The following is a 56,485-nucleotide window of genomic DNA, read 5'->3' as shown; positions in this document are numbered from 1 at the left end:
GATCACGGCCGCCCCCAAGAACTTCGTCGCCATGGGCATCGAGCTCGCCGTGCTGGTCATCGTCGGCTTCGCGCTGCTGCGCACCCGCACCGGCAAGGCGGCCCGCGCCGTGGCCGACAACCCCGCGCTGGCGGCCTCGTCCGGCATCAACGTCGACCGGGTGATCCGGATCATCTGGACGCTGGGCGGCGCCATCGCCGCGCTGGCCGGCGTCATGCTGGGGCTCTCGCAGAGCCTGAAGTACACGATGGGCCAGGAGATCCTGCTGCTCATCTTCGCCGGCGTGACGCTCGGCGGGCTCGGCACCGCGTTCGGCGCTCTGGTCGGATCCCTGGTGGTGGGCCTGTTCATCCAGGTCTCCACACTGTGGGTGCCGCCGGAGCTCAAGAGCGTCGGCGCGCTGGTGGTGCTCATCATCGTGCTCCTGGTCCGGCCTCAGGGCATCCTGGGCCGCCGTGAGCGGATCGGCTGATCGGGGGAGGATCAGAATGGACTGGATCACGATCATCAGCACCACCCTCAAGGCCGCTATCAACGTGGAGACGGTGCTGTACGCGCTGGCCGCGATCGGCATCAACATCCACTTCGGCTACACCGGCCTGCTCAACTTCGGTCAGGCCGCGTTCATGGGCGTGGCCGGCTACGGGCTGGCCGTCACCGTCACCGTCCTGGGGTTGCCCTTCTGGGTCGGCATCTTCGTCGGCCTGGCGGCGGCGGTGCTCCTGGCGCTCCTGATGGGCATCCCGACGCTGCAGCTGCGCGCCGACTACCTCGCCATCGTCACCATCGCGGCGGCCGAGATCATCCGGCTCATCTTCCGCTCCGTGGCGTTCAAGGACGTCTTCGGCGGCTCCGACGGCCGGCGCGGCTTCTCCGAGGGCTTCCACGCCCTCAGCCCCTTCCCCGAAGGCGAGTACGGCTTCAACCTCGGCCCGATCCCGATCTTCTTCCCTCACTGGCAGCTGTGGGTGATGGTCGTCGGCTGGGCGCTGATCGCCCTGTGCTGCGGCATCGTCTACCTGCTGATGAAGAGCCCGTGGGGACGCGTGCTCAAGGCCATCCGCGAGGACGAGGACGCCGTGCGGAGCCTGGGCAAGAGCGTCTTCTCGTACAAGATGCAGTCGCTGGTCCTGGGCGGCGTCATCGGCTGCCTCGGCGGCTTCATCTACGGCCTGGCCGCCGGCTCCGTCCAGCCGGACGTGTTCGGCACCGAGACGACGTTCTACCTCTACACGATGGTCATCCTCGGCGGCGCCGCCCGCGTGCTCGGCCCCGTCGTGGGCGCGATGGTGTTCTGGGTGCTGCTCGTCCTGATCTACAACACGCTCGCCGAGGCGGTCGGCTCGGGCTACATCACCTTCCTGACCGTCTACCAGGTCGGCGCGGTGCGCTGGATCCTGGTGGGTCTCGGCTTGATCCTGTTGCTCATCTTCCGGCCACAGGGCATCTTCGGTGACAAGAGGGAGATAGCAATCGATGCACGCTGAAACCACGTCCACCGAGCGCAAGGCCGCGGCGCTGGCAGCGTTCAAGGACCTGCCCCGCGAGCCCGGCGTGCCCAAGCCGGACCCGATCCTCGTGGTCGACAAGGTGGTGCGCCGCTTCGGCGGCCTGACCGCCGTCGACGTGGACCACGTCGAGATCCAGCGCGGTTCCATCACCGCCCTGATCGGGCCCAACGGCGCGGGCAAGACCACGTTCTTCAACCAGCTGACCGGCTTCGACACGGCCGACTCCGGCTCGTGGACGTTCAACGGCCGCCCCATGAACGGCGTGCCCGCGCACAAGGTGGCCCGCGCGGGCATGGTGCGCACCTTCCAGCTCACCAAGGCGCTGTCCCGGCTGACCGTGATGGAGAACATGCGCCTGGGCGCCCAGCAGCAGAAGGGCGAGAACTTCTTCCGCGCCCTCCTGCCGGGCTCCTGGCGCAAGCAGGAGGCGGAGATCACGGCGCGGGCCGAGGATCTGCTGACCCGTTTCAAGCTCATCGCCAAGGAGGACGACTTCGCCGGGTCGCTGTCCGGCGGCCAGCGCAAGCTGCTGGAGATGGCTCGCGCGCTCATGGTCAACCCCGAGCTGGTCATGCTCGACGAGCCGATGGCCGGCGTCAACCCGGCGCTGACCCAGTCGCTGCTCGGCCACGTCAAGGACCTGCGCGAGCAGGGCATGACGGTGCTGTTCGTCGAGCACGACATGGACATGGTCCGCGACATCAGCGACTGGGTGATCGTCATGGCCCAGGGCAACGTCATCGCCGAGGGCCCGCCTTCCACGATCATGTCCGACGAGCGTGTGATCGACGCCTACCTCGGCGCGCACCACGACGCGCCTCTCTCCGAGAGCGACCTGGAGACCCAGCTCCACGAGGCTGAGGCGGCGCTGGAGGCCGAGATCGAAGAGGAGACGCAGAAGTGACCGTCCCGGAGTCCAAAGCGGCCGTCACGGACCGCAGCGCGCACCTGGAGGGCGCCGAGGACGCCATCCTGCGGTGCGACGAGCTCATCGCCGGCTACCTGCCGGGCGTCAACATCCTCAACGGCTCCGACCTGTACGTCAAAGACGGCGAGCTGATCGGCATCATCGGCCCCAACGGCGCCGGTAAGTCGACCCTGCTCAAGGCCATGTTCGGGCTGGTCACGATCCGCAGCGGCACGGTGCTGCTCAAGGGCGAGAACATCACGAACATGAAGGCCCACTCGCTGGTCGCGCGGGGCGTCGGCTACGTGCCGCAGACCAACAACGTCTTCCCCAGCCTCACCATCGAGGAGAACCTCGAGATGGGCGCCTTCCAGGTGCCGGGGAAGTTCAAGGAGCGCTTCGAGTTCGTCGCCGAGCTGTTCCCCGCGCTCAAGGAGCGGCGCAAGCAGCGCGCCGGGTCCCTGTCCGGCGGTGAGCGGCAGATGGTGGCGATGGCCCGGGCGCTGATGACAGAGCCGTCCGTGCTGCTGCTCGACGAGCCGTCCGCGGGCCTGTCGCCCAAGCTGCAGGACCTGGTGTTCATCCAGGCCCAGCAGATCAACAAGGCGGGCGTCACGGTCATCATGGTCGAGCAGAACGCGCGCCGCTGCCTGCAGATCTGCCACCGCGGCTACGTCCTCGACCAGGGCCGCAACGCCTACACCGGCACCGGCAAGCAGCTCGCCAACGACCCGAAGGTCATCGAGCTGTACCTCGGCACGCTCGCCAAGGCGTAAACACGATCAAAACGGCGGAGGGACTCCCCTGGGCCCCTCCGCCGTTTTTAATGAGCGATGTGAAACGTTTTGCGACGCTAGCGCTCATCGTCCCCCTCCTGCTCGTCGGTTGCCAGGACGACGCGTCCTCGGAGCAGAAGTTCAGCACCGGCGGCGATCCCGCCGACAGCCCGTGCGCCCGGGTGGTCTCCGCCATCGGGTACGCGGAGCTCATGCTGGAGCCCAAGGGCCAGGAGGAGCGGCAGAACTTCGAGGACGCCGTCATCAGCCGCCTGGCGGAGGCGTACGGGATCACGCTGGAGTTCGGCGACCGGCTCCCCCGCTCGCTGAGCGGCGCGGTGGAGACCGTCAAGCGGACCACCAAGAGCCTGTCCAAGACCGACGTGCCGCGCGAGCGGCAGGTGGCGCTGCTGAAGGAGTACCGGACCGCGGCCGGCCAGATCGTGGCGGGCTGCAAGTGACGAAGGGGGCCGCTCGACGCGAAGGGCCCGGCCGTGGCGGCCGGGCCCTTCGCTGTCTATTCGGCTAGCCGACGCTCATTCAGCCGGCGATGTTGCCGGTGCGGTACTCGAGCGCCTTGGCGGCGTTGAACTTGTTGTCCGCGCCGTACTGGTAGATGCCGATGGTGGCGACGGCCGGGTCACCGGCCTCGTTGAACTCGACCGGACCGCTCACGCCGTCGTAGTCGATGTCCTTGCCGGCCTTCAGCAGGTCGACGCACTCCTTGAAGTTCTTGCACTTCTCGCCGCCCTTGCTGACCTCGCCCAGCTTCGTGGCGATGTCGGCGCCCGCGTCGCTCTTGGCGGCCTCGGCTGCCAGCGCGATCAGGTTGGCCGCGTCGTAGGACTCGGGGGCGTAGCTGAAGTCCGTCAGCTTCTTGTCGATCTCGAGGAGCTTCGTCCGGAACTCCTCGGGGGACGCGGCGCCGGGGTAGGTGCCCTTGACGCCCTCGAGCGTGCCCTTGGGCATCTTCAGGTAGTTGGCGTTGGACATGTTGCCGTCCACCATGTACCACTTGACCTTGTCGGCCGGCATGCCCTGCTTGACCAGCTCGCTGACGACCTTCTGGGTCTCGTCGAAGCCGATCAGCACGACGGCCTTCGGGTTCTTCGCCTTGATCTTGGCGACGTCGGCCGAGAAGTCGGCGGCCTTCGGGTCGTAGTCCACGCGCTCGACCACTTCGGCGCCGCCGTCGCTGACGGTCTTCTGCACCTGGTCGGCCAGGCCCGTGCCGTAGGAGTCCTGCATCGCCATGATGCCGACCGTGTCGTTGCCGTCGGCGATGATCAGGTCGCCCAGGACGCGGCCCTGCAGCTTGTCCGGCGGGGCCGTACGGAAGTAGAGGCCCTTGTCGTCGATCGTGGTGAACTTGTCGGAGGTGTTCGCGGGCGAGAACTGCACCACGCCGGCGCCCACGATCTTGTCGATCACCGACTCCGACACCGACGAGGAAGCGGCGCCGATGATGGCGTCCGCCTTCTGCGCCAGCAGCTTGTCCACCGACTGCGAGGCGATGTTCGTGGACGTGTCACCCGAGTCCGTGTCGAACTTCTGCACCGGCTTGCCGAGCACGCCGCCGGCCTCGTTGATCTCCTTGACAGCCAGGTTGACACCAGCGAACTCGGGCGGGCCGAGGAAGGCGAGCGAACCGGTCTGGGGCAGCAGTGTGCCGAGAGTAAGAGTGCCGTCGCCCTTCGTGGCGGCAGGCGCCGAGGATGCCGGCGCCGATGGCGAGGTCTGCGTGGCGGTGTTGCTGCCGCCACCGCCGCAGGCTGTCAGGGCCAGGCTGGTGGCAGCCACGACAGCCAGCGCCCGCCCCACGGGAGCAATGCGGATCATGAAGTGTCTCCTTCATTCCAGGCCGGGATCCGTCAGCACCGCCGAGCGTTCCCGATTCGAATGGTGGAAACGTACAAAATGGCTGGCTGGGGCACTAGATGCCATGGGCAACTGTCGGCACTTGGATGCGGAGTCGTAATCAGTCCTCAACTTACGGACCTGCGCAAGCATGCCTAATGTGCGCACGTGAAGCGCATAACGCTCCCCCTCGTCATGGCGGCCGTCCTTGCCGGTTGCGGCACGTCGGAGCCGCCCCCGCCGCCGTCCGGGGACCCCCCGCCCGGCGTATCGGTGTCCCTGGGGCAATGGCGTTCCGACGAGCCCGTCCACAGGATGCAGGTGGCGGTCCGCAATACCACCGACACCCCCGTCTATTTCGCCGACGTCCAGCTCGTCACGCCGTCTTTCAAAACCCTCCCGCCGGAAAGGGCTGACACCACCATCAAGCGGACAGACAGGACGGACATCCAGATCCCGTACGGTGCCGCCAACTGCTCCCCGCAGGGCCTGCCCGAGGTCCAGCCGGCGACCGTCGTGGCGCACGTCAGCACCGGCTCGGAGCGGCCGCGCAAGGTGGTCTTCCCGGTGCCGCACCCCGACCCCCTGCTGGCGCGGCTGCTGCGGGACGAGTGCTCCCAATTCCTGATCGAGCAGGCGGTGAGCATCGAGTTCGGCCCAAAGTGGACGGTGTCGGGCAAGACCATGCGGGGCGAGCTGGTGGTCACCCGGCGCGGACCCGGCACCGTGGCGCTGAACGAGATGGGCGGCACCACCCACTACAACGTCACGCCCGAGGGCGAGTCGCTGGGCGTGCTGGACGCGGCGGAGCAGCGGCTGGTGGCGCCGATCGCGCTCGCGCCCAGCCGCTGCGACGCGCACGCGTTCGGCGAGGCGAAGAAGGCGTTCCTGTTCCCCGTGCGGGCGAGCATCGACGGGGGCGAGGAACGCGTGGTGACCGTGGTGCCGCCCAAGCCGCTGCAGGACCGCCTCGTCACCTTCGCGCTGAAGGCGTGCGGCCTGGGCTGATGAGCAGGTTTCTCATCAGAGATCCCTAGCCCTGGATGTTGCCCGTGCGGTACTCCAGCGCCTTGCCCGGGTAGGTGTTGTCGGCCCCGTACTCGTAGACGCCGATCGTGGCCACCGACGGGTCGCCGGCGGCGTCGAAGTCGATCGGGCCGCTCACGCCGTCGTAGTCGATGTCCTTGCCGCTCTTGAGCAGGCCCGCGCAGTCCTTGAAGGTCGTGCACTTCTCGCCGCCCTTGCTGACCTCGGGCAGCTTGGAGGCGATGGACCGGCCGCTGTCGTCCTTGGCCGCCTCGGCGGCCAGGGCGATCAGGATCGCGGCGTCGTACGACTCCGCGGCATAGGTGAAGTCCTTCAGGTCCTTGTCGACCTCCAGGAGCTTCTTCCTGAAGGCGTCCGGGGCCGCGGCGCCCGGGATGGTGCCCTTGACGCCCTTCAGCGTGCCCTTGGGCATCTTCAGGTAGTTGGTGTTCGACATGTTGCCGTCCACCATGTACCACTTCACCTTGTCGGCCGTCAGCCCCTGCTTGACCAGCTCGCTCACGACCTTGGCGCCCTCCTCGAAGCCGATCAGCACGACCGCCTTCGGGTTCTTCGCCTTGATCCTGGCCACGTCGGCGGAGAAGTCCGCCGCCTTGGGGTCGTAGTCCACCCGCTCCACCACCGTGGCGCCGGCCTCCCCGGCCGTCCTGGTGATCTGGTCGGCCAGTCCGGAGCCGTAGGAGTCCTGCATGGCCAGGATGCCGACCGTGTCGTTGCCGTCGGCGGCGATAAGGTCGCCCAGGACGCGGCCCTGCAGCTTGTCCGGCGGGGCCGTACGGAAGTAGAGGCCCTTGTCGTCGATCGTGGTGAACTTGTCGGAGGTGTTCGCGGGCGAGAACTGCACCACGCCGGCACCGGTGATCTTGTCGATGATCGACTCGGACACCGACGAGGACGCGGCGCCGATGATGGCGTCCGCCTTCTGCGCCAGCAGCTTGTCGACCGACTGCGAGGCGATGTTCGTGGTCGTGTCGCCCGAGTCGGTGTGGATCTTCGCGATGGGCTTGCCGAGCACGCCCCCCGCCTCGTTGATCTCCTTGACTGCCTGGTCCACCGCGGCGAACTCGGGCGGGCCCAGGAATGCCAGCGAGCCGGTCTGCGGCAGCACCGTGCCGAGCGTCAGCGTGCCGTCGCCCTTCGCGGCGGCTGCCGGCGCCGACGTGGCGGGCTGCTGGGCGGAGGTGTCGCCACCGCCCCCACCACAGGCCGTCAGGGCGAGGCATGCCGCGGTCGCGACGGCCAGAACGCGCCCCGCTGGAGCAATGCGGATCATGAAAGAGACTCCCTATCCCAGCGAAGAAACGATCTCCTTCGCCGTGTTTTCCCAGCTCAGCATGCCTGGCCGCAGAGAGTGCTCCGGTTTTCTGCACGGCTTTTATGCAGACTTGTGATGTCCCGAACACCTACAGTAAGGACATGTTTCTCCAGAGTTACGGTCGGCCCCAAAACGGAAAGGTCCTGATCCGGAACATCCGGATCAGGACCTGAACGGAGAGCCGCCGCTCAGCCGGCGATGTTGCCGGTCCGATACTCCAGCGCCTTGGCCGAATTGAACTTGTTGTCAGCCCCGTACTGGTAGACGCCGATCGTGGCCACCGACGGATCGCCCACGTCGTTGAAGTCCACCGGGCCGCTCACGCCGTCGAAGTCGACGTCCTTGCCGGCCTTCAGCAGATCGACGCACTCCTTGAAGCCGGAGCACTTCTCGCCGCCCTTGCTCACCTCGACGAGCTTCGCCGCGATGGCCGCCCCCGAGTCGCTCTTGGCCGCCTCCGCGGCCAGCGCGATCAAGGTCACCGCGTCGTACGACTCCGCCGCGTACGTGAACTCGGCCAGATCCGCCTTGACCGCCAGCAGCCGCTTCTGGAACGCCTCAGGCGCAGCCGCCCCCGGCAGCGTCCCCTTGACGCCGTCCATCGTGCCCTTCGGCGTCCTCAGGTAGTTGGTGTTCGACATGTTGCCGTCCACCATGTACCACTTGTGCTTGTCGGCCGTCAGACCCTGCTTGACCAGCTCGTTCACGACCTTGGCCGTCTCCTGGAACCCGATCAGCACGATGCCCTTCGGGTTCTTCGTCTTGATCTTGGCGACGTCCGCCGAGAAGTCCGCGGCCTTCGGGTCGTAGTCGACCCGCTCCACCACCGTGGTCCCCGCCGCCTCCGCCGTCTCGGTCACCTGGTCGGCCAGGCCCGTGCCGTAGGAGTCCTGCATCGCCAGGATCCCGATGGTCTCGTTGCCGTCCGCCGCCACCAGGTCGCCCAGGACACGACCCTGCAGCTTGTCCGGCGGCGCCGTACGGAAATAGAGGCCCTTGTCATCGATCGTGGTGAACTTGTCGGAGGTGTTCGCCGGCGAGAACTGCAGCACCCCCGCCCCCGTGATCTTGTCGATGACCGACTCCGACACCGACGACGACGCCGCGCCGACGATCGCGTCCACCTTCTGCGCCAGCAGCTTGTCCACCGACTGCGAGGCGATGTTCGTCCCCGAGTCACCCGAATCCGTGTCCGACTTGGCGACCGGCTTGCCCAGCACCCCGCCGGCCTCGTTGATCTCCTTGAGCGCCAGGTCCACACCCGTGAACATGGGCGGCCCCAGGTACGCCAGCGAACCCGTCTGCGGCAGCACCGTGCCGATCATCAGCGTGCCGTCCCCCTTGCCCGCCGGAGAGGACTGCACCGAAGCGGTGCCCGAAGCCTGCGGAACGGCCGTGGTGCCACCGCCCGAGCACGCCGCCAGAGCCAGGCACGCCGCGGCGGCCACGACCGGTGCGCGGAAAATACGGATCATCGAAAGCGTCTCCGTTCGAAGATGAGCGGACCTTCCATCCGCCCATCAGTTACGCGCGGAGACGCCACCGGAGAAAGCACCCGAAGCCGGTTGGATGCCCAGTCGTGACCACACCACAACCCATCAGGCCAAAACGCCTGATATAGGGCTCCCTCAGGACTGCTTGGCCGCGTCGTCGATAACGATCTGGGCAACCTCACGCATGCTCAGCCGCCGATCCATCGACGCCTTCTGGATCCACCGGAACGCCTGCGGCTCCGTCCAGCCGTGCTGCGCCATCAACTGACCCTTGGCCCGCTCCACCAGCTTCCTGGTCTCCAGCCGCTCCGACAGGCTCGACACCTCGGCCGCCAGCGCCACCATCTCCTCGTGCCTGCTGACCGCCATCTCGATCGCCGGCACCAGATCCGCCTTCGTGAACGGCTTGACCAGATAAGCCATCGCCCCCGCGTCCCGCGCCCGCTCCACCAGGTCACGCTGGGAGAACGCGGTCAGGATCAGACACGGGGCGATCCGATCGGCCACGATCCGCTCGGCCGCGGAGATCCCGTCGAGCACGGGCATCTTGACGTCCAGGATGACGAGATCGGGCTTCAGCTCGGCGGCCAGCCGGATCGCCTGCTCACCGTCCCCGGCCTCGCCCACGACGACGTAGCCGTCCTCCTGGAGCATCTCCTTGAGGTCGAGGCGGATCAGGGCCTCGTCTTCCGCGATCACTACTCGCCGCTGCGTACTCACGAGCAGAAGAGTACCGATGTCCGGTAGATTGGAGCCACGTCGGATCGATGTGGTCCCAGGTTGGGCTAAGCTTCGATCACGCGATACCCAAGAGTCCGGAAATTTCGGACAACGGCCCCGGTATTCCAATTGGCAGAGAAGATGGCCTCAAAATCCATTCAGTGTGGGTTCGAGTCCCACCCGGGGCACTGACTAACCGCCCGGTTCTCTCGGCCAGGCGGTTTTGTCGTACTCGGCTGCGACACTCTCCGCATGCACGATCTCGCCCTTCGTGACGAAGCCCTCCGCCTGCTCGCCTCGGGACTCAGCATCAGCGAGGCGAGCCGCCAGACCGGTGTCAGCCCGGCCACTATCCACCGATGGCGCAACAAGCCGTCCCATGACCTCCCGGCGACCCGCACCTGCCCCCGTTGCGCATCGCCTGCCCTTCTCCCCGCACCGGCCGGCAGTTACGCCCACCTCCTGGGCCTCTACCTGGGAGACGGCCACATCGTGCGCTGTCGCAAGGGGGTCTACCAACTCTCCATCTTCTGCGACGACAACTGGCCCGGCCTCATCGAGGAAGCCGCTGCCACCATGGCCCGGGTGATGCCGAACCCGGTGGTGAGTCGTCGCCGACGCAACGGGTGCACGGAGGTCAAAAGCCTCTGGAAGCACTGGCCCCACTTGTTTCCGCAGCACGGCCCCGGCAAGAAGCATGATCGCGCGATCGTGCTCGAACCGTGGCAGCGGGAGATCGTCACCGCGCGCATCCCGAATGGTTCGTCCGAGGCCTTATTACTCCGACGGCTGCCGAGGGATCAATCGGGTCCGCCGCGTCCTCCCCAGCGGCGTCCACTGGTACGAATACCCGCGTTACATGTTCAAGAACGAGTCCCGCGACATCCTGGCCCTCCGTGGCGAGGCGCTCGACCTGCTGGGCGTCGCCTGGCGCTACAACAACCGCAACGAGTTGTCGGTCGCCCGGCGGGCGGCCGTCGAGCTGCTGGACCTCTACGTAGGACCGAAACACTGACTACCAGGGCACCGCCCCCGCATCGTCGAAGAACCCGCCTGTCGGGCCGTCCGCAGGAAGGGTGGCGAGCTTGATGACGATGGCGGCGCCGTCGGCGGCGGTGCGGGTGATCGGGAAGGGCAGGTCCTTGGTGAAGTCGGTGGCGCAGGCGCCGGGTGCGGCGGCGTTGACCAGGATGCCGTCCTTGCGGAGCTCTTTGGCGTACTGGACGGTCAGCTGGTTGAGGGCGGTTTTGGAGATCGGGTACGTCGCCGAGGCCGGCAGTCCTGACATGTAGTGATCGGGGTCGGTGTGGTGGGCGAGGGAGCCGACGCCGCTGGAGACGTTGACGATGCGGGCGGCGGGTGATCGTCTGAGCAGGGGAAGCAGGGCGTTGGTGACCGTGAGGACGCCGATGACGTTCGTCTCGAACACCTCGCGCAGGGTCCGCGGCGACGTGGCGCTGGGCGGCTCGTTCAGCGGGCCGGAGATGCCGGCGTTGTTGACGAGCACGTCGAGGCGGGTCAGTCCCGTGGCCACGGCCTCGATCGTGGCCGGGTCGGTGACGTCCAGGACGACCGGGCGCACGTCGGCCCCGGCGGCGCGCAGGCGGGCGGCGGCGGCCTCACCGCGCGTGCGGTCGCGGGAGCCCAGCAGCACGGTCATGCCTCTGGCCGCGAGCCCCGCAGCGACCTCGTGGCCGATTCCTTTGTTCGCCCCGGTCACCAGGGCGGTGATCTTTTCGGTCATGTCATCGAGCACACCATCGCGCCGTGTCGCGGGGCCAACACCGGCTCGGTCATGGCCAATACCCTGAGGGTATGGAGACGCGGGAGCTGGCGTACTTCCTGGCGGTCGCGGAGGAGCTGCACTTCGGGCGGGCGGCCGCGCGGCTCGGCATGGCGCAGCCGCCGCTGTCGCGGGCGATCCAGAAGCTGGAGCGGCGGCTGGGGGTGACGTTGTTCGACCGGTCGGGGCGCGGAGTGTCGCTGACGCCGGCGGGCGAGGTGCTGGCGAGGGAGGCGGCCAAGGTCCTGGACGCGGTGGCGGCTGCGACGGCGCGCACGCAGCGGGCCGGCCGGGTGGAGCCGCGGCTGGTGGTGGCGTTGAAGCCGGGCGGCGACGGCGGGCTCCTGCCGGACATCCTGGAGGCGTATCCGGCCCATCCCGACGCCGTCGAGGTGGAGTTGGTGTTGTGCGGGGTGGCGGAGCGGGCGCGGCTGCTGCGGGACGGGACGGCGGACGTGGCGTTCCTGCACGCCCCGTACGAGGACCTGACCGAGTTCGACAGCGAGCCGCTGCGGGTCGAGGGGAGCGTGGCGGTCATGCCTCCGGGGCACCGGCTGGCGAGCCGTCACATCGTGCGCATGGCGGAGCTGGAGACCGATCCGACACCCTGCTGGCCCGGGCGGCATGCTGACGTCAAGGATCCAGCGACGTTGATGCAGTTGGTCGCGCTGGGCCGGTTGATCGTGGTGGCGCCGGAGTCGGTCCGGGATCATCTGCGGCGGGATCTGGCGTGCGTGCCGGTCGCCGACGGGGCGCCGACGACCGTGGTGCTGGCCTGGACGGAGGGGACGCGGTCGCGAGCGCTGGCGGCGTTCGTCCGCACGGCGACGACGGTCGCCGACCGGCTCTCCCTTGCGGCCACCCCGCAGGGGTGAGGGAGCCCGTCCCGCACGTGCGACGGCCGGTTCAGGGGGCACAGACGCCGTCGCCGGCCGCCCAAGATCTCCACTCTCCTCCGGACGGCCCCGGGCCGACGGCGGCAGGTTCGAGGAGGCGGCGGGGGCGCAGGCAACCGCCGACCCGATCCCCAGACGGCCGGTTCGGGGGAGCGGCGCGCCAGGCCACCCGAGAACCCTCCCCACCCCCAGACGGCCGGCTCGAGGGAGCGGGAGCGCAAGCTACCCGAGAACTCCGCCCCCCGACGGCCCCGCGCCGACGGCGGGCGGGTTCGAGGGGGCGGGGGCCGGGAATAGCCGTGTCAAGATCGATGAATACGGGGGGTGGGCGGGATGCCACTGAGTGTGGTGGATCGGGAGGCGTTCCTGGCGGAGGCGCACATCGGAGGTCTGGCCGTGGAGGCGGGCGCGGACCGGGCGCCGCTGACGGTGCCCGTCTGGTACGACTACCTTCCCGGCGGCGAGATCCGTTTCCTGACGAACGGCGACTCCGTCAAGGCGCGGTTGATCGCGAAGGCGGGCAGGTTCTCGATGCTGGTGCAGCGGGTCAGCCCGACCTACCGGTACGTGTCCGTGGAGGGCCCGGTCGTGCGCACCGGCCCCACGACGCTGGAGGACCTGACGCGCATCGCCGCCCGCTATCTGCCGCCCGACGCCGTGCCCGGCTACGTGCAGGGCTCGGACCTGAACGCGCTGGTGACGTTCAGGATGCGGCCGGAACGCTGGCTCTCGGCCGACCTGGGCTCCCTCGGTTGAGGCGGGCCGCTCCTGAAACGGTATTTTGGCCCCGTGACTGCTATCGATCCCACCTCGACCGGCGCGTTCGGCGTCGGCCTCGCGACCATCGCCGCCGACGGCACCGTACTCGACACCTGGTTCCCCACCCCCGAGCTGGGCGACGCGCCCTTTTCGGGCACTGAGCGGCTGTCCGCCGACGAGGCCGGTGAGCTGGCCTCTCTGACGGGCCCCGACGCGGCGAGGGGCGTGGAGGTGGTGGCGGTGCGCACCGGCATCGCCAAGCTGTCCGAGGCTCCTGTGGATGCGCACGACGTCTACCTGCGGCTGCACCTGCTGTCCGCGCGTCTGATCAGGCCGCACGGGGCGAACCTGGACGGTGTCTTCGGCCTGCTGGCCAACGTGGTGTGGACCAACTTCGGCCCGTGCCCGGTCCCGGACTTCGAGCGGACGCGCCTGCGGCTGAGGTCGCGGGGCGCGGTGACGGTGTACGGGGTGGACAAGTTCCCGAGGATGGTGGACTACGTGCTGCCCGCGGGCGTGCGGATCGCCGACGCCGACCGCGTCCGCCTCGGCGCGCACCTGGCCGGTGGCACGACGGTGATGCACGAGGGTTTCGTGAACTTCAACGCGGGCACGCTGGGCTCGTCCATGATCGAGGGCCGGGTGTCGGCCGGCGTGGTCGTCGGCGACGGCTCCGACGTGGGCGGCGGCGCCTCGATCATGGGCACGCTGTCGGGCGGCGGCAAGCAGGTCATCTCGATCGGCGAGCGGTGCCTGCTGGGCGCGAACGCGGGCATCGGCATCTCGCTGGGCGACGATTGCGTGGTGGAGGCCGGTCTTTACGTGACGGCGGGCACGAAGGTCGCCCTTCCCGACGGCAAGGTGGTCAAGGCGGCGGAGCTGTCGGGCGCGAACGGGATCCTGCTGCGGCGGAACTCGCAGTCGGGCGCGGTGGAGGCGGTGCCCCGTACGGGCACCGGCATCGAGCTGAACGCGGCGCTCCACGCCAACTGAGGCGGCTTGCTGACCACGGCGGCCGGGATCGGGAGCGTGTTTCCCGGTCCCGGCCGCCGGCGTGTCGTCGTGCGCTGCCCTCGCCAGAGAACCGGCCCTGAGGCTGGTGACCGTCCCCCTGGAGAGCCGGCCACCGGCGTCGGCGGGTGGAGCCCAGGTGGCTCCGCCGTGAAGTGAATGCCCCTAGTTGCCGTGGGAGACGGCGGAGCCGACGACGTGGACGCGCAGGGCGTTGGTGGAGCCGGGGGTGCCGGGAGGCGAGCCGGCCACGATGACCACCTTGTCGCCCTTCTCCAGCCGCCCGAGCGACAGCAGCGACGCCTCCACCTGCCGCACCATGTCGTCCGTGTGGTGCACGAACGGCACGTGGAAGGTCTCCACGCCCCACGTCAGCGACAGCTGCCCCCGCACGTGGGGCGCCGAGGTGAAGGCCAGGAGCGGGATCGGGGAGCGGTAGCGGGCCAGCCGCCGCGCCGTCTCGCCCGACATCGTGAACGCCACCAGCGCCTTCGCGCCCACGATGGCGCCCACCTCGGCCGCGGCCCGGGCGATGGCGCCGCCCGTGGTCTCGGGCATGCGCTCCAGCGTGTGCGTGGCCTGCAGGGAGGACTTCTCGGCGGCGCAGGCGATGCGGTCCATCGTGGAGACGGACTCGATCGGGTAGTTGCCGACCGAGGTCTCACCGGACAGCATGATCGCGTCGGCGCCGTCCATGACGGCGTAGGCCACGTCGGAGGCCTCGGCGCGGGTGGGGCGCGGGGAGTTCATCATCGAGTCGAGCATCTGGGTCGCGACGATGACCGGGCGGGCCTTCTCGCGGCACAGCTCGATGATGCGCCGCTGCACGATCGGGACCTGCTCCAGGGGCAGCTCGACGCCCAGGTCGCCGCGGGCGACCATGATGCCGTCGAAGGCCTCGACGATCTCGGGGAGGCGGTCGACGGCCTGCGGCTTTTCGATCTTGGCGAGCAGCGGCAGGCGCACGGCCTCCTGCTCCATGATGTTGCGCACCACGTCGGCGTCGGAGGGGCGGCGCACGAAGGACAGGGCGATCATGTCGAAGCCGGTGCGCAGCGCCCAGCGCAGGTCGGCTTCGTCCTTGTCGGTCAGCGCGGGCGCGCTGACGTTGACGCCCGGCAGGTTGAGGCCCTTGTTGTCGGAGATCATGCCGCCGATGACGACGCGGGTGACGACGCGGTCGCCGTCGATGCGGGTCACCTCCAGCACGAGGCGGCCGTCGTCGACCAGGATCGTGTCGCCGGGGCGCACGTCGTTGGGCAGGCCCTTGTAGGTGGTGGAGACCTGCTCGCGATCGCCCGGCACGTCCTCGGTGGTGATGGCGAAGACGTCGCCGAAGCCGAGCCTGACCGGGCCCTCTTCGAAGGTGCCCACGCGGATCTTGGGGCCCTGCAGGTCGGCGAGCACGCCTACGCCGCGGCCGAGCTCGGCCGCCACCCTCCTCACCCGGTCGAAGACCTCTCGGTGAAGGTCATGAGTGCCATGACTGAGGTTGAACCGTGCCACGTCCATGCCTGCGGCGATCAGCTCGCGGAGGCGTTCTTCGGACGATGTGGCAGGGCCTAGGGTGCAGACGATTTTCGCGCGACGAGTCACGAGTCCTACCTTAATTGGTACAGACCACTTGGTGTCACCGACGACGGAGAACGTACCCGACGTAGGAGAACACCACGAGAACGGCGACCCCTAATCGCGCCAAGTTCGTGTACTCCTCCGGGTAGATCACGCCCTCGATGTAGTGGTCGATGAATCCGGACGCCGGAAGCCCCTCCATCCCGGCCTGCCGCCGTCCCCAGTCCTCGACGAGGGACAGCGGGCATTCCATCCCGGTGACGACCGAGAGAACGCCCCAGGCGGCCACGGCGAGGTGGGGCCAGATCGTGCGCCGCCAGCGCCACGCCAGGAACCCGCCCGTGGCCATGTAGGCCAGGAACGCGAAGTGCACCACCATCGCGGCGTCCGCGATGATGCGATACATCATGGTTCGAAGGTAGCCGCCTTCCAGGCGTTCACGATGCCTCTGCCGTAGAAGCCGTTGCGGGAGGGCTCGCCCTCGCAGGCGTGCGTCTGGGTCTCGCCGTAGGCCTTGTAGACGTACTGGCGGGGATTGGGGCATGCCTTCTGGGTGGCGCTCTTGTAGAGCAGGTCCTCGACGCTGGCGGGGGCGAGGGAGAGGCCGCCGGAGCGGGGCTTGCCGAAGCGGCTGACGAGGATGGCGGCGACGCCGGTGGCGTGCGGGGCGGCCATGGAGGTGCCGTCGAGGTACTGGTAGTAGGAGCAGGAGCCGCGGGCGCAGTCGCGTACGACGTCCGCGCCCTTGGGGTTGCCCGAGGCGTCGATCCGCCCGGTGGCGCGCAGCACGCGCTCGGGGGCGGCGGCCAGGATCGACCTGGTGGCCTTGGCGGCCTTGCCGTCGAGCGTGTCGCCGCCGGGGGCGGACAGGTCGGTCTGCTCGAGGCCGTAGTCGCTGTAGATGGCCTTGCGGCCGGACGGGCCGACCGAGGAGACGGAGATGACGCCGTTGGACTCGGCGGGCACGTTGATGCAGGAGTTGTCGACCCTGCGGACCTTCTGCTCGCCTTCCGGGTAGCCGGGGCTCTTGTCGTCCACCGTGGGGCGGCCGAGGTCGGTGGCGCCGTTGCCGAGCGCGGAGATCAGCGTGACGCCCTTCTTGCGGGCGTAGTCGATGGCCCGCTGCATGCCGGTGATGATGCCCTGCTGTTCGAGCCGCTCTTTTTTGGTGTCGGACCTGTTGTTCGCGCAGTTGAACAGCCAGGGGTCGACGAAGTAGCTCATGTTGGCGACGTCCACGCCGATGTCTCCGGCGTACGTGAGCGCGTCGAGGCTGGCCTTGAGGAAGAAGAACCCGGAGTCCTGGCCGGCCCTGATGTTCACCACGCGGACGCCGGGGGCGACGCCCGCGATGCCGATGCCGTTGATGGGGGAGGCGATGGTGCTGGCCACGTGGGTGCCGTGGCCGTCGTCGTCCGCGTCGACCGGGTCCTTGCAGCCCTTGGCCTCGCAGGGGCCGTCGAGCGTCTCGCCGTTCTCGTCCTTCGGCTTGTCGGTGACGAAGTTGCGGCTGAGCGTGCGGTCGAAGTTCGGGGCGATGTCGGGGTGCTTGCCGTCGACGCCGGTGTCGATGATCCCGACGAGGACCTGCTTGTTGCCGGGGACCTTGGCGTTCGCCCGGTCGGCGCCGATCATCCGCATGTCCCACTGGCGGCCGGCGAGCGGCTCCCCGCCGCCGCTCTCGGTGAACGCCGACGCGTCGGGGAAGGCGGCCTTCCCGGTGCGGGGGGTCGCGGACCGGGTGCCGGGGGCCGTGGATCCGGTGCCGCGGGCGGTGGCGAAGCCGATGTTCCGGTCCGGGGAGACGCCGACGATGGCCCGGTCGGCCCCCAGCTCCTCCACGAAAGTGTCGCCGCGTCCCGTGGCCAGGAGGTACCCGAGTCTGGAGTCCTCCCCCACGGTGGTGCCACCGGCCCGTTCGACGGCCTGCAGGGCCTGGTCGTGTTTGCCGTCGGCGTAGAAGACGAGGTATTCGGGGGTGGCCCGGCCCCGGGTGTCCGGGGGTGTGTCCCGGGCGACGGGTTTCTGGGGCTTCTCGGGTGTTTCCGGCGAGCAGGCGGCTAGCGCTCCGACGACGGCCAGCGCCGTCACGACTGAGGCGACTCGCCGCATACTTCCCCCATCCACCGACTTGCCGCAGAATCAGACATCTTCCCGGCACTGACCGAGTGATGCAACTTAGTGATGAAATTTCGGTCGATGATGGGGTGAAGCGGGCCCCGTGTCGGGGCCCGCTTCCGCGCAGGTCAGCGGGGGAGGATGGTGGCGCCGCCGAACATGACCTGCCGGGGCATCGGCCGGGCCAGGAACTCGTGCGGGAAGCCCAGGTCCACCCGGCTGACCTCGTCCAGCGCGGCCAGCTGGTCCTCGGTGAAGCGCACGTCGAGCGCCCCCAGGTTGTCCTCCAGCTGCGCCGGCGTCCGCGCCCCCACGATGGGGGCCGTCACGCCGGGGTTGAGCAGCGTCCAGGCCAGCGCGACCTGCGCCGGCTCGACCTCCAGCTCCCCGGCGACCCGCTTGACCACGTCGGCGATGTCGAGCGCCCGCTCGGTCAGCGAGCCGTTGGCCGCCGCGACGTTCTTGCGGGTGCCCGCCGGATCGCTCGAGACCTCCTGCTCGAGGTCGGACCGGCTGTACTTGCCCGTCAGCACGCCGCTGGCCAGCGGCGACCACGGGATGACGCCGAGCCCCATCTCCCGCGCCATGGGGATGAGATCGCGCTCCACGGTGCGCTCGACCAGGCTGTACTCGATCTGCAGCGCGATGAGCGGCGTCCAGCCCCGCAGGTCGGCGATGGCCTGCATGCGCGACACCTGCCAGGCCGGCGTGTCGGAGATGCCGACGTAGAGGACCTTGCCCGAGCGGACGAGGTCGTCCATGCCGCGCAGGATCTCCTCGACCGGGGTGGTGAAGTCCCAGGCGTGCAGGTAGAGCAGGTCGATGTGGTCGGTGTTCAGCCGCCGCAGGCTCGCCTCGACCGACTGGACCATGCTCTTGCGGTGGTTGCCGCCGGAGTTGGGGTCACCGGGACGCCGTGCCATGGTGTACTTCGTGGCGATCACCAGCTGCTCGCGCCGGCCGGCCGCGAACTCGCCCACCATCGTCTCGGCCGTGCCGTCGGTGTACTGGCTGGCGGTGTCGAGGAAGTTCCCGCCGCGGTCCACGTACGTGTCGAAGATCCGGCGGGACTCGTCCTTGTCCGAGCCCCAGCCCCAATCCGTCCCGAACGTCATGGTCCCCAGCGCGAGCGGCGAGACCCTCAGCCCGGAACGGCCCAGCAAACGGTACGTGTCAAGAGTCGTCATGCCCTCCAGGCTGCTGCGCCCGCTGGCACCGGGGAAGGGAAGGCTCTTCCTGGGACTCGCTTTCCCAGTCATAAGATTGAAGCGATGAGCACCGTGGACCAGACCCGCGAACTGGCGGCCTTTCTGCGCACGCGCCGCGAACGCCTGGATCCCCGCGACATCGCCCTGCCCGCCCGCCGCACCCAGCGCCGCACCCCGGGCCTGCGCAGGGAGGAGGTGGCGGAGCTGGCCGGCGTCAGCGTCGACTACGTCATCCGCCTGGAGCAGGGCCGCGGCCTGCGCCCTTCCCCCGAGGTGCTGGAGGCGCTGGCGGGAGCGCTGCGGCTGAGCGAGGACGAGCGGGTCTACCTGTTCGACCTGGCCCGGCAGCGGCCGACCCGGCAACACTCGGCGGCCCGGCGGGCGGCCGCCGCCGACGAGGCGGGCCCGCTCTCCCGCCTGGTGCTCGACCTGTCGCCGCTGCCGGCCATGCTGCTCAACCACCGCTTCGACATCATCGCGTGGAACCCGGAGATGGCCGCCCTGGTGATCGACTTCGCCACGTTGCCGCCGGAGCAGCGCAACGCCATGTGGCTGTGCACCCTCCACCCGGGCCTGCGCGACTTCTACCGCGACAGGGAGCGCACGCTGCGCGAGGGCATCGCCGACCTGCGGGCGGCGTGGGCGGCCCACCCCGACGACGCGGCGCTGTCGGAGCTGATCGAGGAGCTAACCTCCGGCAGCGAGGAGGTCGCCCGCCTGTGGGCGCTGCGCGACGTCCGGGTGAACGGCCGGGGCAAGAAGCGGCTGCGGCACGCCACGGCCGGCCCGCTGACCGTCGCCTACGAGGTGCTGGCCCCGCTGCAGGCCGCCGACCAGCGGCTGGTCATCTACCGCGCCGCCGACGCCGACTCCCAGCGCGTGCTGGACACGATCACGGCCTCGTGCGTGCCGGCGGCCGGGCGCGCCTGACGGCGGCGCCCGGCCTCGTTCGCACCGGTCAGACCAGCGGCCGCGCGGTCGGCAGGATCGGGTACGGCAGCGCCGTGTCCCCGGTCAGGTACCGGTCCACGCCCGAGGCGGCGGCGCGCCCCTCGGCGATGGCCCAGACGATGAGCGACTGCCCGCGCCCCATGTCGCCGGCCACGAAGACGCCGTCCACCTTGGACATGTACGTCTTGTCGCGCGCGACGTTGCCCCGCTTGTCGTAGAAGTCGTCCCCGCCGGCGACCTCGGCCAGGTCGGTCAGCAGCGGGCCCTTCTCGGGGCCGAGGAAGCCCATGGACAGCGTGACCAGCTCGGCCGGGATCTCCCGCTCGGTGCCGGGGATGGGCTTGAACCCGGTCTGCGGCCCTTCGACCTCGACCAGGCGCAGCGCCCGCACGTTGCCGTCGTCGTCGCCGACGAACTCGGTGGTGGAGACCGCGTACACCCGCTGCCCGCCGCCGTCGGCGAGCTCCTCGTGGGCGCTCTCCACCTTGAACAGCATCGGGTACGTCGGCCACGGCTGGCTGGCCGGCCGCGTGGCGGGCGGCTGCGGCATGATCTCCAGCTGGGTGACGGACTCGGCGCCCTGCCTGATCGCCGTGCCGATGCAGTCGGCGCCGGTGTCGCCGCCGCCGATCACCACGACGTGCTTGCCCTCGGCCGAGATCGGCGAGACCGGGAAGTCGCCCTCCTGGACCTTGTTGGACAGCGGCAGGTACTCCATCGCCTGGTAGATGCCCTTGAGCTCGCGCCCGGGCACCGGCAGGTCGCGCCACTGGGTGGCGCCGCCCGACAGCACCACGGCGTCGAACTGCTCACGCAGCTCGGCGGCGGTGATGTCGACGCCGACGTTGACGCCGGTGCGGAACTCGGTGCCCTCGGCCCGCATCTGCTCCAGGCGGCGCTCGATGTGCCGCTTCTCCATCTTGAACTCGGGGATGCCGTAACGCAGCAGGCCGCCGATGCGGTCGGCGCGCTCGAACACCACCACGTCGTGCCCGGCCCTGGTGAGCTGCTGGGCGGCGGCCAGGCCCGCGGGCCCGGAGCCGACGACCGCGACCTTCTTGCCGGTCTTGACGGCCGCGGGCTGCGGTGTCACCCAGCCCTCGGCGAACGCCCGGTCGATGATCTCGACCTCGACCCGCTTGATCGCCACCGGGTCGGAGTTGATGCCGAGCACGCACGCCGCCTCGCACGGAGCCGGGCAGAGCCTGCCGGTGAACTCCGGGAAGTTGTTCGTGGCGTGCAGCCGCTCGATCGCCTCGCGCCAGTCGGTGCGGTAGACCAGGTCGTTCCACTCGGGGATGAGGTTCCCGAGCGGGCAGCCGTTGTGGCAGAACGGGATGCCGCAGTCCATGCAGCGGGCCGCCTGCTTGGTCAGCTTCTCCTGCGAGAAGTCCTGGTAGACCTCACGCCAGTCGCTGATGCGCACGTCGACGGGGCGGCGCGCCGGCAGCTCCCGGTCATGCGTGAGAAACCCCTTCGGGTCAGCCATCCGTTACGCCTCCCTTAACCCTGAACCGCGGCGGCCATGACCGCCTCGTCGATGTCCCTGCCTTCGATGCGGGCGGCCTCGGCGGCCGCCAGCACCCGCTTGTAGTCGGTCGGCATGATCTTGCCGAACCTGCCGACCGCCTCGTCCCACTCCGCCAGCAGCTGCTTGGCGACCGGCGAGCCGGTCTCGGCGAAGTGCTTCTCGACGGTCTCCTTCAGGAACTCGGCGTCCTGCTCGGTGAGCTCCTCGATGGCCACCATCTCGCGGTTGACCCGCTCGGGCTTGAGGTCCAGCAGGTACGCGATGCCGCCCGACATGCCGGCCGCGAAGTTGCGCCCGGTCGGGCCGAGCACGACGGCGCGGCCGCCGGTCATGTACTCGCAGCCGTGGTCGCCCACGCCCTCGACGACCGCCGTGGCGCCGGAGTTGCGGACGCAGAACCGCTCGCCGACGACGCCGCGGATGAACACCTCGCCGGACGTGGCCCCGTACAGGGCGACGTTGCCGGCGATGATGTGCCCGTCGAGCGGGGCCTCGTCGTGCGGCCGGAGCGTGATCCGGCCGCCGGACAGGCCCTTGCCGAGGTAGTCGTTGGCGTCGCCGGTCAGGCGCAGCGTGATCCCGCGCGGCACGAACGCGCCGAACGAGTTGCCGGCCGAGCCGGTGAAGGAGATGTCGATGGTGTTGTCGGGCAGGCCCTTGCCGCCGTACCGCTTGGTCACCTGGTAGCCGAGCATGGTGCCGACCGTGCGGTTGACGTTGCGGATGGGCAGCTCCAGCGTGACCGGGGTGCCCTCGTTGAGCGCGCCCTCGGCGAGCTGGATGAGGGTGTTGTCCAGCGCGTGCTGGAGCCCGTGGTCCTGCTCGATGACCCTGTGCAGCGCGGTGCCGGCGGGCAGCTCCGGCTGGTGCAGGATCGGCGACAGGTCGAGCCCGCTGGCCTTCCAGTGCTCCTCGGCCGCCGTGGTGTCGAGCATCTCGACGTGCCCGATCGCCTCGTCGAGCGAGCGGAAGCCCAGCTCGGCCAGGTATTCGCGGATCTCCTCGGCGATGAACTCGAAGAAGTTGACCACGAACTCGGGCTTGCCGGTGAAGCGCTTGCGCAGCTCGGGGTTCTGCGTGGCGACGCCCACGGGGCAGGTGTCGAGGTGGCAGACCCGCATCATCACGCAGCCGCTGACGACGAGGGGCGCGGTGGCGAAGCCGTACTCCTCGGCGCCGAGCAGCGCGGCGATGACGACGTCGCGGCCGGTCTTGAGCTGGCCGTCGACCTGGACGACGATGCGGTCGCGCAGGTCGTTGAGCAGCAGCGTCTGCTGGGTCTCGGCCAGGCCGAGCTCCCACGGCGCACCGGCGTGCTTGAGCGACGTCAGCGGCGAGGCGCCGGTGCCGCCGTCGTGGCCGGAGATGAGCACCACGTCGGCGTGCGCCTTCGACACGCCCGCGGCGACCGTGCCGACGCCGACCTCGGCGACCAGCTTCACGTGGACCCTGGCCTCCGGGTTGGAGTTCTTCAGGTCGTGGATGAGCTGGGCCAGGTCCTCGATCGAGTAGATGTCGTGGTGCGGCGGCGGCGAGATGAGGCCGACTCCGGGCGTGGAGTGCCGGGTCTTGGCGATCCACGGGTAGACCTTGTGGCCGGGCAGCTGGCCGCCCTCGCCGGGCTTGGCGCCCTGGGCCATCTTGATCTGCAGGTCGTCGGCGTTGACCAGGTATTCGCTGGTGACGCCGAAGCGGCCGGAGGCCACCTGCTTGATGGCGGACCTGCGGGCGGGGTCGTAGAGCCGCTCGGGGTCCTCGCCGCCCTCGCCGGTGTTGGACTTGCCGCCGAGCTGGTTCATCGCGATGGCGAGCGTCTCGTGCGCCTCCATCGAGATGGAGCCGTACGACATCGCGCCGGTGGAGAACCGCTTGACGATGCTCTCGACCGGCTCGACCTCTTCGATCGGGATCGGGTTGCCCTTGCGCAGCTTGAACAGGCCGCGCAGGGTCATCAGCTTCTCCGCCTGCGAGTCCACGAGGTTCGTGTACTCCTTGAAGATCTCGTAGCGGCGGGTCCTGGTGGCGTGCTGCAGCTTGAAGACGGTCTCGGGGTTGAACAGGTGGGGCTCGCCCTCGCGCCGCCACTGGTATTCGCCGCCGACCTGGAGCTTGCGGTGGGCGTTCTCCACGCGCGGGTAGGCGTGGCGGTGCCGCTGCGCGACCTCCTCGGCCAGCACGTCGAAGCCGACGCCGCCCAGGCGCGAGGTGGTGCCGGTGAAGCAGGAGTCGATGACCTCCTGGCTCAGGCCGAGTGCCTCGAAGATCTGCGCGCCGGTGTAGGAGGCCACCGTCGACACGCCCATCTTGGACATGATCTTGATGACGCCCTTGCCGTACGCCTTGATCAGGTTGCGCACGGCCTTGCGCTTGTCGAGCTGGAGGACGCCGGTGTCCACCAGGTCTTCGACGGTCTCGATGGCCAGGTACGGGTTGATCGCGCCGGCGCCGTAGCCGATGAGCAGCGCCATGTGGTGGCACTCGCGGGCCTCGGCGGTCTCGACGACCAGACCGATCTTGGTGCGGGTCTTCTCCTGGATCAGGTGGTGGTGCACCGCGCCCGTCAGCAGCAGCGACGGGATCGGGGCGAGGGTCTCGGACGAGCCGCGGTCGGAGAGCACGATGATGCGCGCGCCGTCCGCGATGGCCTGGGACGCCTCGGCCCGGATCTCCTCCAGGCGGCGCAGCAGCGCCTCGCCGCCGCCGGCGACCTCGTACAGGCCGCTGATGACGCGCGGGTGGAAGCCGGGCAGGTCGTGCTCGTCGTTGATGTGGATGATCTTGGCGAGCTCGTCGTTGTCGATCACCGGGTACGGCAGCACGAGCTGGCGGCACGAGGCCGGACCCGGGTCGAGCAGGTTGCCCTCGGGGCCGATGGTGCTGGCCAGGGAGGTGACCAGCTCCTCACGGATGGCGTCCAGCGGCGGGTTGGTGACCTGCGCGAACAGCTGGGTGAAGTAGTCGAACAGCAGGCGCGGCTTCTCGCTGAGCACGGCGACGGGGGTGTCGGTGCCCATGGAGCCGATCGGCTCCTGGCCGGTCTTCGCCATCGGCGACAGGATGATGCGCAGCTCTTCCTCGGTGTAGCCGAAGGTCTGCTGCCGCTTGATCAGCGCCTCGTGCGTCGGGATCTCGCGCTGGCGGGACGGCAGCTCCTCGAAGCGGACCAGGCCGGCGTGCAGCCAGTCCTCGTACGGCAGCTCGGCGGCCAGCTCGGCCTTGATCTCGTCGTCCTCGATGATCTTGCCGCGGGCGGTGTCGATGAGGAACATCTTGCCGGGCTGCAGGCGGCCCTTGCGGACGACGTCCTCCGGCTTGATGTCCAGCACGCCGGCCTCGGAGGCCAGCACGACCAGGCCGTCGGCGGTCACCCAGAAGCGGCCGGGGCGCAGGCCGTTGCGGTCGAGCACGGCGCCGGCGAGGGTGCCGTCGGTGAACGTGATCGAGGCGGGGCCGTCCCAGGCCTCCATCATCGAGGAGTGGAACTCGTAGAAGGCCCTGCGGGCAGGGTCCATCTCCGTGTGGTTCTCCCAGGCCTCCGGGATCATCATCAGCACGGCGTGCGGCAGGCTGCGTCCGCCGATGTGGAGGAGCTCCAGGGCCTCGTCGAAGCTGGCGGTGTCGCTGCCGTCCGGGTCACAGATCGGGAAGAGCCGCGAAATGTCGCCCGGGATGTGGGGGGATGCCAGCATGGCCTCGCGGGCCCGCATCCAGTTGCGGTTGCCCTTGACCGTGTTGATCTCGCCGTTGTGCGCGATGTAACGGTAGGGGTGGGCCAGCGGCCAGCTCGGGAACGTGTTGGTGGAGAAACGCGAGTGCACCAGGGCGATCGCGGTCTCGTAGCGCTCGTCGGACAGGTCGGGGAAGAACGGCTCGACCTGGTCGGGGGTGAGCATGCCCTTGTAGACGATCGTGCGCGCGGACAGCGAGGGGAAGTAGACGTCCGCCTCGTGCTCGGCCCGCTTGCGCAGGCAGAACGCCAGCCGGTCCAGCTCCAGCCCCTCGCGCCCGCTGGGGTCGGACACGAACAGCTGGGCGAAGTGCGGCATGACGGCCCGGGCGCTCGGCCCGGGCAGGGCCCGGTCGACCGGCACCTCGCGCCAGCCGAGCACGGTGAGGCCCTCCTCCGCGGCGATCTCCTCGATCAGGCCCGTCGCGATGCTCCTGGCCTGCTCGTCGGACGGCAGGAAGGCGATGCCGGTCGCGTACGCGCCGGCCGCGGGCAACGTGAACGGCACGACCGCCCGGTAGAACGCATCGGGGATCTGCGTCAGGATCCCGGCTCCGTCGCCGGTGTCCGGCTCGCTACCCTTGGCCCCCCGATGATCAAGATTGCACAACGCCGTCAGCGCCTTGACCACGATCCCGTGCCCCCGGCGTCCCGCGACGTCGGCGACCATGGCGACACCGCAGGCATCGTGCTCGTTGGCGGGGTGGTAGAGGCCCTGGGGCTCGGGGAACCCGAGGTGGGCAGCAGGCATGTAATCCCTCCCGTCGTCATCGTCTGTTCCAAACCGCTTCACAGGCGAGGGACGACGTTGGCCCTGCTGCATATCGTGCGTAGAGGTTACCGCACCCTGCCGGAATGGTGCCCGCCACGTCCGCATTGCGAACATTGTGGCCCGTCCAGCATCCGAACTCCCTATCCCAAACCTCGCAGGTACGCGGCGAAATTCCCGACCCACGCTGCGATTTACGGCATCGGGAGCGATTTTCACGCAGACCTCGGCCCTCCCCCACTACTTGAGATCGCCCGGCACGCACAAGCCCAGGTCACGTCCACGGCCCCGCTACATCGCACCTATCCCATCGGCCCCATGAGAACCTTCAGGACCCGTCGACCCCAGCACGGCATCGCTTCCTAGTCTTGGCGCACCGCCAAGCGGCCCTGCAGCCGCACCAAGCCCCAGCTCCCGCCGCTGCGCCAGCGGCCCGCCCGCTTTATCGGGCCCCACCAGACCACCGCCCCCATCTCGTCCCACCGGCCCCATCGCGATCCCAGGACCCCCTGACCCCCTTGCCCCACGGTCATGGCCGCATCGCCCCATCCGGTCATCGCCGGCATCTCTCTGTAGCCATGGCGCACCCGCCAGCGGCTCACCGACGCGCCATCGAGCCCCACCCTCCCCGCCTCCCTCCTGCCGCCGCCTGGCCTCTCCTCCCCTCCGCCATCCGCCTGGCGTCCCGTCGGGGCTGGCGGGGAAGCGCGCAGAGGGGCGCCCGAAAGTACCGAGCAAGAGGCGGTTTGCGGGCGGCGGCGAGGGGCGGTCGGCGGGCGGGAGGGATCCTGGAGCGCCGATAGGGTTGCCCTATGGAGCGTGACGGGGTGGAGCGGCTGCTCGACGCGGCCGGGGCAGACAGCAGGCGGCTGCGCCACGCCCTGACGCTCCTGTGCGACGGCCAGTGGTGGACCCTCGCCGACCTCGTCAGAGCGACCGCCACGTCACGGCGCACCATCGAGACCCTGCTCCGCGAGCTCCCCCTCGACCGCACGGGAGACCGCTTCCGGGTGCCGCCGACCCACGCGCCCGACTACCAGGACCTCTTCGCGGTGGCGCCGCCTCCCGAGGATCCGGTGGCCCACCTGGTCCCCCACTACTCCCACGTGCTCGACCGCCTCACCGAGCTCGTCGCCGCCGCCCCGCGCGCCCGCCACGTGCTCGACCACGTCGCGGCCACCCCGGAGACGGTGCTGCGCCGGGCGCTCCTGCTCGGCGCCCGCTTCTGGCTCCCCGGCACGCGGCTGCTCTGCGTCGGCGACCACGACCTCACGTCCCTGGCCGTCAAGCTCGTCCACCCCGAAACCGACGTCACCGTCGTCGACATCGACGACCGCATCCTGGCCTACATCGACGACCAGGACCTCGGCGTCCGCACCCGCTGGGCCGACCTGCGGCTCGGCCTCCCGGCCTCGGCCCGGCACCACGACCTGGCGCTCACCGACCCCCCGTACACACCGGAGGGCATCGGCCTGTTCGTGGCGCGCGCCGTGGAGGGCCTGACGGACGAGGGCCGGGTGCTGCTGGCGTACGGGGCGAGCGAGCGCACGCCGATGCTCGCGTTCAAGGTGCAGCAGGCGCTGTCGGAGCTCAACCTCGCGTACGAGGCGATCTATCCCGACTTCAACCGCTACTTCGGCGCGGAGGCCATCGGATCGGCCGCTGACCTGTACATCCTGCGCCCCACCACCAAGACCCGCCCGGCCGCGACGTCGCGTCTGAGCCGCCTGACGACCGCCATCTATACCCAGGGCCCTCAATCCGTCGAATCGGCCCATACCGCCCTCTCAGCCCCGGGAACACCCCTTCCTTCCACGCCCGGTTCCGGTCCGGAGGCCGTCCCTGGACTTCCGGCCGACTTCGACCCCGACCTCCTGGTGGGCGACTGGCCCAAGGAGCTCCGCCAGCCCCGGGTCAAGCTCTCGACGTGGCTGGCCAAGCCGTACGCCGCCACCGCGGACCGGGTGGCGATCTCCGTACCCCCAGGTCTGGAGGCCGCGCTCCCCCGCCTGCTCCTGGCCACCCGGGCCGCGCACGTACGCGTCCTCGGAACCGGCCTTCCGCCTCTGCCCGACGTGCTGACCACCGTCTACAAACCGAGCGCCGACGCCTTCGCCCTCGACGCCGTACGCCTCCCGCAGCCGGAGGGCGACGCGCCGGGTGTGTTGCGCAGGATCCTGGACAACGGCCACGCCAAGCTGGCCAACACCTGGCGGGAGGGCCTCATCGCGGTGGCCCGCGCCCAGGGTGGCGCGCTCACCAAGAACGAGGCGCGCATCCTCATCCGGGAGGCGGCCCCGTGGTCGGACGACCTCACCCCGCTGGAGGCCCCACTCCACCGCCTGGCGGCCCTCCCGGACGCGGTCGCGACAACGGTCACGGCCCTCACCACCACAACCTGAGCGCCTTCCTCACGACGACGGCTCCGGGCCCGTATACCAGCACACGCTGAGAACGCGTCACAACGGCCTGATGACCAGGCCGGACACACCCCGGGGCAGGCGACCGCTCCCCGGGCGACACGCCGCCGGCCCGGGTTCAAGGAAGACGATCCCCTGAACCGCCACAGCGCACCGCACCGACCGGAGGCACACCCTCACACCGGCCTCCCAGTCCGATCCGACGGTGCGCGGACGTGCGGCCCGAGGCCGCGGTCGGCCCCATCCCACACTCGGATCAGGATCCACGGCAGACCTCCACACCTCCCGCGGAGCCACCGATCGAGGGGCGCTGACGTGCGGCCGCCCTTTCTTCCGTCCCATCGCCTGAGGGCGGGCACGGCGATCCAATTCTGCGGCCCAATGGCCCCGCCCGGCGGAGTCCAGTCCGACCCCGGCGACGCCCTCGCCCGCCGCGCTCAGGTCAGTCCGCCGAGATCCAGGCAGGCAGGTCAGGTCGCGGCGACGATGCGTCCCTGGACCACCCGTCCGAGGCTGTCCAGTGCGACCAGCGCGGCGACCAACTCCTGGGCGGGCGCCGGACCGCCGGCCCAGCTCACCGTCACGTAATGGCCCATGGCGCGCGCCTGGGCACGGCTCCCGGCGGCGTCGAACATGATCCCCTGCCGGATGAACCCGTCCTTGCCCAGCGCCGCCACCAGCGCGTCGGCCGCCCGCCCGTCGCTCAGGTTGAAGATGACGAACTGCCCCGCCATCGTGTCCCCCTTGTACGTGCCCTGCAGCGCCTGCGTGCACCCCGTGGCGGAGGCGCCCCAGAGGACCTCGTCGCAGTCGGTGAACTCCTGCGTGGAGTCCAAACGCATGGTGCCCAGGGTCTGGACGGCAGGGGTGAAGACCTCCTGCAGGGTCAGCGGGGCGGAGTCGTTCTGGCGGTTGTCGATGGCCGCGTAGAACGCGGACGTGGACTCGCCGTGGAACGCGCCGGGCCGGGGATCGTCGGGCCGCAGCCACAGCCATCCGACCACGGCGATGACCATCACGTTGGCGACCACGACGGAGATGACGACACGTCGGGACATCAGCGGGCCGCTCCCCTGCTGGTGACGACATTGTGGACACGCTCAACAGCCGCTCGCGGCCCCGGCACGACACCCACCCCGGGGACCACACAGGCGCGCCTGGAGCCTCGGGCGCGTGCCGGGACGACGACACGGCGACGGCGGACACTCGGCGGGGCGGCGGGCATCAGGAGGACGGTCCCGTGATGGAGACGACGCGGCGGTAGACGGCCTTCTCCGCACCGCGCAGCGCCAGGGTGAGCGAGACGAAGTCGTCCTTGGGGCCGGGCTCCGTGCCGTCGACCCTGCCGAGCCACACCAGGCCGACGTAGTGGCCGAGGGCGTAACCGCCCGCCTCCGAGTAGCCACCCGCGGGGAAGGCGGCCTTGGACGAGCTCAGGGGGCGTACCCAGCCGCCTCGGTAAAGGGTCTTCAACGATTCGACCAGCTCGGCGGCCGACTTGCCGTCCTTGAGGTTGAGCAGGGTGTACTGGCCGACGTAACGGCCGTCGGAGCTGGAGTAGAGGCCGCGGGCGACCTGGGTGCATCCGGTCTCGGCGAGCTGCTCCAGCACGCCCTCCCCCCACAACGCGGCCGAGCAGTCGGCGTCGAGCTGCTTGGCGACGAGCTTGAGCTTGAGTTTCTTGGAGACCGCCAGCTCGCTCTGCCCGAACACCTCCTTCTCGGTGAGCGCCCGGCCGTCCTTCGTCCTGTCGGAGATGGGGTCGAACAGCTTGGGCGAGCCCCACCCGCGGAACACCTGCGGCAAGGTCACATCGGGTCCCACCACGGCGGCGCTGGCATGCCGCTCCGGCGAGTACGTGCCGATCGACCCCAACACGGCGACCAGCCCGCCCGCACCCGCCAGCACGCCGACGACCGTGGCGATGATGACGATCAGCCGCTGCTGCTCCGGTCGGAGACCCCAATCCGTGAGCAACGGGAACTGCCAGTCGGAACGCGGGGTACGGCGCCGCTTGCGGGAGACGACCACCGCCTCTGGCGCGCTCTCACCGGCCGGCCGCTCGCTCTCACCGGTCCCACGCGCGGACCGCCCGCCCTCACCGGCCGGCCGCTCCCTCTCACCAGTCCCACGGGCAGACTGCCCGCTCTCACGGGCACCGGGCGTCGTCAGACCGCCGTCGTCGACGGCTCCGGCCGCCCACGCGCTGTCATCCGGCTCCGCCACTGACCGGCGGCTGTCCTCGCCAGACCGTGACCGGCGGCCGTCCTCGCCAGACCGTGACCGGGACCGGCCACGCCTGCCGACACCCGATGCCGGCCGGCCGCTCTCGCCCGCGTCCGCAGGTGAGAGATGGCTCTGACCGGATTCGGCCGATGAGAAGCCGCCCTGATCGGGATGCGGCATCGGCCCCGCGGCCACCGTCCATCCCTGGTGGTCGGTGCCGGTCGCCGACCGGTGGGCTCCGTCGGCGTCCGCGACGTGCCGGCCGTCGCCTTCGATGCCTGCGGGTGCCCGTCCGTCGCCGCGCCCACCCGCCGCGGACCGGCTGCCACGCCTGCCCTCCGACGAGCGGCGCCCACGCGACCTCCCCGACGGGCCGGCTCCGTCCGATCCGGCCACCGGCCGCCCGTCGTCAGGCGGGCCGAGTGACGCCTGCGCACCACCGGCGACGCCGCTGCCGGGCGCCTGTGCGCCTCCGGCAAAGCCCCCATTCGAACCGGTCGCCGACTGAGGACCGGTGACGGTCCCGCCGCCGTACGAACCCGGCACCGGCGCAGGACCGCCGCCGTACGCTCCCTCCACAGGCTGGGCGCCACCGCCCGCGCCCGCGCCATGCCTGCCCACGGACGGCTGAGGACCACCGGTCACACCACGGCCATACGCGTCAGACGCGGGCCAGCCGCCGCCAGGGCCGGTGCCGCCACCGGCAGGGCCACCTCCGGCGGAGCCGCCACCGAGCGGCCCCGCGTCCTCCGTGCCAGGGTTCGGGCGCCCGTTCTTGGGGCGGGAACCGGCTCGTCTCCGGGCCATCACAGCCTCGACGCCCCGATCAGGTTCCCCACGCCGAAGGTGACCGCGGCCGCCACCGCCCCCACCACGAGCTGCCGCAACCCGGAATACCACCAGCTACACGCCGTCACGGCCGACACGATCGCGCCCGCCGCGAACAGCGCCACGCACGACGTCACCGCCGACGCCATCAGCCCCTCGGACCCGAGCACATACGGCAGCAGCGGCAACACCGCCCCCAACGAGAAACACAGGAACGACGACACCGCGGCCACCATCGGCGACGGCAGTTCGCCGGGGGCGACGCCCAGCTCGGTCTTGGAGTGGACCTCCAGCGCCCGGTCGGGGTTCTGGGAGATCTGCCTGGCTACCTCGGCGGCCAGTTCCGGCTCGACGCCCTTGTCGACGAAGGTCTGGGCCAGCTCGGCCCGCTCGTCTTCGGGGTGGCGGTCGAGCTCGCGCCGCTCGACGGCGATCTCGGCCTGGGCGAGCTCGCGCTGGCTGGCCACCGACACGTATTCGCCTGCCGCCATGGACAGGCCTCCGCCGACCATCCCGGCGACGCCGCCGAGGGCGATGACCTTGGTGTTGGTCGTGCCGCCCGCGACACCCGCGATGAGCGCGAAGTTCGACACCAGGCCGTCCATCGCGCCGAACACCGAGGGCCGCAACCAGCCTCCTGTGACGTCGCGATGCTGGTGGTGGCCCTCCGCGCGATCACTCATCGGGGGTTCTTCTCCTTCGTCACGGCTTCGGCCTTGTCGCCCGGGGCCTCGTCACGCGGGGCCTCGTCGCCCGCGGCCTCGTCGCCGTCCGCGCCTCGGGTCACCGCGGTGCCGGATTCCGTGCTGCCGGTCTCGCCGGTCTCGCCGGTCTCGGCCGCAGAGCTCCCGTCCTCGCCGGTCTCGTCCCCCGCCGAGGCGGTCTTCCCTGCCGTGCCGGGCTTCTCCGCCGTATCGGAGGACTCCCCGGCCGTATCCGGCTCCTCCTTCTCGCCGTCGGTCGCCTCGGCCGCCTTGCCGCTCTCTTCCCCGGCGTCCGCCTGGTCGGCGGGGTGGGCCGGGTCGGCGACGGGGTCGGAGGGCGGGACGACGACCTCCACGCCCTCCTTGTGCCTGGTCGCCCAGAGGTAGATCAGCGCCCCGACGAACAGCACGATCGACGTCCACTGGTTGATCCGCATGCCGAGGAACGTGACCGCGTGGTCCACGCCGCCGACCGGGTCGATGCGCAGCCCCTCGATCCAGAAGCGGCCCAGGGTGTAGCCGGCCACGTAGAGGGCGAACAGCCGCCCGTGGTGCAGCGCGAACCGCCGGCCCGCGTAGATGAGCACGAAGCCCAGCGCCACGTCCCAGATGGACTCGTACAGGAAGGTCGGGTGGTAGAGCACGCCGGGCTCGCCGCCGTGGTCGACGTCGATCTCCAGGCCCCACGGGAGCGTGGTGGGCGAGCCGTAGAGCTCCTGGTTGAACCAGTTGCCCCACCGGCCGATGGCCTGCGCGAAGGCGATGCCGGGGGCGACCGTGTCGGCGACGGCGCTGAAGGAGATGCCGCGCTTGCGCACGGCCCACAGGACGCCGACGGCGCCGAGCGCGATCGCGCCCCAGATGCCCAGGCCGCCCTCCCAGATGAACAGCGCCTGGATGGGCTCCTTGATCGCGCGGCTGCCGAAGTAGGTCTGCCAGTCGGTGATGACGTGGTAGAGGCGGCCGCCGATCAGGCCGAAGATGACCGCGGGGACCGCGATGTCAATGATCGTCCCCTTCTGGCCGCCGCGGGCGCGCCAGCGCCGCTCGCTCAGCCAGACGGCGACGATGACGCCGAGCACGATGCAGAGTGCATAAGCCCGGATCGGGATGACTCCGAGATACCAGACCCCCTGCGAAGGGCTGGGAATCGAGAGAAGGGGCATGTCAGGTGAGGGTAGCGGAAGCGAGCCTACTTAGCCGCCTCCGTAATCTCATCGCGAAGTTGCGAGGGGCTGAAGAGGACCGCATTGTCTATTTCTGTGCCGTTCAACTTCACCGTCGGCGTATGGGTCAGCTTCTGCGCGTCGCTGATTTTCTTGCTGTAGTCGAGCTGGGCCTGGGCGTTCTTCTGGGAAGTGACGCACTGCTGGAAGTCCGGCGCGGTCACCCCGGCCTGCTTGCCCCACTGCAGGAGCTCGTCGGTCTTGAAGCCCTCGACGCCCTCGGGCGGCTGGTTCTGGAAGAGCAGGTCGTGGAAGGCCATCCACTGCTTGCCGTCCGCGATGCACCGGACGGCGTTGCCCGCGCGCACGGAGTTGGACCTGAGCGGCTCCTGCGAGAAGATCGTGATGGGGTGGTAGACGACCTTGGCCTTGCCCTCGGCGGCGAGGTTCTTGAACGTCGGCCCGCTCACGCGCTCGGCCTCCTTGCAGGCCGGGCACTGGAAGTCCTCGTAGATGTCGACCACCGGCGCGGTGACGCCGGCCTTGGCCATGACGACGCTGCCGTCGGCCTGCACGGTGACCGGCGCGAGGGCGGCCGTGGCCTCCTCCGAGCGGGACGTGCTGGCCGCGTACCACCAGCCGAGCCCGACCGCGGCCACCGCGACCGCGCCCGCGGTCACGTACGTCACCACCCGCTTGCGCTTGTCACGCGCCCGTGCGGCGGCCTGCTGCTCCTTGATCTTCTCGCGCGCGCTCCTCGACTTCGCCGACCCCGGCGACTTCGTACGGTTGCCCTTGCTCATCACTCGTCCTCCTCCTCGTCAGCACTGTCGCCCCCCAGCCCGAGGGCGCCGTCGAGCGCGAAACGGCCCGGCGGGAAACGGACGGTCCAGGCGGCGAGCAGCACGAGGCCGAAGTCGCGCAGGATGTCGAGCAGGTAGGTCGGCTCCTGTCCCTCTCCCAGCTGGCCGCCGCCGCCGAAACAGCCGCAGTCGATCCGCAGGCCGTTCGCCCATGCCCAGGCGATGCCGAACACGAACGCCACCATGAGCAGCCCCGCGATCACGGCGGCCGCCCTGGTCAGCAGACCGACGACCAGCAGCACGCCGACGACGATCTCCAGGATCGGCAGGACGTGGCCCACCGGGACGGCGATCGAGTCGGGCAGCAGCTGGTATGCCTTGACCGCCACGACCGAGTCGGACGGGTTGCCGATCTTCAGCGCGCCCGCCGCGATCAGCACCCCGCCCAGAACCAGCCGGGCGACGGTCGTCACCCAGGGTATCGCCGGTCTGGCGTTGGGTAGCGGTAGTGACGCGGCCACGGGTCATCTCCTCTTTCTCTGTGCCGGAAAAGGCGCACAGTACCCGGCTCCATCCGACCACGGCGGGGATAAGCGTCAGTTAAACGAGGTTTCCGCGTCTGAGCTGCTGCTTTTGCGGCCGTTCAGCCGCATGTGAACCTCGCCTCTCCCCAGTCTGCGTGGTCGTTGCCGATGCCGTCGCCGCCGTCGTCGGCCACGAGATCCACGAACTTGGCGCCGGACAGATCGGCGACCAGTTCGTACGCGTCGTCGGCGGCCCTCAGCACGGGGCTGCGCGCCCGCTCCGCGCCGTCGGCCAGCACGCCGAACCGCACGGACCCCCGCGTGGCCTGCACGTCGTCCACCCCCACGAAGGCGCGGAACTCCGAGCACCGCCCGGCCAGGTAGAAACGGATCTCGGCGGGCGCGTGCGTGCCGAGCCCCTTGGCGAAGGTCCGCCCGCCGATGACGATCGGCCCGCCGTCGGCCTCGCCGGTGTCGCCGTTGGACCGGTCGCGCTCGACGGGACCCCAGCCGTTGTCCGCGCTGACCCACTCCAGGTCACTGGCGTAGGCGTCGGCCGCGGGCGGGGGCGGCAGAGTCCGCACGCGCGCCGACGCCGTCAGCGTCCTGGCCGCGCCGTCGACGGTGTAGGTGACGGCGGCCCGCAACTCGTACGTGTCGTAGGCCGCCTCGGCGGGAGGCGTGACCTGCCACTCGGTGGTCAGCTTGCCGCCCGGCTCCACCGTGCCGGCGCCGTCGCCGGCCACGGCCCAGCCCTCCGGCACCTCCAGCGTCACCCGCACATCCTGCGCCGCCGCGTCCTCCAGGTTCCTGAACACGGTGGTGACGCCGTTGGCGGCCCCCTGCTCGAACGCAGCCGAGGCGGGCGTCAGCTCCAGCGTCCCGCAGGGTGGCGCGTCCTGCGCGGGCCCGAGGTCAGTGACGGAGAAGTCGTCCAGGACGAAGTCGGCCCCGGCCTGCTCGGGCCGGAGCGAGCGCAGCCCGACCCACACGTCGCCGCACCCGCCGACCACCCGCTCGGTGAAGGTGGCGGTGGTCCGCCGCTCGGGGATGGTCGTGCGCCGCGTCTCGACGCTCGCGCCGCGCGCGTCGTAGCCGGTCACCCACTGGTAGGTGTCGGCCTGCGCGTTCTGGTAGCTGAACGACACCTCGTACGCCCGCCCGGGCTCGAACCGCGCGGTCCACGGCAGCGTGCGGTAGATCAGCCCCTGCCGCTCCTCGTGGGCCTTGAGCGACCAGTCGCCGTTCAGCACGTCGTCGATCGCCTTGCCGTTCCATCCGGCCTGCGTGTACGGCTCGTGCCGCTCGGACAGGTGCGTGCGCGCGTCGAACGACCCGCCCGCGTCCCCCTTCACGAACGGCCCCCAGCCGGGCTCGGCGGACTCGAACGTCTCGACCCGCCCGGGCGGGTCGCGCCGGAACAGCCGCACGTCGTCCACCCGGACGTCCCCCGGCGCGGCCGCGGCCGTGATCCGCAGCGTGACGGAGTCGCCCGGCGCGGTGAACGTCACCTTGACCCGCTGGAAGAAGGTGTCGTGCTTCTCGTCGGAGGCGATGTAGTTCTTGGCCGTGGAGCGCTGGATCGTCACCGCCTCGCCGCCGGCCTCCAGCGCGGTCTCACGCGTCTTGCCCGGCTCGACCTCGACGAAGGCCGACGCGGTGTACGTGCGGCCCGCCCGCAGGCCCGTCAGCCGCTGCTCAAGCCGCGCCTGGGCGCCGCCGCGCAGGAGGGCGACCCGATGGCCCAGGGAGTTCCTCTCGACGCTCACGGGCCCGCTGACGCGCCATCCGGCGAGCCGGTCGCCGTTGAAGCCGGGGTCGCGCACGCCGCCCCCCTGCCCCCACGCGGGACCCGGCAGTTCAGGAGCCTTGCCCTGGTAGAGCACGTACGGCACGCCGGCCTCCGCCCGCAGCGTGATCTTCCCGCCCGCGGGGGTGACCGTGCCCGCGGGAACGCGGCCCTGGTCGGTGAGCTTGTAGACGCTCATCGGCCGGTCGGCGTCCCAGGTGGTGGTCCCGCCCGCGGGGTTGTAGTGGTAGAGCCTGCCCTGCCACGGCAGCAGGTACGTGCCCCCGTCGAGCACCTTGCGCCCGCCCGCGAACCACTCCCGCCTGCCGTCCCGGTACGTCCCGCGCACGCCGCCGGTGAACACGATCTCGTCGGCGGACCAATCCATGATCTTGTAGTGCTGGAGGAACTTGGCGGGCAGGTTGTGCTCCCAGATGTTGCGGTAGAAGGCGGTGAAGTCGTTCTCCGCGGTCCAGCCCTCGAACTCGACGATGCGGGCGTTGCCGAGGATCGGGTGGGAGTTCCAGACGTCCTTCTCGTGGTTGCGGATGAACCGGATGATCTGCGAGTTCAGCCCCTTGTTGGTGACTCCGCCGTAGTTCAGGTCGTTGGCCCAGTGCGCCCACAGCGACGACCGCTCCAGCTTGTCCGACCACTCGGTGGTCACCTGCCAGCCCTGCGCGCGCAGCTCGGCCAGCGTGCGGTCGGCGACCCAGCCGAACGGCCGGAACACGTCCACGTACAGCACCGCGAGGTTCCTGTCGGTCTCCTTCCGCAGCTGCCCGAACCTGCGGGCGAGCGTCCCCCTGGTCAGGTCGCCGCGCTGGTCGATCAGGTACGCCTGGTCGAGCCAGTTCCAGCCCTTGGCGTCCTTGTCGACCAGCTGCTCGCTGAAGTTCTTCGCCTCGGGGTAGGCCTCGGTGGCGTTGACGTGCACGCCGAACGTGGCGTTCCAGCCCTTCCCGACCTTGAGCAGCGTGTTCAGATCGGCCAGGCCGCCGGCGCGGCGGTTGTAATTGCCGCCGTAGTCGGGGTGCGCCGCGTCGTGGCCCTCGGACTGGTAGCCCTTGAGCAGCGCCAGCTGTCCGAGCCCGTCGGTGGCCAGCGAGATCCGCTTGACGTCGTCGAGCGTGCGCAGGAACGGGTGCGTGGCCTGGCTGGAGAAGTTGAACGGGATGTGGATCACCACCCGGTCCTTCGTCCGCTCCGCGCCGAGCGGCTTCACCGCGATGTCTCTGAAGGCGACCGCGCCGTCCTGCCAGTCCAGCGTCCCGTCGCCGTTGGCGTCGGGGGTGATCACGACCTTGGCCCAGGGCGCCTCCTCGGTGAACGGGGAGCCGGCCGCCCGGTGGGTCCACTGGCCGCTCCACACGCCCACCGTGACCGTGCCGCCGGCGTCCTTCCTGGCCTGGTGCCAGAGCCTGGCCGCGTCGCGGTCGGTGGGCCCGGAGGGGCGGTCGTAGGTGGAGTTGGACTCGATCGCCGCGGCCAGCCGGTCGGTGTTCACGATCGCGTACGTCGCCCCTACCGGGGCCGGGTCGGCCGCGGTGTCCCTGGTGACCTGGGCGAACACGTCGGCGGTGCGGGTGGAGTTCGGGTCCAGCCTGGTGAAAGCGGTCGCCGCGCCCGGCTGCTCGCTCGAGACCGACACCAGGTCGTGCCCGGGCAGGTCGATCGTCCCGACGCGGAACGCCTCGGTGTCGGCCACCGAGTCGATCCTGAACGTCGTCACCCGGCCCTTGACCGCGATGCTCGCGTCCAGTGTGACGCCCGGCAGGCCGTCGAAGGTCAGCCGGTAGCGGGCGGTCGCGCCGTCGTTCCCGGTCAGCGCCGCGGCGGCGGCCCGTGCCTGGCCGTTCAGCACGACGGCGGGCACGCCCGTGCTGCCGCCCAGGGTGGCGCCGCCGGCCAGGTCGACGTAGCGCAGGACGCGCGGGAAGGCGGGGTCCAGCTCCACGGTCAGCTCCGGCGAGGAGACGCTGATCGGCTCGGCCACGCGGGCGGGCGCGGGCGGCGGGTTCTGCGCGGTCGGGCTCGGCGGCGGCGCGTCCGTCGGGGAGGCATCGGGCGAGGGGAGGTCGTAGGTGGGCGTCGGCTCGGGAGTCGGCGGCTCCGGCTCGGCAAGCATCGCCGCAGGCGGCTCCGGCTCGGCGGCCGTCGCGGCAGGCGGGGCCGCGGCATGCGGGGCCGGATCGACGTGGGAGGCCGACGGGGCGGCCATGGCCGTGGCCGCGAGGACGAGGGCTGCTGCGTAGACAACGGGACCTTGACGCATAGGTGTCCTTCCGGGGGTCATGCGTCACACCGCTCGGGAGCCCCGATCATCACCCGGCGCGGCAGCGCACGCCATGGACTTACGCGCCAGATCTTCGCACTTGTCCAAATATTTCGTCACATGATCTGACAGAAACGGTAAAGCGCGGCCCCCGTAAGGGGACCGCGCTCGTCTGCGATCACACGTCAGCGGCGCACGCCCTGGGCCATCTCCCGGGCCAGCTCGGCGATCGAGGCGCGCCCCGCCGCCTCGTCAGGGGCGTCGAGCAGCCGGCGGATGAACGCCGACCCGACGATGACCCCGTCGGCGTAGCCCGCCACCTCGGCCGCCTGCGCGCCCGTGCCGACCCCCAGGCCGACGCACACCGGCAGATCGGTGTGCGCCCGGGTGCGCTCGACCAGACCCTCGGCGGCGGAGTTGACGGTCTCCCTGGCGCCCGTGACGCCCATCAGCGAGGCGGCGTAGACGAAGCCGGTGCAGCAGTCGACGACGGCCTTGATGCGCTCGCCCGTCGAGCTGGGCGCCACCAGGAACACCGTGTCGATGCCGGCGTCCGCCGAGGCCGCCCGCCACGGCTCGGACTCCTCCGGCGTCAGGTCGGGCGTGATCGTGCCCACGCCGCCCGCGTTGGCCAGGTCGCGGGCGAAGCGCTCGGCGCCGTAGCGGTCGATCGGGTTCCAGTACGTCATGACGAGCGTGGCCGCGCCGGTGGCCGCCACGCCCTCGACCGTGCGCATCACGTCGGCGATGCGCGTGCCGTTGACCAGCGACCTGTGCACCGCGTCCTGGATCGTCGGCCCGTCCATGAGCGGGTCGGAGTAGGGCAGGCCGATCTCGATGACGTCGCAGCCGGCCTCCACCAGGGCCGCGGCGGCCGCGACGCCGCCGTCCTTGGAGGGGAAGCCCGCGGGCAGGTAGCCGACGAGCGCGGCCCGGTTGTCCGCCTTGGCCTTGGCGAACACCGTCTGAAGAGTCGTCATGTCAATCCGTTTCGAAGGTCGAGTCCCACCATGATGCCCTGCCGTCGCGCCCGCCCGAAATCCCCGCGCCGCAGCGGCTCCCCGTCCCGGGCCCACGTCGCCTGCCCGCGCCCTCCCGCCCCGGCACCCCACCTCGAGACCGCGGCCCGAGGGCGGCGTCCGGGCCGAGTGCCGCCCAGACCCCGAAGGACCGGGCCGGAGTGCGGCGGCCAGGGAGCGGTGGGCGCCCACCGACCCCGGACCTCAGCCGGAGTGCGGTGGGGCGATCGCCCACCCACCCCGAAAGACCTCGGCCCGAGTACGGCGGCGGTGCGAGAACGGCGCGAGCCCGCTACAGGTTGAAGTATTTCATCGCCGTGCCCATGTCCTTGTCGCCGCGGCCGGAGAGGTTGACCAGGATGGTCGCCTCGGGGCCGAGCTCGCGGCCCAGCTCCAGCGCGCCCGCCAGGGCGTGGGAGGACTCGATGGCCGGGATGATGCCCTCGGTCCTGGCCAGCAGCGAGAACGCGGCCATCGCCTGGTCGTCGGTGACGCCGTGGTAGGTGGCGCGGCCGGAGTCCTTCAGCCAGGCGTGCTCCGGGCCGACACCCGGGTAGTCGAGCCCGGCCGAGATCGAGTGGGACTCGATGGTCTGGCCCTCGTCGTCCTGCAGCACGTAGGTGCGCGAGCCGTGGAGCACGCCGACCGAGCCGGCGGTGAGCGTGAGCGCGTGCTCGCCGCTCTCCAGGCCGTGACCGGCCGCCTCGTAGCCGTGCAACTGGACGCCCTCGTCGCCGATGAAGGCGTGGAAGATGCCGATCGCGTTGCTGCCGCCGCCGACGGCGGCGCAGACGGCGTCGGGCAGCTTGCCGGACAGCTCCAGCATCTGGCGGCGGGCCTCGACGCCGATGATGCGCGCGAAGTCGCGCACGATCTCGGGGAACGGGTGCGGCCCGGCGACGGTGCCGAACAGGTAGTGGGTGGTGTCGACGTTGGTCACCCAGTCGCGGAACGCCTCGTTGATGGCGTCCTTGAGCGTCTGCGAGCCGTTGGTGACGGGCACCACGGTGGCGCCGAGCAGCTTCATCCTGGCCACGTTGAGCGCCTGGCGCTCGCAGTCGACCGCGCCCATGTAGATGACGCACTCGAGGCCGAGCAGGGCCGCGGCGGTGGCGGTGGCCACGCCGTGCTGACCCGCGCCGGTCTCGGCGATCACGCGCTTCTTGCCCAGCCGCTTGGTCAGCAGGGCCTGGCCCAGCACATTGTTGATCTTGTGAGCGCCGGTGTGGGTGAGGTCTTCCCGCTTGAGCACGATCCTGGCGCCGCCGGCCTGCTCGCTGAAGCGCGGCACGTCGGTCAGCGTGGTGGGCCGGCCGGCGTAGGTGCGCAGCAGGTGGTCGAACTCGCGGATGAACTGCGCGTCGTTCTTGGCCTTCTCGTAGACCGCGGCCACCTCGTCCAGCGCCGGGATGAGCGCCTCGGGCACGAACCGGCCGCCGAAGATGCCGAACTTCCCGTGCACGTCGGGATCGTCGCCGTGCGCGCCGTTGCCCGCCAGGTCCGCGGCGGTCAGGATGGTGCCTTCGTTTGCCACTGCTATCCCTCTGCTGAGTGGTCGGGGCGCGTCGATGGGTGGGCGCCGGCGGTCACCAGCGCCTCCACCGCCTTGCGCGGGTCCTTGCCGGTCACCAGGCTCTCCCCCACCAGGACGGCGTCGGCGCCGGACCTGGCGTAGGCGAGCAGGTCGTGCGGGCCGCGCACGCCCGACTCGGCGATCTTGATGACATTGTCGGGGATCTTCGGCGCCAGCTTCGCGAAGACCTCGCGGTCGACCTCGAGCGTCTTCAGGTTGCGGGCGTTGACCCCGATGACCCGGGCCCCGGCGGCGACCGCCCGGTCGAGCTCCTCCTCGGTGTGCACCTCGACCAGCGGGGTGAGCCCGATGGACTCGGCCCGCTCGATCAGCGACACCAGGGCCTCCTGCTCCAGGCAGACGACCATGAGCAGCGCCAGGTCGGCGCCGTGGGCCCTGGCCTCCCACAGCTGGTAGGAGGTCAGGATGAAGTCCTTACGCAGGATCGGGATGTCGACCCTGGCGCGCACCGCGGCCAGGTCGTCGAGGCTGCCGCCGAACTTGCGCCGCTCGGTCAGCACGCTGATGACGTGCGCCCCGCCGGCCTCGTAGTCGGCCGCCAGCGCGGCGGGGTCGGCGATCGCGGCCAGCGCGCCCTTGGACGGGCTCGACCGCTTGACCTCGGCGATCACCGAGACCCGGTCACCCCCGAGCGCGGCCATCGCGTCTCTGGGCGGCTGCGCCCGCTCGGCCCGCTGCTTGAGCTCGTCGATGGACACGGCCTGCTGACGTGCGGCGAGGTCGGCGCGCACCCCGTCGAGGATGTCGTCGAGGACACTCGGCCCTTCCGTCCGCTCACTCACGCGCTTGGGGTCCCTCCGGTCGACTGTGGGGGTGGCTGAGAGTTCGCGTCGCGTCCGCTCTCCGCCTTGTCCTGCGATGGTATCGGCCCCGGCGGGGTCACCTCACCACAGGGCCCCACAAGTGCGCGGGGCTACGGTGCCAGGAACGCCCCGAACGGCAGGTTACGGACGACCCAGTACACCACGACGAGCGCGAGGAACGCCCACAGCCACGCCGGATGGGCGAGCGTCGTGCGCCGGGGCTTGCCCTGCCAGGCGCGCACCACCCATCTGCCCCACCAGAACAGCAGGAGCGGGATCATGGCCACGGCCAGCGGGTTGAGCCCGAGCGCGGCCACCGGGTCGAGGTGCGCCAGCGCGTGGATGGTGCGCAGCGTGCCGCAGCCCGGACAGTAGAGGCCGGTGAGCCACAGGAACGGGCAGGTCGGGTAGTGGCCGGGCTCGTTGGGGTCGACCACGCCGACGAACGCCACCACGGCGCCCGCTCCGGCCGCAACACCGAGCGGCGCGAGCAGGCCCTTGAGCCGATCGGTGCCGCGCCGCCCGGTGGTTGCGATGCTCATGTTCCCAGTATCCGCCTTCCGTGCGTGATCCTCTTCGCGCGGCCTAGTACGAGGAGTACGTGGCGCTCATGCTGGCAGCGAAGATCACGAAGAACAGCACGTAGGCGAGGATGATCAGCACGATCGAGATGGCGCCGAAGATCAGGCTGCGCTTCCACCACGTCTTGGCCTCTTCGGCCGCCTGCATCGCACCCTGGTAGTCGCCGACCTGCCACTTCTGGTTGACCTGCGACGACTTGACGATCGCCACGATGCCGAAGGGAAGGCAGCAGAACAGGGTGGTGAGGATCGCTGGGACCAACTGGTTGTCCGGCGGTTGCTGCCCGCCGTAGCCGCCACCGCTCGGGGGCTGCTGCCCGTAGCCGCCACCGTAGCCACCGCCGCTCGGGGGCTGCTGGCCATAGCCACCACCGTAGCCGCCACCGCTCGGGGGCTGCTGGCCATAGCCGCCACCGTAGCCGCCACCGCTGGGAGGCTGCTGGCCGTAGCCACCACCGCTCGGGGGCTGCTGGCCGTAGCCGCCGCCGGGCGGCTGCGAGCCGTAGCCGCCATCGCCCTGGTTACCGTAAGTCATGCTATGACTCCTCATGTCGTCATCTTTGTGGCGAGTGCGCGGCAGCCTAGCGAGAAACCATCTACTACGTGGATCAACGTCCAATTTGCGGACAATTCGTAATCGGACCGCAAGCGGCCCGTCACGGCCCGGCTACGCGAACGACAAACTACCTTTCGGTAACCGGCGTCCTCGGACGCGGTGGCGGCCCTGATCCCCGTGGCTCATGCCTGTGGCTCCCGGCTTCGTGGCGAGTCGCACACGGCAGCCTAGTGAGGAAACGGCGGCCACGTGGGCAGAGGTCCGAAACAGTGGAGATTTCGCCACTGCCGGACTCACCGGGAGTCGGTGGGGTCGTCCCCTCGGTCGAGGGCGTCCCAGAGCGCCTTGTCGTCGTGCGCCGGGGCCGGGCCGCTCCGCTCGTACCGCGCGGACATGCCCGCCCACCTGCCGCCGCGCACCATCGCGACGGCTCCTCCGGCGATCATCAGGGCCGCTCCGGCCCCGGACACGGCGGGCCAGAGCGGCACGATCTCCCAGGACAGCGCGGCGGCGCCGCGCAGCGCGTTGCGTTCGGCGAGCCAACCGGTCACGGCCGTCCCGTCCAGGGCCGTCCACGTGGCCGCCGCCGCGCCCGCCCCGCAGAGAGCCAGCAAAGCCCCGACGACGCGGCGCCCGGCGCCCTTGGTGGCCAGGACGGCGACCACGCCGGCCAGGCCGGCCAGCGCCACGGGGGTGAGCGCGGGTCCGAGCTGGCCGCCGGTGGGCGTCACCGCGCCGGCCTGCGCCACCCGCACCCAGGTCTGTCCCGCGGCCAGCAGCACCAGGAGGCAACCCAGGACGGTCACAGCCAGCCAGCCCCACAGCTCCCTGCGCGCCGCCGCACTCCCGCCCTCCGCGCCCGAGGGCGCGCCACCGCTGGAACCCACGCCGGCCCCCGAGTCCACGCCGCCGGAGCCGATGCCGCCGCCGGAACCGACGTCCCCGCCTGCGGCCGTGCCGCCGGAGCCCGTGCCGCCGGAGCCCGTGCCACCGCCTGAGGCCATCACGCCGGGCCGAGCGCGATCTCGAGCGGGCCGGCGTCGAAGCAGGTGCGGTCGCCCGTGTGGCAGGCGGCCCCGGCCTGGTCGACCTTGACCAGGACGGTGTCGCCGTCGCAGTCGAGCGCCACCGACTTGACGTGCTGGACGTGGCCGGAGGTGTCGCCCTTGACCCAGAACTCGCCGCGGCTGCGCGACCAGTAGGTGGCCCGGCCGGTGGTGAGCGTCCGATGCAGCGCCTCGTCGTTCATCCAGGCCAGCATGAGCACCTCGCCGGTGTCGTACTGCTGGGCGATGGCGGGGACGAGGCCGTCGGGGTTGCGCTTCAACCGTGCGGCGATCTTGGGATCAAGGGCCATGCCCCCATTCAACCAGCCGGGGCCCGCGCCCCCGCCACCGATGCCGGGGCCGTCAATCCAATGCCTGCGACAGGGTCTCGTAGATCGCGAACAGCGGGGCCAGGTTGGTCCTGCGCAGCCGCCGCAGCACCTGGCCGTCCGGCGCGACCAGCGCCATCGTGCCGTCGCGCGCCCGCAGGTCGGCCAGCTGGCGCACGAGGACGCCGAGCCCCGTCGTGTCGATGAAGGTCAGTCCCGTCAGGTCGACGACCAGCCGGGGGCCGTGGGTCTCCACCGCCTCCCCGAGGCAGCGCCGCACCTTGGACGCGTTGTCCACGTCCACCTCCCCCGCCAGGCTGACCACCACGAGATCGCCGTGCCGGCGTCGCGTCATCTCCAGCACATCCACGCCCATGTCGCTCATGCCTTTCCCCGTGGGCGGCCCCGCCGAAAAGGTACACCGGCCGGGATCGCGTCACAGTGGGTTTTGCAGAGAATGCGCAACGTGATGGCGGGGCGAGGGGTATTTTCTTGACCCGGCGCGTGCTAGGGGGAGGTGTTCGTCATCGTGGTGCACGTCGCGGGTTCCGTCCTCGACCCTGATCTGGGAGATCATGTCTGCCTGCCGTTCGACGGCGAGCGCGAGCGCATGACGGCGACGCGGCTGTTCACGATGAACGGGCTGCGCCGCCGCACCAAGGTGGTGATCATCACGCACGCGGACAGCCCCGAGCGGACGCGCGACTGGCTGGCGCCGCTCGTGCCGGGCTTCGCCGACGCCGAGTCGGCGGGGCAGGTGGAGATCCTGGCCTGCGCCGACACCCACTTCACCGACGGCTGCCTCGATCCCGAGCGGGTGCTGTGCCGGCTGACCGAGGCCAAGGACCGCGCGCGCAGGCACGGACAGCACGGCGTGTACGCGCTGGTCGACGCCTCCTGGGGCGTGCGGGACGCGGGCCGGCAGGCGGCGTTCGAGGCGGCGGCCAACGAGGTTTTCGGCGAGCGCTGGCTGGCGGCCGTGTGCCAGTACGACCGCGGCCTGTTCCCCCGCGAGGCCATCGACCGTGCCGCTTCCGTCCACCCGATCTCGCCCCAGCAGGCGCTGCTGCGCTTCGCCAACACGTGCTCGCCGCCCGGGCTGCGGGTGTGGGGCGACATCGACCTCACCAACCGGCAGGCGTTCGCGTCGGTGCTGTCGCCGCTGGAGAAGGAGCCGGGTGAAGTCGTGATCGACGCCTCCCAGCTGGGCTTCATCGACGCCGGGTCGGCGCGGCTGCTGACCGTCATGGCCATGGCCAGGCCGGAGGGGTCCACCGTGGTCGTCTGCCGCGAGGCCATGGCGCGGGTGCTACGGCTGATCAGGGCGGACGAGTTCCTCGCCGTGCGCCATGTGTAGGCAGGTGCTCTGCGCGGCCTTCGCGCGCGGGCGCATCACGGTGCTGCGCAGGGCGGTCGCCGAGCACGCCGCCTACGAGGGGCTGACCGGCCGCCGCCTGGAGGACTTCGTGCTGGCGGTCAACGAGATCACCACCAACGCGGTGGTGCACGGCGGCGGGCACGGGCGGCTGCGGATGTGGTCGCACGGCGGGCGGCTGTGGTGCGAGGTGACCGACGAGGGGCCGGGGCTGCCGCCGGGGTGGATGGGCGACATGCGCCCGCCCACGGGCTTCGAGGGCTGTGGGCGAGGGCTGTGGCTGACGCGCATGCTGTGCGACCAGATCACGATCGTGTCGGGGCCGCGCGGCACGACCGTGACCTTCGCCGCCTTACGCGATTGAGCGTCACGAACGGGCGGCCGAGACCCAGGAGGCGTGCAGGTCGGCGTAGACCCCCGGCACGCCGACCAGCTCGGCGTGCGGGCCCCGCTGCACCAGGCGGCCCTGGTCGAAGACCAGGACCTCGTCGGCGTTCTCGGCCGTGGACAGGCGGTGGGCGATCGAGATGGCGGTGCGGCCGCGCGTGACGCCCTCGAGCGCGCGGGCCAGCCGCACCTCCGTGGCCGGGTCCACCGCCGAGGTGGCCTCGTCCAGCAGGAGCAGGTCGGGGTCGGCGAGGTAGGCGCGGGCGAGCGCGACGAGCTGGCGCTCGCCGGCCGACAGTGACTCGCCGCGCTGTCCGACGGGGGTGTCCAGGCCGGCGGGCAGGCCCTCCAGCCAGTCGGCCAGGCCCAGCTCGGTCAGCGCGAGCTCGATCTCCTCGCGGGTGGCCGACGGCTTGCCGTAGCGGATGTTCTCCTCCAGCGTGCCGTCGAACAGGAAGCCGTCCTGCGGCACCATGACGATGCGCTCGCGCAGGGACGAGAAGCGGATGTCTCGCAGGTCGCAGCCGTCCACGGTGACGCGGCCGGAGCCGGGGTCCATCAGCCTGGTCAGGAGCTTGGCGAACGTGGTCTTGCCCGACCCCGTCTCCCCCACCACCGCGATGCGGGAGCGGGGCGGGATCTCGAGCGAGACCTCGCGCAACACGGGCGCGCCGCCGGGGTAGGCGAAGTGCACGTCCTCGAAGGCGACCGAGATGGGGCCGCGCGGCAGCTCCACGCCCTCCTCGCCGGGGTCGGCCACGTCGGGCGGGGTGTCGAGGACGCCGAGGATGCGCCGCCAGCCGGCGACGGCGTTCTGGGCCTCGTTGAGCACCTCCGTGGCCGTCTGCAGCGGCGCCACGAACAACGTGACCAGGAACAGGAACGCCACCAGCTGCCCCTGCGTGATGTCGCCCGACAGGCCGAGCCGCACGCCGAGCAGCACGATGCCGGCGATCGCGACGGCGGCCACGATCTCGGTCAGCGGGAAGACGAAGCCGACGATGGTCTGCGCCTTGACCTGCGCGGACCGGTTGGCGTTGACGGCCTTGTCGATGCGCTCGGCGGTGCGGCGCTCGGAGGCGTAGGCGCGGATGACGGTGGCGCCGACGACGGATTCGCTGATCGCGGCGAGCATGTCGCCGGTGCGCTCCCGCACCACCGTGTACGCCCGCGACAGCAGCCGCTGGAAGCGCGGCAGGGCGATCATCAGCGGGATGAAACAGGCCCACACCAGCAGCGTCAGCTGCCAGGAGTAGACGAACATCAGCACGGTCGCCACGAACAGCTGCCCGAACGCCACGATGATCATCAGCCCGCCCCACTGCATGAACGTGCTGATCTGGTCGACGTCGCCGGTGACGCGTGAGACCAGGGCGCCGCGCCGCTCGGTGTTCTGGGTGAGCACCGACAGGTCGTGCACGTGGCGGAAGCCGTGCACGCGCAGGGTGGCCAGGGAAGACTCGGTGGCCTTGTAGAGGCGGACGTTCATGACGTATCCGGCGAGCGCGGTGAGCACGACGGCCGCCGCGCACACCAGGACGGCGCGGGTGATGTACGGGATGTCGGGTGTGCCGCCCTTGAGCCCCGTGTCGATCGTCTGCTGGACCGCGATCGGCACGATGATCTTGCCGGCGGTCGCGACGACGGCCAGGATCAGCGTGACGACCAGGCCCTTGCGGAACTCGGGCGTGAGCGAGAGCCCGTGCCGGATCGTGGCCAGGGCGGAGCGGTCGGAACTGCGCTGGATGCTCTGCGCCGTCATGCGCTGACCTCTTCCTCTTCCCCGGCCGTGAGCTCGATGGCGGCGCGCTCGGCCTGCTCGCGCTCGTAGGCCGTCACCAGGTTGCGGTAGCCCTGGCAGCGGGCGAGCAGATCCTCGTGCGGCCCGCGGTCCACGACGCGGCCGTGGTCGAGGTAGACGACCTCGTCGGCGAGCGCGATCGTGGCCATGCGGTAGGCGACGACCACGACGGTCGACGCCTCGGCGGTGTCCCGGAGCCCATGCAGGATCCTGGCCTCGACCTGCGGGTCCACGCTGGAGGTGGCGTCGTCGAGCACGAGGAGGCGGGGGCGGCGCACGACGGCGCGGGCCAGGGCGAGGCGCTGGCGCTGGCCGCCGGACAGCGTCGCGCCGCGCTCGCCGACGCGCGTGTCGAGGCCGCCGGACAGCCGCGCCACGAACCCGTCGGCCTGCGCCAGCCGCAGCGCGGCCCACACGTCCTCGTCGGCGGTGTCCAGGCCGAGCGCGATGTTGCCGCGCACGGTGTCGTCGAACAGGAACGTCTGCTGCGGCACCAGCGCCACGGACTCGGCGACGGCGCCGTAGGCCAGCTCCCGCAGGTCGACGCCGTCCAGCAGCACCTGGCCCGCGTCGGGGTCGACCAGTCGCACGAGCAGCTGCACCAGCGTGGACTTGCCCGACCCCGTGGGGCCGACCAGGGCGACGGTGCGGCCGGCCGGCACGTCGAAGGTGACGTCGTGCAGCACCTCGGCCTCGCCGTAGCGGTACGACACGCCGCGCACCTCCAGGGCGGCGGGCTCGGGCGAGGTCGTGGCGGCCTTTGTGTTCACGCTGCCGTAGTCCATGGAGCCGGTGGCCTCCAGCACGGCCTGCACCCGCTCCCAGCCGACGACGCTGCGCGGCAGCTCGGCCAGCACCCAGCCCAGCGCCCTGATCGGGAAGGCCAGCAGGGTGAACAGGTAGGCGACCTGGATCAGGTCGCCCGAGTCGATGGAGCCGGTGGACAGGCGCAGCCCGCCGACGGCGAGCACCGCCAGCACCCCGAGCGTGGGCAGCGCCTCCAGCATCGGGTCGAACAGCCCGCGCACGCGGCCGACGGCGATGTTGGCGTCGCGCAGCTCGTGGGCGCGGCGCATGAACCGCTCGGTCTCCAGGTCCTCCCTGCCGAGGGTCTTGACCACGAGGGCGCCGTCGAAGCTCTCGTGCGCGATCTCGCTGACCTCGGCCCGCAGCTGCTGCGCGCGGGTGGCCAGCGGGCTCAGCCTGCGCTGGTAGACGAGGTTGAGCACGGCGATGGCCGGGAAGATCAGGAACCCGACCAGCGCGAGCATGAGGTCCGTGAACAGCATCGCGACCGCCGCGGTGAACAGCATGACGATCACGCCCACGGCCATCGGCAGCGGCGCGAGCGGGGCCCAGGCGGCCTCGGCGTCGGAGCTGGCGTTCGACAGCAGCTGTCCGGTGGGGTGACGGTGGTGCCACGCCAGCGGCAGCCGGAGATACTGCTTGGTGACGTCCCTGCGCGACCTGGCCTGCATGCGGTACTGCATGACGCCGGCCAGGATGCGGCGGCCGGCCACGCCGAACGCCTTCAGCAGCGCCGTGCCGAGGATGAGGAACATGCCGGTCCAGAGCGCGCCGGAGGCGACGCGGTCCTCGGCGAAGGCGGGCAGCACGACGTTCTGCGTGGCCCAGCCGAGCGCCCAGGCGGAGGCGACGGTCATGCCGCCGTAGACCGCGCTGGCCAGCACGGCCAGCGTGAAGACCGCCTTCTCGGTGCGGATGGCCACCCCAAGGACCCGCAGTCCTTGACGCATGACGGCCGAGGTGACCTTGCTCGCCACTCGGTGAGCCTCCCCGTTTATGTCCTATGTACGTAAGTCACTACATCACCTCTGATCATCTCGTTATTCCCACGGGTAGGGTTGGATGCGTGAACCATGCACGTGATGAACGTTCCGCGCTTTGCGACCTGTTCGACCGGCTCGGCCCCGAAGCGCCGACGCTCTGCACGGGCTGGACCACCTACGACCTGGCCGCCCACCTGGTGCTGCGCGAGCGCCGGCCGGACGCGATGGGCGGCATCGCGCTCAAGCCCCTGGCCGGCTACACCGCCTCGGTGCAGAACGGGCTCAAGGCCAGGCATCCCTACCCCGAGCTGGTCGGGCTCGTACGGAAGCCGGGCGGCGTGTACGGCCTGCTGCCCGCCCTCGACGAGGCGGTCAACACGCTGGAGCTGTTCGTGCACCATGAGGACGTGCGCCGCGCCCAGCCGTCGTGGGAGCCGCGCGAGCTGCCCGCCGACCTCGACGGGCTCATCTGGAAGCGGGTGTCGAGCGGCGCCAGGCTCATGCTGCGCAGGTCGCCCGTGGGCGTGGTGCTGCACCGCCTCGGCGGCGGCGTGGCCGTCGGCGGATCCCGGCAGGGCCCCCGGGTGGAGGTCACGGGCGCGGCCTCCGAGCTGCTGATGTTCTGCTTCGGCCGCCAGGCGCACGCCCGCGTGGAGCTCACCGGCGAGCCCGGCGCGGTCGCCCGGCTCCGCGCGGCCTCCCTGGGCATTTAGCGTCTTCCGTGCGGGGGTGGCCTGATCCGCCTCGCCTATCGCGTAAATCACGGCGCGGCAGGCGCTCACGCATGAAGCGGAGCCCGTACCATGGCAGAGGAATGAAGCCCCCCGGTTAGGATCATGAACATCTTCACAGAGGATGCCAGTGATCGCCCAGATCCGGGTATATACGGCTGGGAATGGACTGCAGGAGGCCCCCCATGCAGGTCAAGAAGGTACTCACCTACGTGGCTGTCGCGTTCGTGGTGTTCTACCTGTTCACCCAGCCGGCCCAGGCTGCGGCGGCGGTCAACGGAGTATTTGATGGAATTCTTCAAGGAGCCAACCAACTGGCCGTCTTCTTCACCAACGTTCTGACCTGACGGGAGTTCTGTCTGCGTCAGGTGCTTCCCCGCGCTGCCAGATCGTGTTACGCAGGCAGAATGAGAGATCGCCCCAGCGGCACCAAGGTCAATCAGCTCGACCCCAATGCGCGGCGCATCCTCGAGCGGGCTGAGCTCGAGGGCATCGAGCTGATCCGCTTTCTGTACGCCGACCACGGTGGCGTGATCCGTGGCAAGGCGGCATCCCGGTCCCGGCTGGCCGAACGGCTCAACACGGGCATCGGGCACACGGTGGCCATGATGGCGATGAACATGCTCGACCAGCTCCAGGACGTCGAGCACATGGGTCCGGTGGGCGAGGTGCGCATCGTCCCCGACCCCGCCACGTACGTCCCGTTGCCCCACGCCCCGGGCGCCGCCGCCATGCTGTCGGATCTGCGGCTGCCGGACGGCTCCCCCTGGGCGGCGTGCCCGCGGACGTTCCTCAAGGACGCGATCGCGGAGCTCGCCACGGAGGGTTACACCCTGGTCGCGGCGTTCGAGCCGGAATTCACCCTCGGCCGCCGCCTGCCCGACCCGGCCGGCGGCCCGGACCGGCTGGTGCCGCTCGACGACTCGCTGTGTTACGCCAACATCGGGTTCGACACGGCCCACGACTACACCGTCAAGCTCATCCACGCCCTGGAGACGCAGGGCCTGCGCGTCGAGCACTACCATCCCGAGCTGGGGCCGGGCCAGCAGGAGCTGTCGATCCGCCACGCGCCCGCGCTGCGCGCCGCCGACAACCACGTGATGCTCCGCGAGACCGTCCGCGGGGTGGCGCTGCGCATGCAGATGTGGGCCACGCTGGCCCCCAAACCGCTGGCCGACCAGGCGGGGAACGGCGCCCACCTGCACCTGTCGCTGTGGAGCGACACGCACAACGTCTTCGCCGACGACGGGGAGGTCCGCGACGGCTTCATCGGCGGGCTGCTCGCCCACCTGCCGGCGCTGACCGCGCTGACGTGCGGCAGCGTCAACGGCTTCCGGCGGCTGGCGCCGCGCTCGTGGTCCAGCGCGTACGCGGTGTACGGGCCCGACAACCGGGAGGCCGCCGTGCGGGTGTGCTCGCCGCTCGGAGAGACCGGCGAGCCGAACCTTGAGCTGAAGCCGTCCGACTCCTCGGCGAACCCTTACCTGTCGCTGGGGGCCGTCATCCACGCCGGCCTCGACGGGATCCGGCGCAAGCTCGACCCCGGGGAGCCCGTGGACGTCGATCCGGACACGCGGCCCGGCCGGTATCCGCGGCTGCCGTCCTCTCTGGACGAGGCGCTGGACGCGCTGGAGGCGGACGAGGTGCTGATGGAGGCGCTGGGGCCGTTGCGGCGGAGTGCTTATTTGGCGGTCAAGCGCTCGGAGGCGGCCGCGTTCGCCGCCAAGGACGTGTCGTTCGAGCTGTTCAACCACATGCGGGCGTTCTGACCGCCCCCGCCGACCGGCACCGGCCGCCGCGTGCTCGCAACGACCCACGCCGCGCCGCGGACCCGCTGAGCGGCGGGGTGCGACCAGCGCGTCAGTGGGCGGCACGCTTGCCGCAGCACGCCGATGGGGTCGCCCGCCTGCCCGTCGATGCCGCAGCGCACCGACCCCGGCGGACGCTTGCCCCTTGACACCGCAGCACACCGACCCCGGTGGCCGCCTGCCCGTTGACACCGCAGCACACCGACGCCGGCAGACGCCTACCGGTCTCATGCCCAGACGACGTGCCGCCCCTCGGCACGCCTACCGGACGACGCGCCCCGGGCGCGCACAGAACGCACGCCACCGCCGACACCGCACCGCCCAGCGGACACGTCATCGGCGGCCTGCCACCGTGCGCACGCTCGTCGCGCGACGGCACGCCGCGCCGTGGACCGCTGGCCGGCGCCGGCCCTTCCCGCCGAAGGGCAGGTGGGCGGCTGAAGCGCTGGCCCTCGACCGGCACGCACCGGGTGGTGCAGACCGCCGGGTGAGCCGGGCGAAGCGGCCCGCCGGGCGAGCCGGGCGAAGCGGCCCGCCGGGCGAGCCGAACCACCAGGCGAGCCGAACCACCAGGCGGAGCGGGCCACCGGGCGGAGCGGGCCGTCGGGTGAGGCGGGCCGCCGGCGGAGGCCGGCGAGGGCCGGCGAGGGCCGGTGGGTCAGCGGACCGGGTGGCCGGCCAGGCGCAGGGTGTGCTTGACCTCGGAGATCTTGAGTGTGCCGAAGTGGAACACCGAGGCGGCGAGGACCGCGTCCGCGCCGGCCGCCACCGCCGGCGGGAAGTCCTCCAGGCGCCCGGCCCCGCCGCTGGCGATCACCGGGACCCGGACGGCTGCCCTGACCGCCCGGATCATCTCCAAGTCATAGCCGTCCAGCGTGCCGTCGCCGTCCATCGAGTTGAGCAGGATCTCGCCCACGCCCAGCTCCTCGCCGCGCGCCGACCACTCCACGGCGTCGATCCCGGTGCCGCGCCGCCCGCCGTGCGTGGTCACCTCGAACCCGCTCGGGGTGCCCGGCGCGCGCCGGGCGTCCACGGACAGCACGACGCACTGGGCGCCGAACCTCCGGGAGGCCTCGGTGAGCAGCTCGGGCCGGGCGATGGCGGCCGTGTTGAGCGACACCTTGTCGGCGCCGGCCCGCAGCAACCGGTCGACGTCGTCGACCGAGCGCACCCCGCCGCCGACGGTGAGCGGGATGAACACCTGCTCGGCGGTCCTGCGGACGACGTCGAGCATGGTCTCGCGCTCGCCGGACGAGGCGGTGATGTCGAGGAAGGTCAGCTCGTCGGCGCCCTCCTGGTCGTAGCGCCTGGCCAGCTCGACGGGGTCGCCCGCGTCGCGCAGGTTCTCGAAGTTGACGCCCTTGACCACGCGCCCGGCGTCCACGTCGAGACAGGGGATGACTCTTACCGCTACGGTCATGCTCGCGACGCCTCGATTTCGATCTCGACCAGCATTCTCGGGTCGACCAGACCGGCCACCCGTACTCCTGTGCAGGCGGGCCGCACCTTGCCGAAGACCTCGGCGATCGCCTGTCCGACGAGGTCGAAGTGGCGCTGCTCCACCACGTAGTAGCGGACCATGACGACGTCCTCGCGCGTGAGCCCGCCCATCAGGACGGCCTCCAGCGCGATCTCGATCGCGGTCAGGCTCTGCTTGTAGGCGTCGCCGACGTGGCGCACCTCTCCGCCGACCGTGGCCGTGCACCCGGACACGATCACCCGCTCTCCGACGACCACGGCGCGCGCGTAGCCGTACTTCTCCTCCCAGATGCCGCCAGAAAACACCCTGGGTCCGGTGCTTTGCATGCTGACGCTACCGACGCTCATCTCGCCCCCTCCCGGCGAAGCTACACGCGTACCGCGGCCAGCGCGTTTTCCAGTGTGAACGCGTGAGCGTACAGGGCCCTGCCCACGATGGCGCCCTCCACTCCGTCCGGCACGAGAGAAGCGAGTGCGACCAGGTCATCGAGGCTGGAGACGCCCCCGCTGGCGATGACCGGCTTGTCGGTGCGGGCGCAGATCTGGCGGTAGAGATCGAGGTTGGGGCCCTGGAGCATGCCGTCCTTGGTCACATCGGTGACGACGTAGCGGGGGCAGCCGTCGGCCTCCAGCCGGTCGAGCACCTCCCACAGGTCGCCCCCCTCCTTGGTCCAGCCGCGAGCGGCCAGCGTGGTGCCGCGCACGTCCAGCCCGACCGCGATCTTGTCGCCGTGCTCGGCGATGATCTTCCGGCACCAGTCCGGGTTCTCCAGCGCGGCGGTGCCGATGTTGACCCGGCGGCAGCCGGTGGCCAGCGCGGCGGCCAGCGAGTCGTCGTCGCGGATGCCACCGGACAGCTCCACGTTCACGTCGAGCCGGCCGATCACGTCGGCGATCAGGTCCCGGTTGGTCCCCCGGCCGAACGCGGCGTCCAGGTCCACCAGGTGGATCCACTCGGCGCCCGCCTCCTGCCAGGCCAGCGCGGCGGCGAGCGGTTCGCCGTAGCCGGTCTCGGTCCCGGCCTCGCCCTGGACCAGGCGTACGGCCTGGCCGTCCGCGACGTCCACGGCGGGCAGCAAAACGAGCGACATTCAGGTCCTCCGGTCGAAGGCGAGGGTCACGACAACGGGTACGAGCAGCAGGGACAGGACGAGCGCGGCGAAGCTGGCGAGGAACGACCCCCACAGCAGCCACACGAGCACCTGCACGAGCAGGAAGCCGAGCGCCACCACGGCGTTCTGGGCGCGCTGCCTGCGGGCCAGCAGGCCGCCCTGGCGGCGGACCCGCACGGGGCGCGGGACGAGCCTGGCGAGCACGGCGCGGCGGCGGGCCAGGCGCGCCTGCCGCTCCTCGTTGGCCCGCCTCGCGCGGGCGGCCTCGGCCTCGCGCTCGGCCCGCCGCCGCGCCCGCTCCTTACTCATCGCAGCGTGCCCAGCCAGTTGGACAGCAGCGTGGCGCCGGCGTCGCCGGACTTCTCCGGGTGGAACTGGGTGGCCATCAGCGGGCCGTTCTCCACGGCGGCCACGAACGGCACGCCGTGCTCGGCCCACGTCACGACCGGCTCGGCGAACCCCTCGCCGGCACGCAGCTCCCACTCGCGCACCCCGTAGGAGTGGACGAAGTAGAAGCGGGTGGCGGCGTCGAGCCCGGCGAACAGCACGCTGCCCGCGGGGGCCTTGACGGTGTTCCAGCCCATGTGGGGCAGGACGGGCGCCTCAAGCCGCTCGACGGTGCCCGGCCACTCGCCGCAGCCCTCGGTCTCCACGCCGTGTTCGACGCCCCGGGCGAACAGGATCTGCATGCCGACGCAGATGCCCAGCACCGGGCGGCCGCCGGACAGGCGCCGGCCGATGATCTGCTCGCCGCGGACGGCCTTGAGCCCGCGCATGCACGCCTCGAACGCCCCCACGCCCGGCACGACGAGCCCGTCGGCCTCCAGCGCGGCGTCGAAGTCGGACGTCACGGTCACGTCGGCGCCGACCCGCGCCAGGGCCCGCTCGGCCGAGCGCAGGTTGCCCGACCCGTAGTCGAGGACGACGATCTTCTTCACCACCACAGCACCCCCGCCGTGATCGCCATCGCCGCGCCCACGGCGCAGATGACGGCACCGATCTTCAGTCCCTGCTTGGCCAGGGAGAACACGCCGCCGATCAGGAACAGCCCGATGAACACCATCACGCCGGCGATGAGGTTTTCCGTCATAGGACGCCCTTGGTGCTGGGCACCCCGGTCGCGCGCGGGTCGGGCTCCGACGCCTCGCGCAGCGCCCTGGCCAGGGCCTTGAACTGGGCCTCCACGATGTGGTGCGCGTTGCGGCCGTACGGGACGTGCACGTGCAGGCAGATGGCGGCCTGGGCGACGAGCGACTCCAGGATGTGGCGCGTCATCGTCGTGTCGTAGTCGGGGCCGATCATCGGCGCCATGCCCTCGGGCTCGGTGTGCACGAGGTAGGGACGGCCCGACAGGTCGACCGTGACCTGGGCGAGGGACTCGTCCAGCG

Annotated in this window: 52 protein-coding genes, 1 tRNA gene and 1 pseudogene (2 of these 54 only partly in view); 19 read left to right on the top strand and 35 right to left on the bottom strand. The window is 70.8% G+C overall.

All coding sequences use genetic code 11. The annotated features are described in order from the left end of the window. The 5 genes in view from ID574_RS43990 to ID574_RS43970 are tightly spaced (at most 59 nt apart) and all read left to right on the top strand, a layout consistent with a single transcriptional unit that may run on beyond the window. On the top strand, positions 1-472 hold the 3' end of the coding sequence (locus tag ID574_RS43990) for a branched-chain amino acid ABC transporter permease (RefSeq protein ID WP_188194993.1). Its footprint begins 692 nt before the window's first position; 472 of the gene's 1,164 nt are visible here — the last part of the coding sequence; its start codon lies off the left edge, out of view; its stop codon occupies positions 470-472. A 16-nt stretch (positions 473-488) separates the two neighbouring features. Then, on the top strand, positions 489-1,487 hold the full coding sequence (locus ID574_RS43985) for a branched-chain amino acid ABC transporter permease (RefSeq protein ID WP_188194992.1): 999 nt from the start codon (positions 489-491) through the stop codon (positions 1,485-1,487). Beyond that, positions 1,477-2,415, top strand: coding sequence for an ABC transporter ATP-binding protein (locus ID574_RS43980; protein WP_188194991.1), 939 nt, complete (start codon positions 1,477-1,479; stop codon positions 2,413-2,415). Before ID574_RS43985 ends, ID574_RS43980 begins: the two co-directional genes overlap by 11 nt. Beyond that, positions 2,412-3,194: an ABC transporter ATP-binding protein gene (locus ID574_RS43975; RefSeq protein WP_188194990.1), complete on the top strand. Its 783-nt coding sequence runs from the start codon at positions 2,412-2,414 to the stop codon at positions 3,192-3,194. The genes ID574_RS43980 and ID574_RS43975 overlap by 4 nt, the downstream gene beginning before the upstream one ends. Before the next feature lie 59 nt (positions 3,195-3,253). Continuing rightward, entirely contained in the window at positions 3,254-3,655 is a 402-nt protein-coding gene (locus ID574_RS43970) for a hypothetical protein (protein ID WP_188194989.1), read from the top strand. 79 nt (positions 3,656-3,734) lie between these two features. Here the strand turns inward: ID574_RS43970 and ID574_RS43965 are convergent, their stop codons facing one another. Beyond that, positions 3,735-5,033, bottom strand: a complete 1,299-nt coding sequence (locus ID574_RS43965; protein ID WP_188194988.1) for an ABC transporter substrate-binding protein — start codon at positions 5,031-5,033, stop codon at positions 3,735-3,737. Between the two features lie 186 nt (positions 5,034-5,219). Here ID574_RS43965 and ID574_RS43960 point away from each other — a divergent pair, with 186 nt between their 5' ends. Beyond that, positions 5,220-6,059 carry a lipoprotein gene (locus ID574_RS43960; protein ID WP_188194987.1) on the top strand — a complete coding sequence of 280 codons (840 nt, stop codon included), beginning with the start codon at positions 5,220-5,222 and terminating at the stop codon, positions 6,057-6,059. A 25-nt stretch (positions 6,060-6,084) separates the two neighbouring features. Here the strand turns inward: ID574_RS43960 and ID574_RS43955 are convergent, their stop codons facing one another. From ID574_RS43955 to ID574_RS43945, 3 genes are all read right to left on the bottom strand, one after another. After that, on the bottom strand, positions 6,085-7,371 hold the full coding sequence (locus ID574_RS43955; RefSeq protein ID WP_188194986.1) for an ABC transporter substrate-binding protein: 1,287 nt from the start codon (positions 7,369-7,371) through the stop codon (positions 6,085-6,087). 230 nt (positions 7,372-7,601) lie between these two features. Further along, positions 7,602-8,888 carry an ABC transporter substrate-binding protein gene (locus ID574_RS43950; RefSeq protein ID WP_188194985.1) on the bottom strand — a complete coding sequence of 429 codons (1,287 nt, stop codon included), beginning with the start codon at positions 8,886-8,888 and terminating at the stop codon, positions 7,602-7,604. A gap of 153 nt (positions 8,889-9,041) precedes the next feature. Further along, positions 9,042-9,626, bottom strand: coding sequence for an ANTAR domain-containing response regulator (locus tag ID574_RS43945; RefSeq protein WP_223167695.1), 585 nt, complete (start codon positions 9,624-9,626; stop codon positions 9,042-9,044). 114 nt (positions 9,627-9,740) lie between these two features. Between ID574_RS43945 and ID574_RS43940 the strand changes: the two genes are divergently transcribed. From ID574_RS43940 to ID574_RS60725, 3 genes and pseudogenes are all read left to right on the top strand, one after another. Continuing rightward, positions 9,741-9,814, top strand: a tRNA-Leu gene (locus ID574_RS43940). A gap of 64 nt (positions 9,815-9,878) precedes the next feature. Then, positions 9,879-9,953, top strand: a pseudogene (locus ID574_RS62515) (hypothetical protein); the annotation flags it as partial. 532 nt (positions 9,954-10,485) lie between these two features. Then, entirely contained in the window at positions 10,486-10,641 is a 156-nt protein-coding gene (locus ID574_RS60725; protein ID WP_223167718.1) for a hypothetical protein, read from the top strand. On the opposite strand, the gene ID574_RS43930 is transcribed toward ID574_RS60725, so the two are convergent. Next, positions 10,642-11,370 carry an SDR family NAD(P)-dependent oxidoreductase gene (locus tag ID574_RS43930; RefSeq protein WP_188194984.1) on the bottom strand — a complete coding sequence of 243 codons (729 nt, stop codon included), beginning with the start codon at positions 11,368-11,370 and terminating at the stop codon, positions 10,642-10,644. Positions 11,371-11,441: 71 nt separating this feature from the next. Between ID574_RS43930 and ID574_RS43925 the strand changes: the two genes are divergently transcribed. From ID574_RS43925 to dapD, 3 genes are all read left to right on the top strand, one after another. Next, a complete protein-coding gene (locus tag ID574_RS43925) occupies positions 11,442-12,284 on the top strand; it encodes a LysR family transcriptional regulator (RefSeq protein WP_188194983.1) in 843 nt (280 codons plus the stop codon). Between the two features lie 354 nt (positions 12,285-12,638). Beyond that, positions 12,639-13,061: a pyridoxamine 5'-phosphate oxidase family protein gene (locus ID574_RS43920; RefSeq protein ID WP_188194982.1), complete on the top strand. Its 423-nt coding sequence runs from the start codon at positions 12,639-12,641 to the stop codon at positions 13,059-13,061. 33 nt (positions 13,062-13,094) lie between these two features. Further along, positions 13,095-14,057 (top strand): 2,3,4,5-tetrahydropyridine-2,6-dicarboxylate N-succinyltransferase, encoded by a 963-nt coding sequence (dapD, locus tag ID574_RS43915; RefSeq protein WP_188194981.1) that lies wholly within the window; start codon positions 13,095-13,097, stop codon positions 14,055-14,057. A 183-nt stretch (positions 14,058-14,240) separates the two neighbouring features. On the opposite strand, the gene pyk is transcribed toward dapD, so the two are convergent. From pyk to ID574_RS43895, 4 genes are all read right to left on the bottom strand, one after another. Next, complete coding sequence (gene pyk / locus ID574_RS43910) at positions 14,241-15,671, bottom strand: pyruvate kinase (protein WP_188194980.1); 1,431 nt, start codon at positions 15,669-15,671, stop codon at positions 14,241-14,243. A gap of 34 nt (positions 15,672-15,705) precedes the next feature. After that, positions 15,706-16,056, bottom strand: coding sequence for a DUF2784 domain-containing protein (locus tag ID574_RS43905; protein WP_188194979.1), 351 nt, complete (start codon positions 16,054-16,056; stop codon positions 15,706-15,708). Next, entirely contained in the window at positions 16,053-17,759 is a 1,707-nt protein-coding gene (locus ID574_RS43900; RefSeq protein ID WP_188194978.1) for a S8 family peptidase, read from the bottom strand. The genes ID574_RS43905 and ID574_RS43900 overlap by 4 nt, the downstream gene beginning before the upstream one ends. Positions 17,760-17,893: 134 nt before the next feature. Continuing rightward, positions 17,894-18,952 (bottom strand): aldo/keto reductase, encoded by a 1,059-nt coding sequence (locus ID574_RS43895; RefSeq protein ID WP_188194977.1) that lies wholly within the window; start codon positions 18,950-18,952, stop codon positions 17,894-17,896. An 84-nt stretch (positions 18,953-19,036) separates the two neighbouring features. Between ID574_RS43895 and ID574_RS43890 the strand changes: the two genes are divergently transcribed. After that, positions 19,037-19,903 (top strand): helix-turn-helix domain-containing protein, encoded by an 867-nt coding sequence (locus tag ID574_RS43890; protein WP_188194976.1) that lies wholly within the window; start codon positions 19,037-19,039, stop codon positions 19,901-19,903. A 28-nt stretch (positions 19,904-19,931) separates the two neighbouring features. Here ID574_RS43890 and ID574_RS43885 read toward each other — a convergent pair whose 3' ends face one another. Together ID574_RS43885 and gltB are read right to left on the bottom strand one after the other, a co-directional pair. After that, positions 19,932-21,413, bottom strand: a complete 1,482-nt coding sequence (locus ID574_RS43885) for a glutamate synthase subunit beta (protein WP_188194975.1) — start codon at positions 21,411-21,413, stop codon at positions 19,932-19,934. Between the two features lie 14 nt (positions 21,414-21,427). Beyond that, complete coding sequence (gltB, locus tag ID574_RS43880) at positions 21,428-25,933, bottom strand: glutamate synthase large subunit (RefSeq protein ID WP_188194974.1); 4,506 nt, start codon at positions 25,931-25,933, stop codon at positions 21,428-21,430. An 830-nt stretch (positions 25,934-26,763) separates the two neighbouring features. Between gltB and ID574_RS43875 the strand changes: the two genes are divergently transcribed. Next, positions 26,764-28,353 carry a bis-aminopropyl spermidine synthase family protein gene (locus ID574_RS43875; RefSeq protein WP_223167694.1) on the top strand — a complete coding sequence of 530 codons (1,590 nt, stop codon included), beginning with the start codon at positions 26,764-26,766 and terminating at the stop codon, positions 28,351-28,353. A gap of 488 nt (positions 28,354-28,841) precedes the next feature. Here the strand turns inward: ID574_RS43875 and ID574_RS43870 are convergent, their stop codons facing one another. The 15 genes from ID574_RS43870 to ID574_RS43800 all read right to left on the bottom strand — a co-directional run bounded on the left by ID574_RS43870 (position 28,842) and on the right by ID574_RS43800 (position 44,999). Then, complete coding sequence (locus ID574_RS43870) at positions 28,842-29,429, bottom strand: hypothetical protein (RefSeq protein WP_188194973.1); 588 nt, start codon at positions 29,427-29,429, stop codon at positions 28,842-28,844. Between the two features lie 166 nt (positions 29,430-29,595). Further along, positions 29,596-30,597 (bottom strand): hypothetical protein, encoded by a 1,002-nt coding sequence (locus ID574_RS43865; RefSeq protein ID WP_188194972.1) that lies wholly within the window; start codon positions 30,595-30,597, stop codon positions 29,596-29,598. 806 nt (positions 30,598-31,403) lie between these two features. Then, the gene (locus ID574_RS43860) at positions 31,404-32,108 is read right to left on the bottom strand and encodes a VIT1/CCC1 transporter family protein (protein WP_188194971.1); all 705 of its coding nucleotides are present in this window, start codon (positions 32,106-32,108) and stop codon (positions 31,404-31,406) included. After that, positions 32,105-33,295 (bottom strand): prolipoprotein diacylglyceryl transferase, encoded by a 1,191-nt coding sequence (gene lgt, locus ID574_RS43855; protein WP_188194970.1) that lies wholly within the window; start codon positions 33,293-33,295, stop codon positions 32,105-32,107. Before lgt ends, ID574_RS43860 begins: the two co-directional genes overlap by 4 nt. Before the next feature lie 26 nt (positions 33,296-33,321). Next, positions 33,322-34,098, bottom strand: coding sequence for a DsbA family protein (locus ID574_RS43850; RefSeq protein ID WP_188194969.1), 777 nt, complete (start codon positions 34,096-34,098; stop codon positions 33,322-33,324). Continuing rightward, positions 34,098-34,571, bottom strand: a complete 474-nt coding sequence (locus tag ID574_RS43845; RefSeq protein ID WP_188194968.1) for a MauE/DoxX family redox-associated membrane protein — start codon at positions 34,569-34,571, stop codon at positions 34,098-34,100. The genes ID574_RS43850 and ID574_RS43845 overlap by 1 nt, the downstream gene beginning before the upstream one ends. A 170-nt stretch (positions 34,572-34,741) precedes the next feature. Next, positions 34,742-38,686, bottom strand: a complete 3,945-nt coding sequence (locus ID574_RS43840) for an endo-alpha-N-acetylgalactosaminidase family protein (protein WP_223167693.1) — start codon at positions 38,684-38,686, stop codon at positions 34,742-34,744. A 185-nt stretch (positions 38,687-38,871) separates the two neighbouring features. Next, positions 38,872-39,666: a tryptophan synthase subunit alpha gene (gene trpA / locus ID574_RS43835; protein ID WP_188194967.1), complete on the bottom strand. Its 795-nt coding sequence runs from the start codon at positions 39,664-39,666 to the stop codon at positions 38,872-38,874. Positions 39,667-39,997: 331 nt separating this feature from the next. After that, entirely contained in the window at positions 39,998-41,203 is a 1,206-nt protein-coding gene (trpB, locus tag ID574_RS43830; RefSeq protein WP_188195129.1) for a tryptophan synthase subunit beta, read from the bottom strand. A 38-nt stretch (positions 41,204-41,241) separates the two neighbouring features. Further along, positions 41,242-42,081 carry an indole-3-glycerol phosphate synthase TrpC gene (gene trpC, locus ID574_RS43825; protein ID WP_188194966.1) on the bottom strand — a complete coding sequence of 280 codons (840 nt, stop codon included), beginning with the start codon at positions 42,079-42,081 and terminating at the stop codon, positions 41,242-41,244. 131 nt (positions 42,082-42,212) lie between these two features. Further along, complete coding sequence (locus ID574_RS43820; RefSeq protein ID WP_188194965.1) at positions 42,213-42,644, bottom strand: DUF2752 domain-containing protein; 432 nt, start codon at positions 42,642-42,644, stop codon at positions 42,213-42,215. A 43-nt stretch (positions 42,645-42,687) separates the two neighbouring features. Beyond that, a complete protein-coding gene (locus tag ID574_RS43815) occupies positions 42,688-43,218 on the bottom strand; it encodes a CD225/dispanin family protein (protein WP_188194964.1) in 531 nt (176 codons plus the stop codon). Positions 43,219-43,532: 314 nt separating this feature from the next. Further along, entirely contained in the window at positions 43,533-44,243 is a 711-nt protein-coding gene (locus ID574_RS43810) for a Trp biosynthesis-associated membrane protein (protein WP_223167692.1), read from the bottom strand. Next, positions 44,243-44,596, bottom strand: coding sequence for a phosphoribosyl-AMP cyclohydrolase (gene hisI / locus ID574_RS43805; RefSeq protein ID WP_188194963.1), 354 nt, complete (start codon positions 44,594-44,596; stop codon positions 44,243-44,245). The genes ID574_RS43810 and hisI overlap by 1 nt, the downstream gene beginning before the upstream one ends. Positions 44,597-44,648: 52 nt before the next feature. Continuing rightward, positions 44,649-44,999 carry an STAS domain-containing protein gene (locus ID574_RS43800; RefSeq protein WP_223167691.1) on the bottom strand — a complete coding sequence of 117 codons (351 nt, stop codon included), beginning with the start codon at positions 44,997-44,999 and terminating at the stop codon, positions 44,649-44,651. 132 nt (positions 45,000-45,131) lie between these two features. On the opposite strand from ID574_RS43800, the gene ID574_RS43795 reads away from it, so the two are divergent. After that, positions 45,132-45,971 carry an MEDS domain-containing protein gene (locus tag ID574_RS43795; RefSeq protein WP_188194962.1) on the top strand — a complete coding sequence of 280 codons (840 nt, stop codon included), beginning with the start codon at positions 45,132-45,134 and terminating at the stop codon, positions 45,969-45,971. Continuing rightward, a complete protein-coding gene (locus tag ID574_RS43790) occupies positions 45,964-46,353 on the top strand; it encodes an ATP-binding protein (RefSeq protein ID WP_188194961.1) in 390 nt (129 codons plus the stop codon). The genes ID574_RS43795 and ID574_RS43790 overlap by 8 nt, the downstream gene beginning before the upstream one ends. Positions 46,354-46,356: 3 nt before the next feature. On the opposite strand, the gene ID574_RS43785 is transcribed toward ID574_RS43790, so the two are convergent. Both ID574_RS43785 and ID574_RS43780 read right to left on the bottom strand, forming a co-directional pair. After that, on the bottom strand, positions 46,357-48,138 hold the full coding sequence (locus tag ID574_RS43785) for an ABC transporter ATP-binding protein (protein ID WP_188194960.1): 1,782 nt from the start codon (positions 48,136-48,138) through the stop codon (positions 46,357-46,359). Then, entirely contained in the window at positions 48,135-49,934 is a 1,800-nt protein-coding gene (locus ID574_RS43780) for an ABC transporter ATP-binding protein (RefSeq protein ID WP_188195126.1), read from the bottom strand. The genes ID574_RS43785 and ID574_RS43780 overlap by 4 nt, the downstream gene beginning before the upstream one ends. 116 nt (positions 49,935-50,050) lie before the next feature. On the opposite strand from ID574_RS43780, the gene ID574_RS43775 reads away from it, so the two are divergent. From ID574_RS43775 to ID574_RS43765, 3 genes are all read left to right on the top strand, one after another. Beyond that, positions 50,051-50,680 carry a TIGR03085 family metal-binding protein gene (locus ID574_RS43775; RefSeq protein WP_223167690.1) on the top strand — a complete coding sequence of 210 codons (630 nt, stop codon included), beginning with the start codon at positions 50,051-50,053 and terminating at the stop codon, positions 50,678-50,680. A gap of 203 nt (positions 50,681-50,883) precedes the next feature. Then, positions 50,884-51,045, top strand: coding sequence for a hypothetical protein (locus ID574_RS43770; protein WP_188194958.1), 162 nt, complete (start codon positions 50,884-50,886; stop codon positions 51,043-51,045). A 60-nt stretch (positions 51,046-51,105) separates the two neighbouring features. Then, on the top strand, positions 51,106-52,467 hold the full coding sequence (locus ID574_RS43765) for a glutamine synthetase family protein (RefSeq protein WP_188194957.1): 1,362 nt from the start codon (positions 51,106-51,108) through the stop codon (positions 52,465-52,467). Between the two features lie 697 nt (positions 52,468-53,164). On the opposite strand, the gene hisF is transcribed toward ID574_RS43765, so the two are convergent. The 7 genes in view from hisF to hisB are tightly spaced (at most 20 nt apart) and all read right to left on the bottom strand, a layout consistent with a single transcriptional unit that may run on beyond the window. Continuing rightward, on the bottom strand, positions 53,165-53,926 hold the full coding sequence (gene hisF / locus ID574_RS43760) for an imidazole glycerol phosphate synthase subunit HisF (protein ID WP_188194956.1): 762 nt from the start codon (positions 53,924-53,926) through the stop codon (positions 53,165-53,167). Next, complete coding sequence (locus tag ID574_RS43755; RefSeq protein WP_188194955.1) at positions 53,923-54,333, bottom strand: Rid family hydrolase; 411 nt, start codon at positions 54,331-54,333, stop codon at positions 53,923-53,925. Before ID574_RS43755 ends, hisF begins: the two co-directional genes overlap by 4 nt. Before the next feature lie 20 nt (positions 54,334-54,353). Next, entirely contained in the window at positions 54,354-55,076 is a 723-nt protein-coding gene (priA, locus tag ID574_RS43750) for a bifunctional 1-(5-phosphoribosyl)-5-((5-phosphoribosylamino)methylideneamino)imidazole-4-carboxamide isomerase/phosphoribosylanthranilate isomerase PriA (RefSeq protein WP_188194954.1), read from the bottom strand. Further along, a complete protein-coding gene (locus ID574_RS43745; protein ID WP_188194953.1) occupies positions 55,077-55,406 on the bottom strand; it encodes a hypothetical protein in 330 nt (109 codons plus the stop codon). Further along, positions 55,403-56,038 (bottom strand): imidazole glycerol phosphate synthase subunit HisH, encoded by a 636-nt coding sequence (gene hisH / locus ID574_RS43740; protein ID WP_188194952.1) that lies wholly within the window; start codon positions 56,036-56,038, stop codon positions 55,403-55,405. Before hisH ends, ID574_RS43745 begins: the two co-directional genes overlap by 4 nt. Further along, positions 56,032-56,187, bottom strand: a complete 156-nt coding sequence (locus ID574_RS43735) for a hypothetical protein (RefSeq protein ID WP_170223532.1) — start codon at positions 56,185-56,187, stop codon at positions 56,032-56,034. Before ID574_RS43735 ends, hisH begins: the two co-directional genes overlap by 7 nt. Further along, on the bottom strand, positions 56,184-56,485 hold the 3' portion of the coding sequence (gene hisB / locus ID574_RS43730) for an imidazoleglycerol-phosphate dehydratase HisB (protein WP_188194951.1). It continues 292 nt past the right edge of the window; 302 of the gene's 594 nt are visible here — the last part of the coding sequence; the start codon falls outside the window, past its right edge — the gene reads right to left on this strand; it ends in the stop codon at positions 56,184-56,186. The genes ID574_RS43735 and hisB overlap by 4 nt, the downstream gene beginning before the upstream one ends.

This window comes from Nonomuraea sp. SYSU D8015 (genome assembly GCF_008065375.1).
Taxonomy (GTDB): domain Bacteria; phylum Actinomycetota; class Actinomycetes; order Streptosporangiales; family Streptosporangiaceae; genus Nonomuraea.
The sequence above is the reverse complement of the archived record's forward strand: the minus strand, read 5'-3'. Positions and strand labels throughout refer to the sequence as shown.

Bases quoted from the DNA above. Each gene is read 5' to 3' on its own strand.
- ID574_RS43820 (WP_188194965.1), bottom strand. From the start codon at position 42,644: ATGAGCATCGCAACCACCGGGCGGCGCGGCACCGATCGGCTCAAGGGC.
- ID574_RS43895 (WP_188194977.1), bottom strand. From the start codon at position 18,952: ATGACGACTCTTGACACGTACCGTTTGCTGGGCCGTTCCGGGCTGAGG.
- ID574_RS43770 (WP_188194958.1), top strand. From the start codon at position 50,884: ATGCAGGTCAAGAAGGTACTCACCTACGTGGCTGTCGCGTTCGTGGTG.
- ID574_RS60725 (WP_223167718.1), top strand. From the start codon at position 10,486: ATGTTCAAGAACGAGTCCCGCGACATCCTGGCCCTCCGTGGCGAGGCG.
- ID574_RS43745 (WP_188194953.1), bottom strand. From the start codon at position 55,406: ATGAGTAAGGAGCGGGCGCGGCGGCGGGCCGAGCGCGAGGCCGAGGCC.
- ID574_RS43950 (WP_188194985.1), bottom strand. From the start codon at position 8,888: ATGATCCGTATTTTCCGCGCACCGGTCGTGGCCGCCGCGGCGTGCCTG.
- ID574_RS43780 (WP_188195126.1), bottom strand. From the start codon at position 49,934: ATGCGTCAAGGACTGCGGGTCCTTGGGGTGGCCATCCGCACCGAGAAG.
- hisI (WP_188194963.1), bottom strand. From the start codon at position 44,596: ATGGCCCTTGATCCCAAGATCGCCGCACGGTTGAAGCGCAACCCCGAC.
- ID574_RS43925 (WP_188194983.1), top strand. From the start codon at position 11,442: ATGGAGACGCGGGAGCTGGCGTACTTCCTGGCGGTCGCGGAGGAGCTG.
- ID574_RS43785 (WP_188194960.1), bottom strand. From the start codon at position 48,138: ATGACGGCGCAGAGCATCCAGCGCAGTTCCGACCGCTCCGCCCTGGCC.
- ID574_RS43810 (WP_223167692.1), bottom strand. From the start codon at position 44,243: ATGGCCTCAGGCGGTGGCACGGGCTCCGGCGGCACGGGCTCCGGCGGC.
- ID574_RS43885 (WP_188194975.1), bottom strand. From the start codon at position 21,413: ATGGCTGACCCGAAGGGGTTTCTCACGCATGACCGGGAGCTGCCGGCG.
- ID574_RS43900 (WP_188194978.1), bottom strand. From the start codon at position 17,759: ATGCGGCGAGTCGCCTCAGTCGTGACGGCGCTGGCCGTCGTCGGAGCG.
- hisF (WP_188194956.1), bottom strand. From the start codon at position 53,926: ATGACCGTAGCGGTAAGAGTCATCCCCTGTCTCGACGTGGACGCCGGG.
- ID574_RS43735 (WP_170223532.1), bottom strand. From the start codon at position 56,187: ATGACGGAAAACCTCATCGCCGGCGTGATGGTGTTCATCGGGCTGTTC.
- lgt (WP_188194970.1), bottom strand. From the start codon at position 33,295: ATGCCCCTTCTCTCGATTCCCAGCCCTTCGCAGGGGGTCTGGTATCTC.
- ID574_RS43800 (WP_223167691.1), bottom strand. From the start codon at position 44,999: ATGAGCGACATGGGCGTGGATGTGCTGGAGATGACGCGACGCCGGCAC.
- ID574_RS43890 (WP_188194976.1), top strand. From the start codon at position 19,037: ATGAGCACCGTGGACCAGACCCGCGAACTGGCGGCCTTTCTGCGCACG.
- trpA (WP_188194967.1), bottom strand. From the start codon at position 39,666: ATGACGACTCTTCAGACGGTGTTCGCCAAGGCCAAGGCGGACAACCGG.
- ID574_RS43755 (WP_188194955.1), bottom strand. From the start codon at position 54,333: ATGAGCGTCGGTAGCGTCAGCATGCAAAGCACCGGACCCAGGGTGTTT.
- ID574_RS43920 (WP_188194982.1), top strand. From the start codon at position 12,639: ATGCCACTGAGTGTGGTGGATCGGGAGGCGTTCCTGGCGGAGGCGCAC.
- priA (WP_188194954.1), bottom strand. From the start codon at position 55,076: ATGTCGCTCGTTTTGCTGCCCGCCGTGGACGTCGCGGACGGCCAGGCC.
- ID574_RS43860 (WP_188194971.1), bottom strand. From the start codon at position 32,108: ATGAGTGATCGCGCGGAGGGCCACCACCAGCATCGCGACGTCACAGGA.
- ID574_RS43965 (WP_188194988.1), bottom strand. From the start codon at position 5,033: ATGATCCGCATTGCTCCCGTGGGGCGGGCGCTGGCTGTCGTGGCTGCC.
- ID574_RS43985 (WP_188194992.1), top strand. From the start codon at position 489: ATGGACTGGATCACGATCATCAGCACCACCCTCAAGGCCGCTATCAAC.
- ID574_RS43955 (WP_188194986.1), bottom strand. From the start codon at position 7,371: ATGATCCGCATTGCTCCAGCGGGGCGCGTTCTGGCCGTCGCGACCGCG.
- ID574_RS43850 (WP_188194969.1), bottom strand. From the start codon at position 34,098: ATGAGCAAGGGCAACCGTACGAAGTCGCCGGGGTCGGCGAAGTCGAGG.
- ID574_RS43790 (WP_188194961.1), top strand. From the start codon at position 45,964: ATGTGTAGGCAGGTGCTCTGCGCGGCCTTCGCGCGCGGGCGCATCACG.
- ID574_RS43840 (WP_223167693.1), bottom strand. From the start codon at position 38,686: ATGCGTCAAGGTCCCGTTGTCTACGCAGCAGCCCTCGTCCTCGCGGCC.
- ID574_RS43930 (WP_188194984.1), bottom strand. From the start codon at position 11,370: ATGACCGAAAAGATCACCGCCCTGGTGACCGGGGCGAACAAAGGAATC.
- gltB (WP_188194974.1), bottom strand. From the start codon at position 25,933: ATGCCTGCTGCCCACCTCGGGTTCCCCGAGCCCCAGGGCCTCTACCAC.
- ID574_RS43815 (WP_188194964.1), bottom strand. From the start codon at position 43,218: ATGACTTACGGTAACCAGGGCGATGGCGGCTACGGCTCGCAGCCGCCC.
- ID574_RS43980 (WP_188194991.1), top strand. From the start codon at position 1,477: ATGCACGCTGAAACCACGTCCACCGAGCGCAAGGCCGCGGCGCTGGCA.
- ID574_RS43875 (WP_223167694.1), top strand. From the start codon at position 26,764: ATGGAGCGTGACGGGGTGGAGCGGCTGCTCGACGCGGCCGGGGCAGAC.
- ID574_RS43765 (WP_188194957.1), top strand. From the start codon at position 51,106: ATGAGAGATCGCCCCAGCGGCACCAAGGTCAATCAGCTCGACCCCAAT.
- ID574_RS43870 (WP_188194973.1), bottom strand. From the start codon at position 29,429: ATGTCCCGACGTGTCGTCATCTCCGTCGTGGTCGCCAACGTGATGGTC.
- ID574_RS43905 (WP_188194979.1), bottom strand. From the start codon at position 16,056: ATGATGTATCGCATCATCGCGGACGCCGCGATGGTGGTGCACTTCGCG.